The 54,909-nt window shown below is 70.7% G+C and carries 53 protein-coding genes and 10 pseudogenes (2 of these 63 cut by a window edge); 39 read left to right on the top strand and 24 right to left on the bottom strand.

Annotation, left to right across the window (positions count from 1 at the left end):
* Positions 1–936: the 3' portion of a PLP-dependent aminotransferase family protein gene (locus AB0N14_RS09540; RefSeq protein ID WP_366025152.1), read on the top strand. 660 nt of this gene lie to the left of the window's left edge; the window shows 936 of its 1,596 coding nt (coding positions 661–1,596); the start codon falls outside the window, past its left edge; the stop codon is at positions 934–936.
* A 305-nt stretch (positions 937–1,241) separates the two neighbouring features.
* Positions 1,242–1,373, top strand: a pseudogene (locus AB0N14_RS09535) (xanthine dehydrogenase); the annotation flags it as partial.
* A 91-nt stretch (positions 1,374–1,464) separates the two neighbouring features.
* On the opposite strand, the pseudogene AB0N14_RS09530 reads toward AB0N14_RS09535, so the two are convergent.
* Positions 1,465–2,015 (bottom strand): annotated as a pseudogene (locus AB0N14_RS09530) (helix-turn-helix domain-containing protein).
* A 166-nt stretch (positions 2,016–2,181) separates the two neighbouring features.
* Between AB0N14_RS09530 and AB0N14_RS09525 the strand changes: the two are divergent.
* The 3 genes from AB0N14_RS09525 to AB0N14_RS09515 all read left to right on the top strand — a co-directional run bounded on the left by AB0N14_RS09525 (position 2,182) and on the right by AB0N14_RS09515 (position 4,413).
* Positions 2,182–3,198, top strand: a complete 1,017-nt coding sequence (locus tag AB0N14_RS09525; RefSeq protein ID WP_366025093.1) for a zinc-dependent alcohol dehydrogenase family protein — start codon at positions 2,182–2,184, stop codon at positions 3,196–3,198.
* Positions 3,199–3,280: 82 nt separating this feature from the next.
* Positions 3,281–3,946: an SDR family NAD(P)-dependent oxidoreductase gene (locus tag AB0N14_RS09520; RefSeq protein ID WP_366025092.1), complete on the top strand. Its 666-nt coding sequence runs from the start codon at positions 3,281–3,283 to the stop codon at positions 3,944–3,946.
* Between the two features lie 332 nt (positions 3,947–4,278).
* Complete coding sequence (locus AB0N14_RS09515; protein ID WP_366025091.1) at positions 4,279–4,413, top strand: hypothetical protein; 135 nt, start codon at positions 4,279–4,281, stop codon at positions 4,411–4,413.
* A 167-nt stretch (positions 4,414–4,580) separates the two neighbouring features.
* On the opposite strand, the pseudogene AB0N14_RS09510 reads toward AB0N14_RS09515, so the two are convergent.
* The 4 genes and pseudogenes from AB0N14_RS09510 to AB0N14_RS09495 all read right to left on the bottom strand — a co-directional run.
* Positions 4,581–4,952 (bottom strand): annotated as a pseudogene (locus AB0N14_RS09510) (NAD(P)H-dependent oxidoreductase); the annotation flags it as partial.
* A 103-nt stretch (positions 4,953–5,055) separates the two neighbouring features.
* Entirely contained in the window at positions 5,056–5,433 is a 378-nt protein-coding gene (locus AB0N14_RS09505; protein WP_366025090.1) for a DoxX family protein, read from the bottom strand.
* Between the two features lie 156 nt (positions 5,434–5,589).
* A complete protein-coding gene (locus AB0N14_RS09500; RefSeq protein WP_366025089.1) occupies positions 5,590–6,306 on the bottom strand; it encodes an NADPH-dependent F420 reductase in 717 nt (238 codons plus the stop codon).
* A 20-nt stretch (positions 6,307–6,326) separates the two neighbouring features.
* Positions 6,327–7,358 (bottom strand): LLM class flavin-dependent oxidoreductase, encoded by a 1,032-nt coding sequence (locus AB0N14_RS09495; protein WP_366025088.1) that lies wholly within the window; start codon positions 7,356–7,358, stop codon positions 6,327–6,329.
* Between the two features lie 135 nt (positions 7,359–7,493).
* Between AB0N14_RS09495 and AB0N14_RS09490 the strand changes: the two genes are divergently transcribed.
* The 6 genes and pseudogenes from AB0N14_RS09490 (at position 7,494) to AB0N14_RS09465 (ending at position 11,659) form a co-directional block, all read left to right on the top strand.
* Positions 7,494–7,958 (top strand): helix-turn-helix domain-containing protein, encoded by a 465-nt coding sequence (locus AB0N14_RS09490; RefSeq protein WP_366025087.1) that lies wholly within the window; start codon positions 7,494–7,496, stop codon positions 7,956–7,958.
* A gap of 208 nt (positions 7,959–8,166) precedes the next feature.
* A pseudogene (locus AB0N14_RS09485) lies at positions 8,167–8,645 on the top strand (pirin-like C-terminal cupin domain-containing protein).
* 202 nt (positions 8,646–8,847) lie between these two features.
* Complete coding sequence (locus AB0N14_RS09480; protein WP_366025086.1) at positions 8,848–9,279, top strand: tetratricopeptide repeat protein; 432 nt, start codon at positions 8,848–8,850, stop codon at positions 9,277–9,279.
* Positions 9,280–9,578: 299 nt separating this feature from the next.
* The gene (locus AB0N14_RS09475) at positions 9,579–10,031 is read left to right on the top strand and encodes a MarR family transcriptional regulator (protein WP_366025085.1); all 453 of its coding nucleotides are present in this window, start codon (positions 9,579–9,581) and stop codon (positions 10,029–10,031) included.
* A gap of 143 nt (positions 10,032–10,174) precedes the next feature.
* Positions 10,175–10,605: pseudogene (locus tag AB0N14_RS09470) on the top strand (substrate-binding domain-containing protein); the annotation flags it as partial.
* A 337-nt stretch (positions 10,606–10,942) separates the two neighbouring features.
* A complete protein-coding gene (locus AB0N14_RS09465; protein WP_366025084.1) occupies positions 10,943–11,659 on the top strand; it encodes an SDR family oxidoreductase in 717 nt (238 codons plus the stop codon).
* Between the two features lie 126 nt (positions 11,660–11,785).
* Here the strand turns inward: AB0N14_RS09465 and AB0N14_RS09460 are convergent, their stop codons facing one another.
* Positions 11,786–12,709, bottom strand: coding sequence for an SDR family oxidoreductase (locus AB0N14_RS09460; protein ID WP_366025083.1), 924 nt, complete (start codon positions 12,707–12,709; stop codon positions 11,786–11,788).
* Positions 12,710–12,796: 87 nt separating this feature from the next.
* On the opposite strand from AB0N14_RS09460, the gene AB0N14_RS09455 reads away from it, so the two are divergent.
* Together AB0N14_RS09455 and AB0N14_RS09450 are read left to right on the top strand one after the other, a co-directional pair.
* A complete protein-coding gene (locus tag AB0N14_RS09455) occupies positions 12,797–13,363 on the top strand; it encodes a TetR family transcriptional regulator (protein ID WP_366025082.1) in 567 nt (188 codons plus the stop codon).
* A 323-nt stretch (positions 13,364–13,686) separates the two neighbouring features.
* Positions 13,687–15,882, top strand: a complete 2,196-nt coding sequence (locus tag AB0N14_RS09450) for an MMPL family transporter (protein ID WP_366025081.1) — start codon at positions 13,687–13,689, stop codon at positions 15,880–15,882.
* A gap of 127 nt (positions 15,883–16,009) precedes the next feature.
* On the opposite strand, the gene AB0N14_RS09445 is transcribed toward AB0N14_RS09450, so the two are convergent.
* From AB0N14_RS09445 to AB0N14_RS09435, 3 genes and pseudogenes are all read right to left on the bottom strand, one after another.
* A complete protein-coding gene (locus AB0N14_RS09445) occupies positions 16,010–17,404 on the bottom strand; it encodes a protein kinase (protein ID WP_366025080.1) in 1,395 nt (464 codons plus the stop codon).
* 197 nt (positions 17,405–17,601) lie between these two features.
* Positions 17,602–19,005, bottom strand: coding sequence for an amino acid permease (locus AB0N14_RS09440; protein ID WP_366025079.1), 1,404 nt, complete (start codon positions 19,003–19,005; stop codon positions 17,602–17,604).
* A 160-nt stretch (positions 19,006–19,165) separates the two neighbouring features.
* Positions 19,166–19,408 (bottom strand): annotated as a pseudogene (locus tag AB0N14_RS09435) (hypothetical protein); the annotation flags it as partial.
* Between AB0N14_RS09435 and AB0N14_RS09430 the strand changes: the two are divergent.
* The 3 genes from AB0N14_RS09430 to AB0N14_RS09420 all read left to right on the top strand — a co-directional run bounded on the left by AB0N14_RS09430 (position 19,404) and on the right by AB0N14_RS09420 (position 20,686).
* A complete protein-coding gene (locus AB0N14_RS09430; RefSeq protein WP_366025155.1) occupies positions 19,404–19,610 on the top strand; it encodes a hypothetical protein in 207 nt (68 codons plus the stop codon). The pseudogene AB0N14_RS09435 and the gene AB0N14_RS09430 sit on opposite strands and share 5 nt — an antisense overlap.
* A 4-nt stretch (positions 19,611–19,614) precedes the next feature.
* Positions 19,615–20,052, top strand: coding sequence for a hypothetical protein (locus tag AB0N14_RS09425; RefSeq protein ID WP_366025078.1), 438 nt, complete (start codon positions 19,615–19,617; stop codon positions 20,050–20,052).
* An 88-nt stretch (positions 20,053–20,140) separates the two neighbouring features.
* Positions 20,141–20,686 (top strand): DUF488 domain-containing protein, encoded by a 546-nt coding sequence (locus tag AB0N14_RS09420; protein WP_366025077.1) that lies wholly within the window; start codon positions 20,141–20,143, stop codon positions 20,684–20,686.
* 112 nt (positions 20,687–20,798) lie between these two features.
* On the opposite strand, the gene AB0N14_RS09415 is transcribed toward AB0N14_RS09420, so the two are convergent.
* The 3 genes and pseudogenes from AB0N14_RS09415 to AB0N14_RS09405 form a co-directional block, all read right to left on the bottom strand.
* Positions 20,799–21,908 (bottom strand): FAD-binding oxidoreductase, encoded by a 1,110-nt coding sequence (locus tag AB0N14_RS09415; protein ID WP_366025076.1) that lies wholly within the window; start codon positions 21,906–21,908, stop codon positions 20,799–20,801.
* A 179-nt stretch (positions 21,909–22,087) separates the two neighbouring features.
* Entirely contained in the window at positions 22,088–23,212 is a 1,125-nt protein-coding gene (locus tag AB0N14_RS09410; RefSeq protein WP_366025075.1) for a LacI family DNA-binding transcriptional regulator, read from the bottom strand.
* Positions 23,212–23,427, bottom strand: a pseudogene (locus AB0N14_RS09405) (peptide ABC transporter ATP-binding protein); the annotation flags it as partial. The pseudogene AB0N14_RS09405 and the gene AB0N14_RS09410, both read right to left, overlap by 1 nt.
* 115 nt (positions 23,428–23,542) lie before the next feature.
* Here AB0N14_RS09405 and AB0N14_RS09400 point away from each other — a divergent pair.
* Positions 23,543–23,833, top strand: coding sequence for a hypothetical protein (locus AB0N14_RS09400; RefSeq protein ID WP_366025074.1), 291 nt, complete (start codon positions 23,543–23,545; stop codon positions 23,831–23,833).
* Positions 23,834–23,989: 156 nt separating this feature from the next.
* On the opposite strand, the gene AB0N14_RS09395 is transcribed toward AB0N14_RS09400, so the two are convergent.
* Together AB0N14_RS09395 and AB0N14_RS09390 are read right to left on the bottom strand one after the other, a co-directional pair.
* The gene (locus AB0N14_RS09395; RefSeq protein ID WP_366025073.1) at positions 23,990–25,207 is read right to left on the bottom strand and encodes an acyltransferase; all 1,218 of its coding nucleotides are present in this window, start codon (positions 25,205–25,207) and stop codon (positions 23,990–23,992) included.
* Positions 25,208–25,336: 129 nt separating this feature from the next.
* Entirely contained in the window at positions 25,337–26,269 is a 933-nt protein-coding gene (locus tag AB0N14_RS09390; RefSeq protein ID WP_366025072.1) for an SGNH/GDSL hydrolase family protein, read from the bottom strand.
* A 240-nt stretch (positions 26,270–26,509) separates the two neighbouring features.
* On the opposite strand from AB0N14_RS09390, the gene AB0N14_RS09385 reads away from it, so the two are divergent.
* The 3 genes from AB0N14_RS09385 to AB0N14_RS09375 all read left to right on the top strand — a co-directional run bounded on the left by AB0N14_RS09385 (position 26,510) and on the right by AB0N14_RS09375 (position 31,547).
* On the top strand, positions 26,510–26,947 hold the full coding sequence (locus AB0N14_RS09385) for a Fur family transcriptional regulator (protein WP_366025071.1): 438 nt from the start codon (positions 26,510–26,512) through the stop codon (positions 26,945–26,947).
* A gap of 34 nt (positions 26,948–26,981) precedes the next feature.
* Positions 26,982–29,207, top strand: coding sequence for a catalase/peroxidase HPI (gene katG / locus AB0N14_RS09380; RefSeq protein WP_366025070.1), 2,226 nt, complete (start codon positions 26,982–26,984; stop codon positions 29,205–29,207).
* 216 nt (positions 29,208–29,423) lie between these two features.
* Entirely contained in the window at positions 29,424–31,547 is a 2,124-nt protein-coding gene (locus AB0N14_RS09375; RefSeq protein WP_366025069.1) for a SpoIIE family protein phosphatase, read from the top strand.
* A gap of 19 nt (positions 31,548–31,566) precedes the next feature.
* On the opposite strand, the gene AB0N14_RS09370 is transcribed toward AB0N14_RS09375, so the two are convergent.
* On the bottom strand, positions 31,567–33,021 hold the full coding sequence (locus AB0N14_RS09370; protein WP_366025068.1) for a cytosine permease: 1,455 nt from the start codon (positions 33,019–33,021) through the stop codon (positions 31,567–31,569).
* Positions 33,022–33,239: 218 nt separating this feature from the next.
* Here AB0N14_RS09370 and AB0N14_RS09365 point away from each other — a divergent pair, with 218 nt between their 5' ends.
* Positions 33,240–33,827, top strand: a complete 588-nt coding sequence (locus AB0N14_RS09365; RefSeq protein ID WP_366025067.1) for a hemerythrin domain-containing protein — start codon at positions 33,240–33,242, stop codon at positions 33,825–33,827.
* Positions 33,828–33,936: 109 nt separating this feature from the next.
* Here AB0N14_RS09365 and AB0N14_RS09360 read toward each other — a convergent pair whose 3' ends face one another.
* A complete protein-coding gene (locus tag AB0N14_RS09360) occupies positions 33,937–34,242 on the bottom strand; it encodes a hypothetical protein (RefSeq protein WP_366025066.1) in 306 nt (101 codons plus the stop codon).
* 43 nt (positions 34,243–34,285) lie between these two features.
* Complete coding sequence (locus AB0N14_RS09355; protein WP_366025065.1) at positions 34,286–35,530, bottom strand: MFS transporter; 1,245 nt, start codon at positions 35,528–35,530, stop codon at positions 34,286–34,288.
* Between the two features lie 133 nt (positions 35,531–35,663).
* Here AB0N14_RS09355 and AB0N14_RS09350 point away from each other — a divergent pair, with 133 nt between their 5' ends.
* Both AB0N14_RS09350 and AB0N14_RS09345 read left to right on the top strand, forming a co-directional pair.
* Positions 35,664–36,632 (top strand): LysR family transcriptional regulator, encoded by a 969-nt coding sequence (locus AB0N14_RS09350; RefSeq protein WP_366025064.1) that lies wholly within the window; start codon positions 35,664–35,666, stop codon positions 36,630–36,632.
* Between the two features lie 131 nt (positions 36,633–36,763).
* Positions 36,764–37,327, top strand: coding sequence for a hemerythrin domain-containing protein (locus tag AB0N14_RS09345; protein ID WP_366025063.1), 564 nt, complete (start codon positions 36,764–36,766; stop codon positions 37,325–37,327).
* Positions 37,328–37,363: 36 nt separating this feature from the next.
* Here the strand turns inward: AB0N14_RS09345 and AB0N14_RS09340 are convergent, their stop codons facing one another.
* Both AB0N14_RS09340 and AB0N14_RS09335 read right to left on the bottom strand, forming a co-directional pair.
* Positions 37,364–37,735 carry an ANTAR domain-containing protein gene (locus tag AB0N14_RS09340; protein WP_366025062.1) on the bottom strand — a complete coding sequence of 124 codons (372 nt, stop codon included), beginning with the start codon at positions 37,733–37,735 and terminating at the stop codon, positions 37,364–37,366.
* 105 nt (positions 37,736–37,840) lie between these two features.
* Positions 37,841–38,893, bottom strand: a complete 1,053-nt coding sequence (locus AB0N14_RS09335; RefSeq protein ID WP_366025061.1) for a Ku protein — start codon at positions 38,891–38,893, stop codon at positions 37,841–37,843.
* A gap of 250 nt (positions 38,894–39,143) precedes the next feature.
* Between AB0N14_RS09335 and AB0N14_RS09330 the strand changes: the two genes are divergently transcribed.
* The 7 genes from AB0N14_RS09330 (at position 39,144) to AB0N14_RS09300 (ending at position 47,836) form a co-directional block, all read left to right on the top strand.
* A complete protein-coding gene (locus AB0N14_RS09330; RefSeq protein ID WP_366025060.1) occupies positions 39,144–40,349 on the top strand; it encodes a peptidase M75 family protein in 1,206 nt (401 codons plus the stop codon).
* On the top strand, positions 40,346–41,584 hold the full coding sequence (gene efeB / locus AB0N14_RS09325) for an iron uptake transporter deferrochelatase/peroxidase subunit (RefSeq protein ID WP_366025059.1): 1,239 nt from the start codon (positions 40,346–40,348) through the stop codon (positions 41,582–41,584). Before AB0N14_RS09330 ends, efeB begins: the two co-directional genes overlap by 4 nt.
* Positions 41,585–41,778: 194 nt before the next feature.
* Positions 41,779–43,593, top strand: a complete 1,815-nt coding sequence (locus AB0N14_RS09320; RefSeq protein WP_366025058.1) for an alkaline phosphatase family protein — start codon at positions 41,779–41,781, stop codon at positions 43,591–43,593.
* Between the two features lie 430 nt (positions 43,594–44,023).
* Positions 44,024–45,520: a cytosine permease gene (locus AB0N14_RS09315; protein ID WP_366025057.1), complete on the top strand. Its 1,497-nt coding sequence runs from the start codon at positions 44,024–44,026 to the stop codon at positions 45,518–45,520.
* On the top strand, positions 45,517–46,071 hold the full coding sequence (locus tag AB0N14_RS09310) for a cysteine hydrolase (protein ID WP_366025056.1): 555 nt from the start codon (positions 45,517–45,519) through the stop codon (positions 46,069–46,071). Before AB0N14_RS09315 ends, AB0N14_RS09310 begins: the two co-directional genes overlap by 4 nt.
* 183 nt (positions 46,072–46,254) lie before the next feature.
* A complete protein-coding gene (locus AB0N14_RS09305; protein WP_366025055.1) occupies positions 46,255–46,656 on the top strand; it encodes an SseB family protein in 402 nt (133 codons plus the stop codon).
* Between the two features lie 94 nt (positions 46,657–46,750).
* Positions 46,751–47,836 carry a hypothetical protein gene (locus AB0N14_RS09300; protein ID WP_366025054.1) on the top strand — a complete coding sequence of 362 codons (1,086 nt, stop codon included), beginning with the start codon at positions 46,751–46,753 and terminating at the stop codon, positions 47,834–47,836.
* 50 nt (positions 47,837–47,886) lie between these two features.
* On the opposite strand, the gene AB0N14_RS09295 is transcribed toward AB0N14_RS09300, so the two are convergent.
* The 5 genes and pseudogenes from AB0N14_RS09295 to AB0N14_RS09275 all read right to left on the bottom strand — a co-directional run.
* Positions 47,887–48,078, bottom strand: coding sequence for a hypothetical protein (locus tag AB0N14_RS09295; RefSeq protein WP_366025053.1), 192 nt, complete (start codon positions 48,076–48,078; stop codon positions 47,887–47,889).
* 143 nt (positions 48,079–48,221) lie between these two features.
* Positions 48,222–48,629 (bottom strand): MarR family transcriptional regulator, encoded by a 408-nt coding sequence (locus AB0N14_RS09290; RefSeq protein WP_366025052.1) that lies wholly within the window; start codon positions 48,627–48,629, stop codon positions 48,222–48,224.
* An 80-nt stretch (positions 48,630–48,709) separates the two neighbouring features.
* Entirely contained in the window at positions 48,710–49,060 is a 351-nt protein-coding gene (locus AB0N14_RS09285; RefSeq protein WP_366025151.1) for a VOC family protein, read from the bottom strand.
* A gap of 151 nt (positions 49,061–49,211) precedes the next feature.
* Positions 49,212–49,337 (bottom strand): annotated as a pseudogene (locus AB0N14_RS09280) (LacI family transcriptional regulator); the annotation flags it as partial.
* 181 nt (positions 49,338–49,518) lie between these two features.
* A pseudogene (locus AB0N14_RS09275) lies at positions 49,519–50,064 on the bottom strand (helix-turn-helix domain-containing protein); the annotation flags it as partial.
* Between the two features lie 260 nt (positions 50,065–50,324).
* Here AB0N14_RS09275 and AB0N14_RS09270 point away from each other — a divergent pair.
* From AB0N14_RS09270 to AB0N14_RS09230, 9 genes and pseudogenes are all read left to right on the top strand, one after another.
* Positions 50,325–50,933 carry a YdeI/OmpD-associated family protein gene (locus AB0N14_RS09270; RefSeq protein WP_366025051.1) on the top strand — a complete coding sequence of 203 codons (609 nt, stop codon included), beginning with the start codon at positions 50,325–50,327 and terminating at the stop codon, positions 50,931–50,933.
* 179 nt (positions 50,934–51,112) lie between these two features.
* Entirely contained in the window at positions 51,113–51,379 is a 267-nt protein-coding gene (locus AB0N14_RS09265) for a hypothetical protein (RefSeq protein WP_366025050.1), read from the top strand.
* A 35-nt stretch (positions 51,380–51,414) separates the two neighbouring features.
* Entirely contained in the window at positions 51,415–51,726 is a 312-nt protein-coding gene (locus AB0N14_RS09260; protein ID WP_366025049.1) for a hypothetical protein, read from the top strand.
* Positions 51,727–51,834: 108 nt separating this feature from the next.
* Positions 51,835–52,077 (top strand): annotated as a pseudogene (locus tag AB0N14_RS09255) (hypothetical protein); the annotation flags it as partial.
* 117 nt (positions 52,078–52,194) lie between these two features.
* A complete protein-coding gene (locus AB0N14_RS09250) occupies positions 52,195–53,160 on the top strand; it encodes an SMP-30/gluconolactonase/LRE family protein (protein ID WP_366025048.1) in 966 nt (321 codons plus the stop codon).
* Between the two features lie 178 nt (positions 53,161–53,338).
* Complete coding sequence (gene crcB, locus AB0N14_RS09245; protein WP_366025047.1) at positions 53,339–53,815, top strand: fluoride efflux transporter CrcB; 477 nt, start codon at positions 53,339–53,341, stop codon at positions 53,813–53,815.
* Positions 53,816–53,849: 34 nt separating this feature from the next.
* Positions 53,850–54,221, top strand: coding sequence for a DUF190 domain-containing protein (locus tag AB0N14_RS09240; protein WP_366025046.1), 372 nt, complete (start codon positions 53,850–53,852; stop codon positions 54,219–54,221).
* Complete coding sequence (gene crcB, locus AB0N14_RS09235) at positions 54,218–54,592, top strand: fluoride efflux transporter CrcB (RefSeq protein ID WP_366025045.1); 375 nt, start codon at positions 54,218–54,220, stop codon at positions 54,590–54,592. The genes AB0N14_RS09240 and crcB (AB0N14_RS09235) overlap by 4 nt, the downstream gene beginning before the upstream one ends.
* 85 nt (positions 54,593–54,677) lie before the next feature.
* Positions 54,678–54,909: the beginning of an undecaprenyl-diphosphate phosphatase gene (locus AB0N14_RS09230; RefSeq protein ID WP_366025044.1), read on the top strand. Its footprint extends 602 nt past the window's final position; 232 of the gene's 834 nt are visible here — the first part of the coding sequence; its start codon is at positions 54,678–54,680; the stop codon falls past the right edge of the window.

The following is a 54,909-nucleotide window of genomic DNA, read 5'->3' as shown; positions in this document are numbered from 1 at the left end:
AACCGCGGCATCCGGGCCGACCCGGAGGACGTGGTGGTCGTCGCGGGTGTGGCGCAGGCTCTCGGCCTGCTCGGGCAGATCCTGCGGGCGGACGGGATCCACCGCATCGCCGTCGAAGATCCCGGTTCGCTCGGGGCGCGCCAGCAGCTGGAGTACGTCGGCCACGCGGTCGTGCCCGTTCCCGTGGACGCGGGCGGCCTCGACGTGGGAGCGCTGCGTGCCAGTGGTGCCCGGGCGGTGTTGCTGACCCCGGCACACCAGTTCCCCACCGGTGTCGTCCTCGACGGGGAACGCCGTCGCGAGCTGCTGAGCTGGGCGGCCGAGGGCGGCGTGGTCATCGAGGACGACTACGACGCCGAGCACCGCTACGACCGGCCGCCGGTGCCTGCGCTGCGCTCGCTGCTGCCGGACGGCGTCTGCTACGCGGGCAGCGTCTCCAAACTGCTCGCGCCCGCGCTCCGAGTGGGCTGGCTCCTCGTACCGCCGGACCGACGCGACGCCCTGGTGACGGCCAAGCGGTACGCCGACCTCGGAAACGGCGTCCTCACCCAACTCGTCCTCGCTCGCCTGATGGACTCGGGCGAGCTGGAACGGCACCTGCGCCATGTCCGGCAGCGCCACCGCAGGCGCCGGGACGTGATGCTGCGAGCGATCGACAGGCATCTGCCCGGCGCCCGCGTCCACGGGGCGGCAGCCGGCCTGCACCTGATGGTCACCTTCAGCGACCCGCGGGGCGGCGCCCGCGACAGCGGCTTCCGCGACACCGACCTCGCCGCGGCCGCTCTCTCACGAGGCGTCAAGGTGCACCCACTGTCCTGGCACCGCATCACGCCCGGCCCTCCGGGCCTGGTCCTCGGCTACGCGGCGGGGCCGGCCCACGAGATCGACGAGGGCATCGCCGTCATCGGAGCCGCCCTGCGCCACCTTCTTCCCTGAGCCCGGCGCCGTAGAGGACGACCTCGGTGAGCCGGACCGTCTCCGGCACTGCTCGCCACGCGGCTCGCGCTCTCCATGCGCTGGGCTTGCGTCCGTCGCCTGCGCATGGGCCTGCTTCCCGGCCGTCCGAGATCCGCGGGCTGGACCGACGCCGACCGCGGCGGGCGCTGGATGGGGCGGCGACCAGAGCCCGGCTGCCTGCGGCAGCGCTCAGCCGCCGATGAGGGCGAAACCGCTGGGGACCTGCTGGACGTGGAGGAAGGGAATCGTCGCTCGAGCCGCCGTGCGGCGGGTTCGACGGGTCCGAGGAAACCGCGGTGTCCATCACCGCGGAGATCATCGCCCACACCCACGGCGGCACGGGACTGCCCCTGCACCGGGGCACGGGCCCGATCCACCGGCCGCTCCCGGGGGAGCGGCCGGCCGGGGCCGGCTGAGCTGCGAAGAGCCGGCTGAGCCGCGAAGCCCTGCGTGCGCGACCCGGTCGAGGCCCCGCTCGGCGGCAAGGCCGTCGGGGCGGTCGTGCGGTCACGCGAGGGCGGAGGAAGGTGACAGGTTCTGTTCCGCGGCGCAGGAGGCGAGGATGCGCAGCCGTTCTGGATGGGGGAGCCGGGGGCCGGCGGCCCAGACGGTGAGGTGCTGGTCGGGGTCGCTGTTGGCGGTGTAGGTGTCCCAGTCCAGGACCAGCTCGCCCACGACCGGGTGGTTGAGCGTCTTGGTGCCGACGGTGCGGGCGGCGACGTTGTGGTCGCCCCGCGTGCCGCGCCGCCGGTCCGCGGAATGGTCTTGCCCAAGAGCTGGAAGAGGTAGCCGCGCTCGTCGTCATCCAGGTGGAGTAGGCGGGCGAGGGTGTTCAGCACGGGTGCGGACGGCTGCATGCGTCCCTGTTCGAGCCGGGTGCAGTAGTCGGTGCTGATGTTGGCGAGCTGGGCGACTTCTTCGCGGCGCGGCCCGGCGACCCGGCGGGGACCGCCGGTCTCCGGTAGCCCGGCTGTGCGCGGGCTCAGCTTCGACCGACGTTTCTTGAGGAATTCTCCCAGCTCATCGAGGGGGACGTTGCTGGTCACGTTTCCCGGCATGGCACCGATCGCACCTGGTCGAGGGGGAGAATTTCCTCCCAGGATGTTCAGCTCCGTGATGCATCCTCCGCTTTTCGCGCATGCCGTCGCGTGTGAGGCTCGAACACAAGCGGCCGTACCCGATGCGGCTGCGGCTCCAGCCCCTCGCACGTAAGGAAGCACCACCATGCGCGGCGCAGTGATCCATGCCCCCGGCGACGTCCGTTTCGAGCAGCTGGACGATCCGAAGATCAGCCATCCGACCGACGCGATCATCCGTACCGTCGTCACCTGTGTGTGCGGCTCGGACCTGTGGGCCTACCGCGGCCTGGATCCCGTCGCCCAGCCGCAACCGATGGGCCACGAATACGTCGGCATCGTCGAGGAGGTCGGCAGCGACGTCACCTCCCTGAAGCCGGGACAGTTCGTCATCGGTTCCTTCGCCACCTCCGACAACACGTGTCCGAACTGCCGCAACGGCTATCAGTCCAACTGCGTGCACCGGGAGTTCATGAGCACCTGCCAGGCCGAGTACGTCCGCATCCCGCAGGCCCAGGGCACCCTCGTCGCCACCGCCGAGCACCCCGCCGAGGAGCTCCTGCCCAGCCTGCTGACGCTGTCCGACGTCATGGGCACCGGCTGGTACGCCGCCAAGGCCGCCGAGGTGCGGCCCGGCTCCACCGCCGTGGTCGTCGGTGACGGTGCGGTCGGCCTGTGCGGTGTGATCGCCGCCGAGGAACTCGGCGCCGAGCGGATCATCGTCATGAGCCGGCACGAGAGCCGTCAGCAGCTCGCCCTGGAGTTCGGGGCCACCGACATCGTCACCGAGCGCGGCGAGGAAGGCATCGCCCGCGTCAAGGAGCTCACGGACGGCGTCGGCGCCGACAGCGTGCTGGAGTGCGTGGGCACCGAGCAGTCGATGCAGCAGGCGCTGCGCTCCACCCGGCCCGGCGGCAACGTCGGCTTCGTCGGCGTGCCGCACGGCGTGGCGATCGACGGTCAGGAGCTGTTCTTCTCCCACGTCGGCCTGCGCGGCGGCCCGGCTCCCGTGCGCGGTTACCTGCCCGACCTGATCGACCGCGTCCTCACGGGCCGCATCGACCCCGGCAAGGTCTTCGACCTCACCCTGCCCCTGGAGCAGGTAGCCGAGGGCTACAAGGCGATGGACGAACGCCGCGCCATCAAGACCCTGCTCAAGCCCTGACCGCGAACGCCTCCTGCCGGGGCCGGGCACCAGCACCACAGTGCCCAGCCCCGCAGCTGCGGCCCCAGTACAATGACTCACCGTGACCACTTTCGCCCTCATCGGAGCCGGCCCCGGCCTGGGACTGACCACTGCCCGCCGCTTCGGAGCCGCAGGCCACACCGTCGCCCTCATCTCGCGCAGCAGCGAACACCTGGACGACCTCACGGACGAGTTGGCCCGTGACGGAATCCAGGCCTGCGGCTTCGCCGCCGACGTCCTCGACCCCGCCTCGCTCACCACGGCCCTCCACCAGGCCGCCGAGGCCCTGGGGCCCATCGAGATCCTCCAGTACAGCCCCGCGCCCCGCGCGGACTTCATGAAGCCGGTCCTCGACACGAGCGCGGACGACCTCGATGCCCCGTTCGCCTTCTCCGTCAAGGGCCCCGTCACCGCGCTGCACGCCGTCCTGCCCGGCATGCGGGACCTCGGCCGCGGCACGGTGCTGTTCGTCAACGGCGCCAGCGCCGTACGCCCCAACCCCGAGCGGGCCGGCACCTCCATTGTCTTCGCCGGTGAGAGCGCCTACGCCCGGATGCTCCACGACGCGCTCGCCCCCGAGAACATCCATGTCGCGCAGCTCATCGTCCCGGGAGCCATCGGCCCCGACGCCGAACACAGCAGTCCCGAGGCTCTGGCGCGGCGCCTGTACGCCATCCACGACAAGCGCGACGGCTTCCGCCACTACGCCGAACCCCTGCCCGACTGATTCCCCCTGGAGCCGGCACGGCCGACCGACCCCACCTGGAGTGCATCACCATGACAACCGCTGAATTCGTGTCCGCATACCTGGACGGGCTGGAACGCGCAGACCCCGAGGCGGTGTTGGTGTTGTTCGCGCCCGGCGCGATGGTCCACTCACCCCTTACGGGCCCAGGCCGGCCACGGAGTTCTACCCCCAACTCTTCGCCGACACGAGTCTCTCACGCCTCACCCTGCTCGGAGTGACGGAAGGCAGCACCCAGCAGGGCGCCGCGCTGATCTCGTTCTGGTTCCACTTCGACTGGCGCCTGCCGTCGAGCAGCCGCACCCTTCGACGTGGTGGACCTGGCAGAGCTCGATGAGGACGGCCGCATCACCACGCTTGGGATCGTGTACGACACGGTCGAGGTGCGCCCTGTCTTCGAGCGCGAGACGGGCAGCTCGTGGCGGCCGACGGCGGGGCATCACGGCTGAGCAGCCCCAAGAACGCGGCAGCGTCATGCGCCGCCTTCCTTCTCCCAGTACCAGGATCCCACCCGTACTCGTGCCCGTACGGTCGGGCCCGACTACGGGTGGGGCGTGCCTGGAGGATCAGGCGGCGTTGCGCAGCGGTGCGAGAGCGGTGCTCCAGGCGATGACCACTCCACGGCCCGGGCACCGCCGACCCCGCCGTACGACACGAAGCCGACCGCCTTGTTGGCCCACTCGGCGGAGAGGTAGTCGATGGCGTTCTTCAGCACGCCCGAGGTGGAGTGGTTGTACTCGGGCGTCACCATGATGAACCCGTCGAAGGAGGCGATCTTCTCCGCCCACTCCTTCGTGTGCTCGTTCTGGTACTGGCCCATGGCCGGGGGCAGCGGCTCGTCCAGGTGCGGCAGCGGGTAGTCCCGCAGGTCGACAAGCTCGAACTCGGCGTCGCCGCGCTGGGTGGCGGCGTCGTAGACCCACTTGGCGACCTGCTCGCCGTTGCGGTTGGGACGGGTGCTGCCGAGAATGATGCCTATCCTGATCATGGTTTTTCCTTAACCGTGTTGGTTGTGGTATCGCCCTGAAGGGTGTTCAGGGCGCGGGTGTTCGTCACGAACGGCCCGTTGCGGGCCTCACCCTCGGTTGCCGTCAGAAGGCGTGCGGCCCGAATCGGCCCCAGGCCACGAAGACGGCCAGGGCGAACAGGACCGCGTTCACGACGATCGACTGCGTCTCCCCGCGCCGGCCGTGCGTGATCGCCGCGCCCGACATGGTCAGCGCCAGACCGGACGCGGCCAGCGGAACCAGGGACGGAGCCATGTCCACGGCCGCGGGCAGAACCAGTCCCATCGCAGCCAGCACCTCTACGAGGCCGATCGCCTTGATCGCCCCGGGCGAGAAGGCCTCGGCCCAGCCCATGGACGGTGACGCGGTGAGTTTCTCCTTCGGCTGGGCCAGCTTGGCGGCACCGGCACCCAGGAACACCAGGGCGAGCAGGGCCGCGACGACCCAGAGGGCGACGTTCACAGATACCTCTTGAGACGGGGTGGTGCGGACCCGTGGGGAAGGGCGGTTCCGCAGAGATGATTGATGCGTCATCTAACCTAGGGGAAGGCAGGTGACATATCAACTTGTGTGCGAGTGGGTGGCTTCACATCATCGGCCCTCGCAGGACGAGGGCGCTCAGACCGCCGGTTCGGCCGAGGTCGGAGCCGCAGCCCTTGCTCGGCTCACGGTTCGTCCGCGCTGTGATTCCGGGAACCGGTTGAGCATCGCCCGCAGCTCCGCGGCGCCGACGTTGGCGCCGAAAGGCTCGGTGCCCGGTTCGAGTCGCATCCCTTCGGCAAGTGGTCCTGCCGTGACGGGGTCGAACCCGAAAGCATCGACGAGGCGCGCGACGGTGGCGAGGTCGTCGGGATCGTCACCGGCGATCGCGATCGCCTTGCGTCCCGGCGTCTCCGCCGGCCGGGCGCCGTCCTCGAGATCGTGGTAGCCCATGTGGTTGAAGGCCTTCACCACGCGCGCTCCGGGCAGGTACGCCTGCACGACCTCACTGGAGGAGGTGAGCGGGTCGGTGAGGTCCTCGCGGATCCCGTCGACCTCCCACCAGTAGTTCATCGCGTCGATGACGAGCTTGCCCCGCAGTGCTTCGGCGGGAATGCTGCGGTACTTGCCGAGTGGGAGTGCCAGGATGACGACGTCTGCCTGAGCGGCGGCCTCCGCGGAGGTGACGGCGACCGCGCCCGGTGTGAGGACCTCTGTGGTGAGGGCGATCTCGGCGGGGTCGCCCGATCCGGCGATGAGCACGCGACAATCGGCTGTGAGGGCCAGCCGTGCGAGCACGGTGCCGACCTTCCCCGCACCCAGGATGCCGACCGTGCCGATGCCTGTGGTGGTCATGTCGTGTCCGTTCAACGGTGTCAGCGCGCGAGGATGTCGCGGACCATCGGGATCACCTTCGTGCCGTACAGCTCGACGGCGCGCAGACGAGCGCTGACCGGCTGCGCCCCCGCGGTGTAGATCAGGTCGAACCGGCCGACGCCGAGTGCCTCGATGGCACGAGCCATCTTGCGGGCGACCGTCTCGGGCGAGCCGATGTAGAGGGAGCCGTGCTCGACCTCGGTGTCGTACTCCTCCTTGCGGACCGGCGGCCAGCCCCGCAGCGCGCCGATGCGGTCCCGGATGACCCTGTAGTGCGGCCAGTGCAACTCCCGGGCCTCCTCGTCCGTGTCGGCGATGAAGCCCGGCGAGTGCATTCCGACCGGATGGGCCGTCGTGCCGAACTTGTCGGTGGCGCGCCGGTAGAGATCGATGTACGGCGCGAAGCGTTGCGGGTTCCCGCCGATGATGGCGATCATCAGCGGGAAGCCGTAGTGCGCGGTGCGGATGACCGACTGGGGCGATCCGCCGACCCCGACCCACGTGGTCAGGTGCCCGGACTCGGTCTTGGGGAAGACGTCGGCGTTCTCGAGCGGGGCCCGCTTGGCGCCGCTCCAGGTGACGGGCTTCTCCTCGAGCAGCTTGGCGAACAGCTCGATCTTCTCCTCGAAGAGCACGTCGTAATCGCTCAGGTCGTATCCGAAGAGGGGGAAGGACTCGGTGAAGGAGCCGCGCCCGAGGATGACCTCGGCCCGGCCGCCGGAGAGCGCGTCCACGGTCGAGAAGCGCTGGAAGACGCGGACCGGATCGTCGGAGCTCAGCACGGTCACGCCGGAGCCGAGATGGATGCGACGGGTACGTGTGGCGATGCCGGCGAGCACCGTCTCCGGAGTCGAGATCGCGTACTCCGGGCGGTGATGCTCGCCGAGGGCGATGACGTCGAGGCCGATCTCGTCCGCGAGAACGGCCTCGTCGACGACCTGCCGGATGGCCCGTGCGTAGGACACCGGGTTCCCGGAGTCGTCCTCCGGCACATCGCCGAACGTGTCCAGACCGAAGACGAGATCAGACATTGGTGGACTCCTGAGTGAAACGGGATGGTTGATGCGTCAATCATCCGGCCGTGTCATTGACGTGTCAACCAAGCCGCTCCGGCGCCGGGGGACTCGGCACAGTGATATATCAACCATTTGGTTACACTCACCCTCGTGGAGGATCCAGTGAACTGGTTGACTGCGGAGGAGCAGCACGCATGGCGGAACTTCGTCCGGCTGCATGAGCGGCTGGGCGGCCGCTTGGCGCGCTTGTTGCAGACGGAATCCAAGCTGTCCGCCGCGGATTTCGCGGTCCTGGTCAATCTGACGGATGTGCCGGAGGGGCGGCAGCGCTACCAGGACCTCGCGCGGGCACTGGAGTGGGAGAAGAGCCGGATGTCCCACCACATCGCGCGCATGGCCGGGCGGGGACTGGTGGTGCGGGAGGAGTGCCTCGAGGACGGGCGGGGTGCCTTCGTGGCGATCACGGAGGCCGGTCGTGCGGCCATCGAGGCGGCGGCCCCGCTGCACGTGAAGGCGGTGCGTTCCCTGTTCCTGGACCATGTCACGCCGGCGGAATTGCGGACGCTGGCGGAGGTTTCCGAGCGCGTGGTCGAGAAGCTGGAAGAGGAAGCCTAGCCTGAGCGGACCGGCTCACTGTGCGTGGTCGTGGTGACCGTCGACGGCTTCAATCGTCAGTGATCGCGCAGTGATCGATCGTCAGCGGTCACGCAAACCCAGGGCTCGCTGGTCATCGCCTCCCCCTTCGTGCGTGAGTTGATGTAACAACGATCGGAGGGAGGTGGTCGGGGTGCAACGTGACGACCGAGCGGGAGGCGCAGGTCGTATGCTCCCGGCGCGGAGCGTGCCGCTGGGCGGGCCGCGCGCGATGACGGTGCGGCGGACGCTGCCGCAGCGGTCCCGGACCCTGATCGGGGCCTGGTGCTTCGCCGATCACTACGGCCCCGACCCGGTCGACCGGACGGGCGGCATGGAGATCCCGCCGCATCCGCACACCGGGCTTCAGACGGTGACCTGGCTGTTCAGCGGCGAGGTCCCCAACACCGCGACAGTCTCGGCACCTGAACGAGTCGGACGATCCCGCGCGGACCATCCTGCTCGGTGGACCGCCGTTCGAGGAGGAGATCGTCATGTGGTGGAACTTCGTCGGACGCAGCCACGAGGGCATCGTCCGGGCCCCGGGAGGACTGGGAGTCCTCCGTCGACCGCTTCGGCACAGTCGAGGGATTTGGGGGACACCGTCTCCCCGCGCCCGCCCTGCCGAACACCACCGTCACACCGCGCCGCACCCCGCCGCGTCGGTGACTTCCCGGTTCGAGGTCGACGACGCGAAGCTGACGCGCCCTGCCTGGAATAGAGGCGGTCCGGCACATGTTTGGGCAGTCAGTTGATGTATCAACCGAGTGAGGCAGGCAAGGGCGATGCAATTCGTCTTCACCAGCACTGGCTGAGCTCTGGCCCCTGTGCGGGACGGTGCCCGCGCCGGACAACTCCTGGAGGAGGACTGATGGGCGACACCTTCAACGACTACCCGGCGACGGGCGGCGTCGCGCCGGACCGCTGGGCGAGCGCCCTGCACCTGTTCGACAGCGGCGCCGGCGTCCCGCACGAGGAGACCACGGCGGAGCGCTGGGACCGGGCCCGGCTGCTGTTCGAGGCGAAGGACTACATCGGGGCCGCGAAACTGCTCGCCGTGGTCGTAGAGGAGGCCCCCGAGCAGACCGCGCCCCGGCTGCTGCTGGCCCGCGCCTACTACCACTCGGCTCAGCTGCGGCGTGCCGAGGAGCAACTGCGGCACATCATCGAACGTGACCCCGTGGAGCACTACGCCCACCTGATGCTGGGCCGCACCCTGCAACGCCAGGGCCGTCACGAGGACGCCGCGCCCTGGCTGCGCATGGCCGCCGCTTTCACCGGAGGGCTCCCGGCCGACGACTGACATGCCGCCGGTGGTGCGACAGCGAGTGGCGGGTACCCGTCACACCGGGGCCCGCCACTCACGTTCCCCCGGGGTGCACCGAGCCCCGGGGTGCACCGAGCCCCGGGCGCACCGAGCCCCGGGGTGCACCGAGCCCCGGGCGCACCGAGCCCCGGGCGAGCTGACGGGTCCGCGAGTCCGCGGCTCCTCTGTGCGTACCAGCCACTAGCCACGGCAGGAAGCGGGGCGATCAGCCCCGTGCGGCTTCACTTGATATGCCACTTCTTGATGTATCAACTATCTGCGGTAGTATGAATTGCATGGACAAGGACCCGAAGGCCACTCACGCGGAGGAGGGCACCCGGGAACCACGCTGGCTCACGAGCGACGAGCGGGACGCCTGGCTGTCCCTCATCGCCATGACGATCAAACTTCCGGCTGCCCTCGAGGCGCAACTGCAGCGTGATGCCGCCATCACGCTCTACGAGTACCTCGTCCTCGCCGGGCTGTCCGAGGCGCCGGACCGTACGCGGCGCATGAGCGATCTGGCCGTCCTCGCCAACGGCTCCCTGTCCCGGCTGTCTCATGTCGTCAAGCGGCTCGAGCGGCGAGGCTGGGTGCGTCGTGAGCCGTGCCCCGAAGATGGGCGCGCCACCAACGCCGTGCTCACCGAGGCCGGTTGGACCAAGACGGTGGCCACCGCCCCCGGGCACGTCGAAGCGGGTGGAGCCTCGTCATCGAAGCGGTCGCTGCGCCACAGCTCCAGCAGTTGATGGGCGCCTGCCTCAGTATTCTGGGCCGGATCGACGGGGGCGCCTCCTGCCCCGAGGCAGCGACGCCCGGAGTGAGGGAGTGAGGGCGAGCTCTTCGCCGGCGTGGGCGTGAACCAGAAGCTATGGGCGTGTCAGGCGACGCTGTCGCCACGGACCGGCGCCGCTGGTACCGCACCGCCATGCGCCGCCATGGCCTGGACGCCCACATCCGGAACCTGCACGGGGACAACACCGAAGCGGCCGGCGAACGTGCCGCCCGCCACCTCCTCGACTCCGGCGACCTGCCCACCGCCGTCGTCGCCTACAACGACCAGTGCGCCATCGGCGTCCTGGCCGCGCTCGCACGCGCCGGCGTCGCCGTCCCCGGCGGGGTGCCCGTGGCCGGCTACGACGACGACCGGCTCTCCCGGTTGAGCTGCTTCGATCCGACCACGGTCAGTCAGGGGGCGGAGGAGCAGGCCCGGCATGCGGTGGCGGCCGCCGTCGAACGCCTCGACCAGGGCCGCACCACGCCCCACGAGGTCGTCCTCACCCCCACCTCGTCGTACGCGGCACCACGGCCGCGCCTCGCTGATCCGGTACGCGGCACCACGGCCCCCCTCGCTGATCCGGTCGAGTAGGGAGGAGTTGCCCTTTACTCGAGTCGGGATGAGTGCCCGCTGCTCGAGCCGGGACTGAGCGCCCGCTGCTCCAGTCGGGCTCAGTCGCCCTCCGCCTGGAGAACGGCACGTGGGCGGTTCGGACTGCGACCGGGTTCCTCCCTGCTGGTAGGCGCAGCCTCCCATTCCAGGTCGGCCGGGCTCACCCGCACACGCGGCGCAGGGCGCCGCAGTGGAAAATTGTCGACCGGTTGTCTATTTTGATGGTGGCCGATGCCGACAGGTGGCCGGCCCCCATCGAGAGGACACATCATGAGCACCACAGGTCGGCAGAAGGTCGTTGTCATCACCGGTGCGTCGCAGGGCATCGGTGCCGCCTTGGTCGACGCCTACCGCAAGCTCGGCTACGCCGTCGTCGCGACCTCCCGCGGCATTGCCTCCTCGGAGGATCCGAACGTCCTCACCGTTCAGGGCGACATCGCCGACCCTGCCACCGGCGAGCGCGTCATCGCGGCCGGGCTCGAGCGCTTCGGCCGGATCGACGCCCTGGTCAACAACGCCGGCATCTTCGTGGCCAAGCCGTTCACCGAGTACACGCAGGAGGACTACGACGCAGTCACCGGCGTCAATCTGAGCGGTTTCTTCCGTATCACCCAGCTCGCGGTCGAGCAGATGGTCCGCCAGGGAGGCGGGCACGTCGTGCAGATCACCACCAGCCTGGTCGACCACGCGAACTCCGCGGTGCCCTCAGTGCTGGCGTCGCTGACCAAGGGCGGCCTGCAGTCCGCGACCAAGGCCCTGGCCATCGAGTACGCCACCCGAGGCGTCCGCAGCAACGCCGTCGCGCTCGGCGTCATCAAGACGCCGATGCACTCCGAGGAGTATCACGACACGCTCGCCGGCCTTCATCCGCTCGGCCGGATGGGCGAGGTGAGCGACGTCGTCGACGCGGTCGTCTACCTGGAGAACGCCCCGTTCGTCACCGGAGAGATCCTCCACGTCGACGGCGGCCAGAGCGCTGGTCACTGACCAGGGCGCCCCGGCCGGATCCCCGCTCGTGCGAACAGTGAAGGCGACGTGCACCTCCGTCCAGGGCGCCTGCGTTGTGGATCCCTGACCGGAGGCGCGTCGCGCAGACGGCGTCTCGGCGGCTGGTCAGCCGGTGGTGGCAGAGGTGTGGAAGTAATGGCCCTTGTCGAGATCGGTGAGGAGGCCGGGCCGGGTCGGTTCCCAGTCCAGCAGTTCGCGGGTCAGGGTGTTCGACGCCGGGGCGTCGGCGCTGAGGAAGGCGCCCAGCCAGGAGAAGTGCTCGGATGCGGCGTCGGGGGCCACGGAGGTCGTCGGCACATCGAGGTGACGGCCGATCACCTCGGCGATGTCACGGATCGCGACGCCCTCTTCGGCGACGCCGTGCAACACCGATCCGGCGGGGGCCTTCTCGACCGCCAGACGGAACAACCGTGCGGCGTCGAGACGGTGGACGGCCGGCCAGCGGTTGGCGCCGTCGCCGATGTAGCCGGAGACTCCCTTGGCGCGGGCAATGGCGACCATGGTCGCCATGAAGCCGTGGTCTCCTTCGCCGTGGCAGGTCGGAGAGAGCCGCACCACGGATGAGCGCACGCCGCGCGAGGCGAGTGCGAGCACCGCTTGCGCGGTGGCCGCTCGGATCGAGATCGGCGAGCCGTCGATCGTGGGCATGTCCCGCTCGGTCGCCACACGCCCAGGCGCGAGTCCGACCACGCCGGAGGCGAGGGCGAAGGGGCGGTTCGTGCCGGCGAGCGCGTCGCCCAAGGCGTCGACGGCGCGGCGATCGGCCTCTGCGGCGCCCTGGAAGTCGCCGGTGAAGGCGATGTCGTGCTTGAAGGCGAGGTGGATCACCCCGTCCGAGGCGGCGGCCGTGTCCCGCAGGACGCCGAGGTCGTCGAGGGTGCCGCGGACGACCTCCGCCCCGGCCGCGGTGAGCGCGTCGGCGGAGACGTCGGAGCGGGCGAGCCCGACGACCTGGTGCCCCGCGTCGATGAGCTCGGGCACGACGGCGGAACCGATCCAGCCGGACGCGCCGGTGACAAAGATACGCATGACAAAGACCCCGAACTGTTGATGTCAGTTACTGTCATCGACCCTAGCATCTGATGTCAGTTGCTGTCATCGCGCTAGGATCGGTGCATGGGTAGATGGGAGCCGAACGCGCGCGGGCGCCTGGCGAAGGCGGCGTTGGAGCTTTACAGCGAGCGCGGGTTCGAGCAGACCACCGTGGCCGAGATCGCCAAAAGGGCCGGGCTCACGGAACGGACCTTCTTCCGGCACTACGCCGACAAGCGCGAGGTGCTGTTCGCCGGCTCCGGTGAACTGGAGGAACTGTTCGTGCAGGCGGTCGCCGGCGCTCCGGAGTCCGCGGCGCCGATCGATGCGCTGGCGGTGGGTCTTGACGCGGTCTCCAGGGTGTTCGCCGACCGGCGCGAGCACGCGCGGAAACGGCAGGCTGTGATCATGGCGAATGCGGAACTCCGGGAGCGTGAACTGATCAAGCTCGCCTCGATGTCGGCCGCGCTCGCCGACACCCTGCGCCGACGGGGCGTCGGAGAGCCGGCAGCGAGCCTGACCGCCGAGGCGGGGGTCGCCGTCTTCAAGGTCGGCTTCGAGCGCTGGATCGCGGCGGCCGAGGAACGCGAGATGTCGCAGCTGATGCGGGAATCGCTGGACGAGCTCAAGGCCGTGGCTGCGGGAGGCTAGGAGGAGGCGTACCCGGCGGCCCCGCCGTGGCACCGCCGCCGACGGCCCCGCCCCGGGCGGGCCCGCGCCGTGTGGCGCTCCAACGCCCCTTCGCCCGACCGCAGTTCACTCCTCACTGTCGGACACTCGGCAGCCGGATCACAAGACAACGGCTTCTCACATCAGTGGACACCCGACGGAATGATCTCGGCGTGCGGCCACTACGATCGGACCTCAAGACAACCATTCGACCGGCCCGTTCGATGTGTGCCGGTCGGGGTCGCCGATGCCAGGGTCCGCTCCCCGGGCTGCGGTGATCTTCCTGCTCAGGAGGACCCTCCCGCATGTTCCGACGCATTGGGAACGCCGTCGTCCGACATCCCGTCTGGACGATCGTGGCATGGTTAATCGCGGCGGTGGCGATCGTCGCCACCGCTCCAAGCCTGCCCTCGAACAGTGACGAGAGCAGTTTCCTGCCCAAGAGTTACGAGTCCATCAAAGCCGCGGATCTCCAGACGAAGGCGTTCCCCAGCGCCTTCACCCCGTCCGCGATCGTGCTGTACCAGCGCACCGACGGCGGCAAGTTGACCGCCGCCGACCAGCAGGACGTCGCCCGGATCACCTCCGAACTGGGCAAGAAGCCCATCGACCAGGTGCAGAAGGTCGTCCCCGGCCAGCCGTCCAAGGACGGCAGGTACGCCCTGACCCTGGTCCAGATGGACAGCAAGAACGCCGGCCAGCCCAAACAGGCGGACGCGGCCAAGGTGTTGCGCGAGGATGCCAAGGACCTCGCCAAGGGCACGCATCTCGACGCCAAGCTGGGCGGCTCCGCCGCGCAGGCCCTCGACCAGCAGGACTCGTCCCAGCGCGGTCAGGCGCTGATCGGCATCGGCACCTTCGTGATCATCCTGGTGGCACTGCTGATCATCTTCCGGGCGCCGATCCTGGCCGTACTGCCCCTGATCCTGATCGGTCTGGTGTCCGCGGCCGCCAACGGGCTGATCGCTTACGCCACCAAGCTGTTCGACCTGCAGGCCAACAGCTCGATCTCGTCCATCCTGATCGTCGTGCTCTTCGGCGTGGGCACGGACTACTTCCTCTTCCTGATGTTCCGCTACCGCGAACGCCTGCGCGCCGGCGACGAGCCCAAGCAGGCCATGGTCAACGCGGTGGACCGGGTCGGCGAGGCCATCGCCTCGGCCGCCGGAGCGGTCATCATCGCCTTCCTCGCACTGGTGCTGTCCACGCTCGGGTTCCTCAAGCAGATGGGCCCGGCGCTCGCCATCGCGGTCGCCGCCACCCTGATCGCGGGCCTGACCCTGATCCCGGCCGTGGTCTCGCTCATCGGGCCGAAGGTCTTCTGGCCCTCCAAGTCCTGGCAACGCGAGCCGGACAACGCCCGTTTCGCCGCCCTCGGCCGCGGCGTGCAGCGCCGCCCGGCCCTGACCGCCGCGGTGTCCGGCCTCGTCCTGGTCGCGCTGTCGCTCGGCACGTTCGGCTACAAGGCCACGTTCGACCTGGCCTCGGGCTCCATGCCCAAGACCAAGGAGTCCATGGTCGTCCAGGACGAGATGCAGAAGGCGTACTCGGCGGGCGCCGCCGCCCCCACCGACGTCTACCTCTCCAGCACCGACGGCAAGCCGCTGGACAAGGCCGCCTTCGACGCGTACGCGAAGAAACTCGGCGCCGTGGACGGCGTCGCCAGCGTCCGTACGACCCAGGTCAACAAGGACGGCACCACCGCGGACTTCACCGTCACGCTCAAGTACGAGGCGTCGACGGACAAGGCGATCGACGCCGTGGGCAGGGTGCGCGACATCGCCCACTCCTCCGCCCCGCAGGGCACCGAGGCCCTCGTCGGTGGCATGTCCTCGATCTACAAGGACATCAATGCCGCGGTCAACCACGACTACCGGACGGTCTTCCCTGTCGCCGCTGTCCTGATCATGGTCATCCTGGGGCTGCTGCTGCGCAGTATGGTCGCCCCCTGGTACCTGATCGCCTCGGTGGGCCTCGGCTTCGGCGCCACCCTCGGCGCCACCGTCTGGATCTTCCAGGAGGGACAGGGACACTCGGGGCTGATGTTCATGCTCCCGGTGATCATGTACCTCTTCGTGGTCGCCATCGGCACCGACTACAACATCCTCATGATCGCCCGGCTCCGCGAGGAGGCCCGGGAAGGCCGCGAGCCACGTGAGGCGGCCGGCATGGCGCTGAGGCACGCCGGGCCGACCGTGGCCGCCGCGGGCTTCATCCTGGCGGCGACCTTCGCCACGATGTTGCTGGCGGGCAACTCGCTGCTCACGGAGATGGGTTTCGCGGTCTCCTTCGGCATCGCGGTCGCCGCCTTCGTCATGGCGATGTTCTTCACACCGAGCCTCACCGCGCTGATCGGCCACGCGGCGTGGTGGCCGGGGCACGGCGACCGCGCGGAGGAAGCGGCGGTCGGCACAGTCGACGGAGCCCTCGGTTCCGAGCCCGTCCCCGGCGAAGACCGGGACACGGTCGCGCACGATCCCTCCGGGCGCCGCGGCCAGTGACAGTGTGACGGCGCAGGTCTGCCGGGCCGCGAGGCCCGGCAGACGCCGACTCGGTTTAGATCGGACGCAACCGACAGAGCGACCGACAGACCGAACTCATGCTCCGCACGTCCGTCTTGCGCGCGGGTCAACCGCGGTCTTTGTGCCCCTTGGACGCTTGAGACTTCTTGGCCTTTTCGGCCTCCTTGACCTGCTTGGTCGGCTTACGGGCGTCGCGGAGCGCGGCCCCTGGTTGAGCAGCGCGGCTGCCCGCGCCGTTGCCGTCACCCGAGGCGCCGGAGACGTGGGAGGGAGAAGTCTTCGAGCCGGACGGGAGCGCGGACGCGGTCGGTCGAGGGGCCGCCGTGGTCGGAGCTTCCCTCGTCGCGGTTTTGGTGGGCGGCTCGGCCGACGGGGACGTGGGCGGGGCGGAGTCGGCCCGTCCGGCGCTGGTCTCGCTGCTGCCCGGAGCCACGGCCAGCGTGACCGTGAGCGTTGCCGAGAGCGCTGTGAGGACGGCGCCCGCCGTACGGCGGCGTATGTGTTTCGGCCTGCTCGCATGCCGCGTTCCGGTGCGCGGATCGGCGGCTGTGCGGTCGACCGGGAGCTCCTTGGCCTCCTCGACCGCGATCCCCGCGGTACGCGCGTGGACACGCGTGTCGGTGGATGCGGTGCACCGGGGGCTGCCGGAGGCCGAGGACGACAGGACGTGCCGATCGGCACGTAGAGCGGACAGGGCCTGGGCGCAGTGCTCGGCGGCGGGACGGGCCTCCGCGTCCTGAGCGGTCATGGCGCGCAGCAGGCAGGCCAGCTCATGGGGCACCGAGGGCGGAACCACGGGTGGGCGGTGAAGGCGGGCCAGGGCGGACTCCAACGGGGTGCCCTCGTATTCCAGTTCGCCTTTCAGGCACTCCAGCAGGAGCAGACCGAGCGCGTAGACGTCGGCGGACGGTCCCACTTCCTTGCCCATGACCTGCTCCGGGGCCAGATAGGCCGCGGTCCCGATCAGTACGTCGGAGGCCGTGTGCCGCGTGGCGTTCACCAGTCGGGCGATACCGAAGTCCGCCAGGTGAGGGGCTCCGGAAGCGCTCAGCAGGACGTTGGACGGCTTCACATCACGGTGCACGATGCCGGCACCGTGCACATGGGCGAGTGCCTGCGCAAGGGCGGCACCGAGCTCGGCGACACGTCCGGGAGGCAGGGGACCGGCGGTCAGATGCGTGCGCAGAGTCTCGCCCTTGATCAGTTGCATCACCAGATAGGCGCGCTCCTTGTGCCGGCCGGCGTCGTAGACGGTGACCAGCCCCGGGTGTTGCATACGCGCGAGGAGGACGGCCTCCTCGGAGAACCGCTCCTCCATCCGCGGATCGGTGTCCGGCCGGAAGAGTTTGACGGCCACCTCCCGGCCGAGGCGGACGTCGAACGCCTCATGGACGTCGGCGGCGCCTCCCCGGCCGATCCCGGCTCCCAACCGGTACCGGCCACCCACCATTTCCGAGGAGACATGCAGTGCCGACCCGAACCCGGAACGTGGGCCCTTCATCTGTCCTCCGTCACCGTCACCGAGCAGTGCAACCAGCGAAACGCTGCGGGCGCGAGTACCCCCCGCCGCGCCACGCAACCGGACGGAATCGGCGGCAACCGCCTCTCACGTCTGCACGGCCACACCCCGGCGCTGAATCCGGCACTTCCCCAGGCATCCGGGCCGACCGGGCTTTGACGGCAACGGCCGCCCCGGGATCAGGCCCTCCCCTGCCGCCGGGCCGCCAGCACGGCGTATACGAGGACCCCCGCGAACAGGAACAGCACGCCCTGGTACACCGCCGCGTACCCGGCGCCCGCCACGAGCCACAGCGAGAAGGCGGCAGCGACCGACGCGACCACGGCGTCCCGCACGAGCCGCCCCCGGTCGACCAGCTCGCCCCGCCCCGAGACCAGGTGGAAGAGCTGCGCGGCGGTGGCCAGCAGATAGGGCACGGTCGCGGTGAACGTGGTGACGAGGACCAGGATCTCGAAGACCTTCGCCGAGCCCGACGTGTAGTTGTAGACGGTGAGCAGCGAGGCGAGGACGACGGTGACGCCGACGCCGACGGTGGGAACGCCCCGCCGCCGGCGCGCGAAGGGGGCGGGGAACAGGCCGTCCTTCGCCGCCGCGTAGGGGGTCTGGGCGCTCAGCAGCGTCCAGCCGTTGAGGCAGCCGGTCATCGACACGAGCGCGGCGAGCGCGACGGCCCAGCCTCCCCAACTGCCGCCGAACATGGCGTTCACGGCGTCCGAGAAGGGCGCGGTGGACTTCACCAGACGGTCGTGCGCGACCGTGCCGAAGACGGAAAGGGTCCCGAGGAGATAGACCAGCGCCGCGCCCATGGTGCCGATGACGGTCGCGCGTCCCACGTTGCGCCGGGCGTTCCTGACCTCGCCCGCGCTGACGGCGGCGGACTCCACACCCAGGTAGGAGAAGAGCAGGATCGCGGCGCAGGCGGACACCGCGCCGATCGCGCTGCCGCCGCCCGCGTGGAACGGGCCGAGGTTGTGCGGGTCGAAGAAGAACAGCCCACCGACGGCGACGAGCAGCAGCGGTGCGAACTTCAGCACAGTGGACACCAGCTGGACGGCGCCCACGTAGCGGGTGCCCGCGAAGTTGGCGAGGGCGGGCAGCCATTGCAGGGCGAGCGCGGCCAGGCAGGCGCTCCAGCGGTGACCGTTCACCGGGATGAGCACGTCGAGGTAGCCGACGGCGGCGACGGCGAGTGCCGCGTTCGACACCCAGGTGGTGATCCAGTACGCCCAGGCGGCGAGGAAGCCGGCGAAGTCACCGAAGGCCTCGCGGGCGTAGACGTAGGGCCCGCCGGTGCGCGGGTCACGCTCGGCGAGCCGGCCGAAGACCAGGGCGAGGGCGATGGCACCGACGGTCAGGACGCCGAAGGCGACCAGGCTGACCGTGCCGTACGGGGCGACGGAGGCCGGGAGCAGGAAGATGCCGCCGCCGATGATGTTGCCCATGACCAGCGCGGTGGCGACGGGCAGCCCGAAGCGGCGGGCGTGCCTGCCGCCGGCGTCGCTGGAGTCCTCGGCGTGGGCGGGGGTATTGAGGGCCTCCCGAGGGGCCGGAGCCGACGGAGGGACGGTTCCGGTGACGTGCATGGGGTGGTGCGCCTTTCATCGAACTGGTGCCCGGGATCGCCGGGGCGGACCCATGGTCCGGCATGGCCCGATGCGGCTCCAAATCGGACGCCTTTGTCCTGTATGGCTCCGTCGAGCGCCGCAAAAGATGCGCCGTGACGGGCGCTGAGCCGGGAATCGTTCAGCGGTGGCGGATCTGCATGCCCGGGCGGCGCTTGTGGACGGTGAGGTAGGACAGGCCGTCCTTCCCCGCGGTGACGCTGCGGGTGGAGCCGCGCGGCAGCCAGAGCAGCGTGCCCTCGGTGAGAGGGTGTGGCCCGTCGGGGCCGCCGAGGACGCCGTCGCCGGTGACGACCAGGAGAAGGACGTCCAGGTCCGGCTCGATGTGAGTGTCCACGGGCTGCCGGGCGGGCAGGCGGATGAGTGCGCTGCATCTGGACCTGATGCAGGGCGCGCTCGCGGAACGGGGCGGCCCGGTCACCGCCACCGCACTGGAGCCGTTCGCCGAACCCGGTGCCTGCCTGGCCCGCCTGGGACGCGCGGCCCGGCTCGCCGCAGGAGAACGGGCACACGATCCGACGGAGCCGGCGCCGGCCGGGGCGACCGCCGCACAGAAGGGCGAATGAGGGAATGAATACGACGGGGGCCGCGGTCGCGTCCGCGGTGGTCTTCGTATGGCTCGGCATGGTCCTGGCGATCTCCTTCCTGGAGGCGCCGCTGAAGTTCCGTGCCCCCGGAGTGACGGTTCCCATCGGGCTCGGCATCGGCCGCCCGGTCTTCCGCGCGCTGAACCTCGCCGAGGCCGTATGGGCCGTCGTCGTGATCGCGGCGGTGGCGGCCGGAGGCCCGCCGACCGGTGTCGTCGTGCTCACCGTGTGCGTGGTGGCGCTGCTCGCGGTGCAGCTCGGTCTGGTCCGGCCGCTTATGAACCGGCGGTCCGATCGCGTGCCGGCCGGAGAGACCGGGGAGGACGCGTCCCGCTCCCGGGCGCACCTTTACTACGTGGCCCTGGAGAGCCTCAAGGTCGTCGGCCTGATCGCGCTGGGCGTCGGTGTGCTGACACGGTGAACCGAACCGCACGGGGAAAACGCGCGACCGGGGTCGGCCGCCGAGCCGGAGCGGCTGCGGGGCCAGGCGTTCGGACGATCCTGGACGTATGAGGCAACAGGCGCTCGTCACCTTCGGACACGGTACGGCGGACCGCGACCGGCTCTCGGACCTGTTGCGCGCGGCGGGGATCGCCGCCGTGGTGGATGTCAGGACCGCGCCGGGAAGCCGCCGCAACCCGGACGTCGGCAGGGAGCGGCTGCGGCAGTGGCTGCCCGGGTGCGGGATCGCCTACCGCTGGGAGCCGCGACTGGGCGGATTCCGCAAGGTGCCGCAGGACTCACCCGACACCGTGTGGCGCAACGAGTCCTTCCGCGGATACGCCGGACACACCCGGACGGCCGAGTTCGTCGACGCGATCACGCTGCTCCTCGAGGAAGCCGCACAGCGCCGGACGGCCGTGATGTGCGGGGAGGCCGTCTGGTGGCGCTGCCACCGTCGCCTCATCGCCGACTTCGTGGTGCTCGCACGCGGGCGGCCCGTCCTGCATCTGATGCACGACGGCCGGCTCGTCCCGCACTCCCTCAGCCAGGGAGTGCGGCTGCGCGACGACGGACTGCTCGTCTACGACGTGCAGCCTCCGGCCGGGGAGTGAGCGGGTAGGCCCAGCAGTGGGGCACCGACCGGTGCGGCGCGAGGTCAGGGTGCCGGACCGGCACGGCGGAACGGCAGGGTGCCCCCGGCGCACCCTGCCGTTCCGGGCGGGGTCAGCCGAAGCGGCCCGGACGGAAGGCCGCGAGGAGCGGGCTGGGCTCCCCGGTGACGATCTCGTCGGCCAGCAGTTCACCCGCGATCAAAGCGAGCGTCGCCCCGCTGTGCGTGAACGCCACGAACAGGCCGGGTACCTCGTCGAGTTCGCCGAGGACCGGCTCGCCGCCGCCGGGGATCGGCTTGGGCCCGACCCCGTAGGAGGCGGCGGTCAGTACGGGATTGCCTTCCAGCACGGCCGACGCCTCGCGCAGCAGCTGTTCGACCGTGGCGTCCTCGACCTCGTAGCTGCCATCCGGGTGGACGACCACCTCGTCCGCCGCCGCGTCGGAGTCCATCACCAGTGAGCCGTCCGGCGCCGGACGCACCGCCACCCGCGGGGTGTTGAGCACCGCTCGCAGGGCGGTGTCCACGGGCGGGGTGCGCACCAGAAGGGCCACCGGGGTGGCGTCCGGGATGGTGACACCGTGTTCCTGAGCCATCCGCGGCACGGCGGCACCGGTCGCCAGAAGCACGGCCTCGACGTCGATCCGCTCACCCGACCCGGTCAGCACGGCCCTGGCACGGCCTCCCTCCACCACGACGGATGCCGCTCCGGCACCGGTGACGATCCGGCCGCCGGCCCCCGTGAGGTCGGCGGCGAGCTGCCGGACGAGCGCAGCGAGGTCCACCCAGCCCTCACCGGGGTTGAAGATCGCCCCCTCGTCGGGGATGGCGGCCGGATCGACGCCCGGCGTCCGGTCGGCCACCTCGTCGCGGTTCAGCCACACCGCGTCGTAGCCGCACCGCCGCATATGGGCGAACGCCGAGCGATGCGGCTCTGTGTCACCGGACGGCGCCCAGGTCAGCCCGCCGTCGAAGCGCAGGTAGGGGGAGGAGGACGGAACCCGGTGTGCGAACGTGCGGTAGCGGTCCAGTCCCAGCATCCGCAGGTCGTGGTAGGCCGCCGACCGGACGCCGGGACCGCCGAAGGAGTTCAGCCACGACAGGGAACGCCCTGACGCGCCCGAGGCCAGGTCGGAGTCGGTGACCAGGACGACCTCCGCGCCGCGCCGTGCGAGCTGTGCCGCGGTCGACACGCCGAGCACGCCACCGCCGACCACGGCCACGCGGCGACGGCTGGAGGAAGAGGAGGACGAAGGTGAGGAAACGGGCATGGTAAACGTGCCTTTCCGCGGGCGCCATGAGGGATGCGCTCGCAAGAGCGTGTCGTGTGTGCGTGCGCCGCGCCGTGATCGCGCTGCGCCGAGTGAGGATGAGGGTGGGGGTCTCGGGGAGAGGCCCTGTGTCAGTCGGCGCGGGCGTTGCCGCGCCGCGGCTCCGCGGCGCTGGAGCGGACGAGCAGCCGGGTGGGCAGCACGATCCGTTCGCCGGGGCTGTCGTCGCCCTTGATGCGGGCGAAGAGCCGCTCGGCCGCGGTGCGGCCCATGTCCATCGGCGACTGGCCCACCACGGTCAGCAGGGGGTCGACCAGAGTCGTCCAGTCCAGGTCGTCGAAGCCGACCAGCGAGATGTCGCCCGGGAGGGCGAGGCCCCGCTGCCGGACGGCTGTGAACAACCCCTGGGTGGCGACGTTGTCGGCGGCGAAGACGGCGGTCGGCGGCTCGGGGAGCGACAGCAGAGCGTGGGCCTCCTTCTCGAACTCGGCGGCGTCCCCGATCACCGAGCAGCGGATCAGCTCCCGGGACGACTCCGCGCCGTACGCGTCCAGAGCGGCCAGGTAGCCGCGGATACGGTCGATCGAGGGGCGCGCCGCACCCCGTACGGTCAGTCGGCCTTTGTCCGACGTGACCAGTTCGGGGCTTTCGTCGGGATCCACGTACAGGAGCATCCCGATGCGCCGGTGGCCTAGCTCCAACAGGTGCTCGACCGCCTCCTGGGCGGCGCCCTCGTTGTCGATGACGACGCTGTCCGCGTCCAGGGCGTTGCTGTGGCGGTCGAGCAGGACCACCGGCACCCCGAGGTCCTGGGCGCGCCGCAGGTGGGCGACGTCGATCACGGCGTTCGGCGCGACGACGAGGCCCTCGATCTGCTTCTCCAGGAAGACCTTCACCGCGGCCCGTTCGGCGTCCATACGGTCGTCGCTGTTGGCCAGGATCGCCTCGTAGCCCTCTTCGCGGGCCACGTCGCAGATGCCGCGCATCGCGGTGGCGAAGTAGGGGTTGGAGATGTCGACCCCGATGAAGCCGATGGTGCGGGTGCCGCCGGAACGCATGCTGCGGGCGACGCCGTTGGGGGAGTAGCCGAGCCTGGCGGCGGCGGCCCGCACCTGGTCGCGCAGGGCGTCGCCGACCCGGCCGTAGTCGCCGAGGGCGCGGCCCGCGGTGGCCACCGACACGCCGGCCTCGCGGGCCACGTCGGCCACCGTCGGACGCCTGCGTCCGCCCTGCGCTGCCGTACCGTTCGCCGCCATCACAGGCCCTGCGAGAGGAACTTCTTCAGCCGCGCGGACCGCGGCGCGTCGAAGATCTGCTCCGGCGGCCCGGACTCCACGACGACTCCCGCATCCATGAACACCACTGTATCGGCGACCTGCCGGGCGAAGCCCATCTCGTGGGTCACGACCACCATGGTCATGCCCGCGCCGGCCAGCTCGGCCATCAACTCCAGGATCCCCTTGACCAGTTCGCCGACCCGCCGCGGTCGGTGCGCCCCAGGTTCCGGTGGTGGTGGCCGGACGGCCTGGTGGAGCCGGACGAGGTGGCCAGAGAGATCGACGGGCACCCCCAAGGTGGACGTCGCCGTGTTCCGGCAGACCGGCTACACCGTCACCGGCATCGGCGCGTCCTGGTTCACCGCCACCGGCGTCCGGCTCGGCTGGACCCATCAGTTCCTCGGCGGCCCAGTGCTCGACCTGCCCGGTGCGACCGTGTCCGGCGGACGGCTCGCCCCCGACGCCCCCGCCTGCAAAGCGCTGTTCATCGAGGGGGACTTCTTCTACGCCTCCACACCCACGCTCGCCCTGAGCGACGCCCGTAAGGTGCTGCGGCTGGCCGAGGCGGGACTACCGGTCGTCTGCCGTACGTGCAGGTGACCGTGGGCTGAGGCGGACCGGCGCACCTGGCTGCCGCCACGTGATCCGTGGCACCCCGGCTCCGCCGGGTGCGCCACGGTCGAGCCGGTCGCGGTGGGGAACGGCTCGACCAGGGCGCCCGGCGCGGTCGTCGCCGGTCTTCTGGCGACGCCCCCGTCAGTCGGGTGCCGCGGCCGGAGCCTCGCGGGTGGGCGCGATGGTCTCCGGCGTGGCGGCCTTCGGAGCCCGGTGTGTGAGGGAGGAGCGGCGGCCGCGGAGCAGCAGCCGTCGTGCGGGGCGTTCCACCGCCTCGTACAGCAGCCAGGACAGGGCGAGGGACAGGCCGAACGCGATGGCGGTGGTGACCACGGCCGTCGGCAGGCCGAAGTGGGGTGACTTGCCGAGCAGGCTGGTGCCGGCCCGCAGCACCAGGAGGTGGATCATGTAGAACGCGAACGAGAGTTCCCCCAGGCGCACCAGTCGCCGGTGCCGCCACAGCGAGGGCAGGCCGCGCAGGTCGGCGACGGCCGCCGCCGGGATGAGCAGCGCGAAGCCCATGAGGGTGCACGCGGTGGCCGGGTACCCACCGTCGGTGATCTGCGGCACGAGGAAGTAGCCGATGATCGCCAGGGCGAGTGAGGCTTCCAGGCCTGGACCGCGCCACCGTTCGAGCCGCACCAGCCGGGCGGTGGCGGCGCCGAGGACGAACTCGGGCAGGCGGGCGGCCGGGAGGGAGTAGAGCGACTGGCTCACCCAGTCGTGGGCGTCCGCCCGGGCGAGGACCAGGACCGCCAGCACGGATGCCCCGGCCAGCGCCGCCGACGCCCGGGGTCCGAGACGGCGCAGGACGACCACCATCAGCGGGAAGGCGGCGTAGAAGAAGGCCTCGCAGGCCAGCGACCAGCTGACCGGGTTCAGCGTCTGCCACCAGGACTGCCGCCAGGAGTGCACCAGCAGCACGTTGGCCACTCCCTGGGCCGCCGTCGGCTTCGCCAGATGGGGCGGCGTGTAGACCATGAGCAGCGCGATCCCGGCGGTGACCAGATGAACAGGAAAGACACGCGCGATGCGCCGCCGCCAGAAGGAGACCGCGCGGTCGTTCGGCCGCGCGGTCCACATCAGAACGAACCCGGACAGGACGAAGAAGAACGACACCCCGGTGCTACCGGCTTGGAACGCCCAGGTCATGATGTGGCCGCCGGTGCCACCGAAATAGCCGAAGTTGCCCACGTGGAGTCCGAAGACCAGGAGCGCGGCCATCCAGCGCAGTCCGGTGAGGGACGGCAGCGAGGGCGCCGGAGCGGATGGAGGGACCCTTGTGGCGGGCTCGGTGGTGGCGGGCGCTGTCAGGGGCGGCGTCGTCGTGTCAACTACCGGGGGTGTGCGAACGGGCATGAAGGGGAACGTTGCCCGTTCGCCACGTTTCATTCGGGGGCAGTAGGGAACGTCACACCGGCACTGACGATCTCCTTCGGCCGCGTGTCCGGATCCGCCGCAAAGGCGGGGCTATGGGTGTCGCCCGGCTCAGTGGCGTCCGCGTCCCTCGCCCAGGCGCTCCAGCACGGCCCGCGCCATGGCTTCCTCGCCTTGGGCGTTGGGGTGCGCGGGGGCCGCGGGCGAGGCCGGCTGCAACGGCTCGATCCACCGGTCCGCCGGGGCCTTGCACATGTCGTGGCCGCGCGTGGGGCCATAGGTGTCGACGTACTCCGCCCGGTTCCACTCCGCCACCAGACGGAGCATCAGATTCAGTCGCTTCTCGGTGTCCCGCAGATAGGGGAAGTCCTTCGACGCGAACGGGACCGACGGGTAGCAGCCGCTGCCGTCGTCGGGCAGGAGGTCCGGGTAGCCGACGACGAGCACCCGGGCGTGCGGTGCCCTGGCGTGCACGGCCCGCAGGACACGGTCCACCTTCGGCGCCGTCTGCGCGATGGCGAGCGTCAACCGGTCGACCCCGGAGGAGGCGTACGAGCGCCGGCACGGATCGCCTGTCGGGTCCTGCGAGCTCAGGCGTGCGCAGGTGGCGATGATGGAGCCGAAACCGAGGTCGTTGCCGCCGATCTGAACCGTCACCAGAGCGGTGTCGCGCCGCACCGCGTCGAGCTGGGGCGCGTTGGTGCCCTGAGCCTTCCACATGTTGTCGGTCGTCGCTCCGCCGCAGCTCACGTCCTTGAACGCGGTCATGTGCCGCTCCGCCGCCACGAGCGAGGGGTAGTTGTGGTCGGAGCGGGCGCAGGCGGCGTCCACCTGTCGGGGGATGACGGGGCCGGAGGCGTAGGAGTCCCCGAGTGACACGTAGTGCGTGTCGTGGCCGGTTCCCGCGCCGTGCGCCGCGGCAGGTGCCGTGGAGGTGGCGAAGAGGGCGCAACCGCCGAGAGCCGCGCCCACGGCGAGCGGCCACCGGCGGCGTCTCGCCGCTCCACGTCCCGCCGCTTCGCCCGTACAGGTGTCGTGCGCCATGGAAGTCCTCCCCCTGAGGCCGGAACGGCGCGCGGAGCCCGCGTCGGGCGGCGGCCGGCGCACGTTCGCCGGGGCCTGTATACCGGTCGCCGCGTCGCCGGAGCCAGAGGTGGGGAGCGAGCATTTCGTGGCATGGCTGCTTCAATCGGGCCCGGGCGCTCGGCCCTCCGCCGCGACGCCCCAAACTTGGTTCGCTCGTTTTCTTGAACTATTCGTGTTTGCGGGGGTAGGTTCGACGGCATGACCGCATCCCGGACTCCGACCACCGCCGAGGAGCTGCGCGGTGCCGGCCTGCGGGTGACGGCGGCCCGCGTCGCGCTGCTGGAGACCGTCCGGGGAGGCGACCACCTCGGCGTCGAGGCGATCGCCTCCGGAGTGCGCGACCGCGTAGGACACATCTCGCTTCAAGCCGTGTACGAGGCTCTCCACGCGCTCACCGCGGCGGGGCTCATACGCCGTATCGAACCGGCCGGCAGCGCCGCCCGGTTCGAGGGACGCGTCGGCGACAACCACCACCACGTCGTGTGCCGGTCGTGCGGCGCCGTCGCCGACGTCGATTGCGCGGTCGGCGAGGCACCCTGCCTGACCGCGTCCGACAACCACGGCTTCTCGATCGACGAGGCCGAGGTCGTCTACTGGGGCCTGTGCTCCGCATGTTCCACCGCCCGCAGTTCCTGAGCACCGTGATCCGCTCTCATCCGGAAGGATTGCCATGACCGAGAACCACGACGCAGTCGTCACAGACCCGAAGACGGAGGGTGGAGACGGCGGTTGCCCTGTCGCGCACGGGCGCGCCCTGCACCCGACGCAGGGCGGCGGCAACCGCCAGTGGTGGCCGGAGCGGCTCAACGTGAAGATCCTCGCCAAGAACCCCGCCGTGGCCAATCCCCTCGATGAGGAGTTCGACTACGCCGAGGCGTTCAAGTCCCTCGACCTGCAGGCGGTGAAGCGGGACATCGCCGAGGTGCTGACCACTTCGCAGGACTGGTGGCCCGCCGACTTCGGCAACTACGGCCCGCTGATGATCCGTATGGCCTGGCACAGCGCGGGCACCTACCGCATCAGTGACGGCCGCGGCGGCGCCGGCGCCGGCCAGCAGCGCTTCGCCCCCCTCAACAGCTGGCCGGACAACGGCAACCTCGACAAGGCCCGCCGTCTGCTGTGGCCGGTCAAGAAGAAGTACGGCCAGAGCATCTCCTGGGCCGACCTCATGATCCTCACCGGCAACGTCGCCCTGGAGCAGATGGGATTCAAGCCCTTCGGCTTCGGTGGCGGCCGCGAGGACGTCTGGGAGCCGGAGGAGGACGTCTACTGGGGTCCCGAGACCACCTGGCTCGACGACCAGCGCTACACCGGCGACCGCGAGCTGGAGAACCCGCTCGGCGCGGTCCAGATGGGCCTGATCTACGTCAACCCGGAGGGCCCGAACGGCAACCCGGACCCGATCGCCGCGGCCCGCGACATCCGTGAGACGTTCCGCCGCATGGCGATGAACGACGAGGAGACCGTCGCCCTGATCGCCGGTGGCCACACCTTCGGCAAGACCCACGGTGCGGGCCCGGCGGACCACGTCGGCGCCGACCCCGAGGCCGCCCCGCTGGAGGAGCAGGGCCTGGGCTGGAAGAGCACCTATGGCACCGGCAAGGGCGGGGACGCCATCACGTCCGGCCTGGAGGTCACCTGGACCGCCACGCCGACCCAGTGGAGCAACGGGTTCTTCAAGAACCTCTTCGAGTACGAGTACGAGCTCGAGCGGAGCCCGGCCGGCGCCCACCAGTGGGTGGCCAAGGACGCCCCGGAGATCGTCCCCGACGCGCACGCCCCGTCGAAGAGGCACCGCCCGCGGATGCTCACCACCGACCTGTCGCTGCGCTTCGACCCGATCTACGAGCCGATCTCCCGCCGGTTCTACGAGAACCCGGACGAATTCGCGGACGCCTTCGCCCGCGCCTGGTACAAGCTCACCCACCGCGACATGGGCCCGAAGTCGCTGTACCTCGGCCCGGAGGTCCCGGAGGAGACCCTGCTGTGGCAGGACCCGCTGCCTCAGCGCGAGGGCGAGCTGATCGACGACGCGGACATCGCGACCCTGAAGACCAAGCTGCTCGACTCGGGCCTCACCGTGTCCCAGCTGGTCACCACCGCCTGGGCGTCCGCCTCCACCTTCCGCGGCAGCGACAAGCGCGGCGGCGCCAACGGTGCCCGCATCCGTCTCGCCCCGCAGCGCGGCTGGGAGGTCAACGACCCCGACCAGCTCGCCCAGGTGCTGCGCGTCCTCGAGGGCGTCCAGCAGGAGTTCAACGCCTCCTCCGGCGCCAAGAAGGTCTCCCTGGCCGACCTCATCGTCCTCGGCGGTGCCGCCGCCGTGGAGAGGGCCGCCAAGGAAGCCGGCTTCGAGGTCGAGGTGCCCTTCACCCCGGGCCGCGTGGACGCCGGCGAGGAGCACACCGACGTCGAGTCCTTCGAGGCGCTGGAGCCGACGGCGGACGGCTTCCGCAACTACCTGGGCAAGGGCAACCGCCTGCCGGGCGAGTACCTGCTGCTCGACAAGGCGAACCTGCTCACCCTGAGCGCCCCCGAGACGACCGTGCTCGTCGGCGGTCTGCGCGTCCTCGGCGCCAACCACCAGGGTTCGCAGCTCGGTGTCTTCACCAAGACGCCCGGCGTCCTCACCAACGACTTCTTCGTCAACCTGCTCGACCTGGGCACGACGTGGAAGGCGACCTCCGAGGACCAGACCGCGTTCGAGGGCCGCGACGCCGCCACCGGCGAGCCGAAGTGGGCCGGCAGCCGGGTGGACCTCGTCTTCGGCTCCAACTCCGAGCTGCGTGCGCTCGCGGAGGTCTACGCCGGCGACGACGCGAAGGAGAAGTTCGTCAAGGACTTCGTCGCGGCGTGGGACAAGGTCATGAACCTCGACCGGTTCGACCTCGTCTGATCCTTCCGATCACGACGCCCGGGCAGGCCCGCACGGCCGGCCCGGGCGTCGTCCGTTCGTGGACACCGCACGACCGCCCATCCCCGAATACCAGCAAAATCCGCCCACCCCTGAAATTCCGCTAAAAAGACGTATAAATTGTCTGGAAGTGGACGGCGGAAAGGGGACCTGGTCATGTCCATAAGGCCCGATGTCCCAGGACCACCCGGTGCGACCATGCTCTCCCCCCAGTGGCCGCCGGACGCGGACCTGTTCGGACCGGCCCCAGTGATCTTCGCTTCCCTGAGCGGTCCCGGGCACATCGTGGAGACCGCGAACCCGGCGTTCTTCGACATCGTCTGCGGCGGCCGGAGGCGGACCGGCGTGCCGATCGTCGAGCTGATGCCCGATGCGGCTCTGCAGGGCGTGATCAACCGCATCCGAGAGGTGTACCGCACCGGCGTTCCCTACCGCACCCGGGACAAACGGCTGGTCCTCGGGGAGCCGGGGGCGGAGCAAGAAAGGATCTTCGACCTCACCTACGAGCCCCGGCGGGACGCCCTGGACAGGGTCGACGGGGTCGTAGTGATCGCCATGGACACGACCGCCTACCGTGACACACAGCTGCTGGCGGCGGAGCAGCGCGCCCTCCTGGAGCAGATCGCGCGCGAGGCCCCGCTGCAGGAGATTCTCACCGGCATGGCCAGGACGATCGAGGGCTTCTCCCCGGGCATGCTCGTCTCGGTGCTGCTCGTCGACGCCGACGGCCGGCGGCTGCGGCACGGCACCGGCCCGAGCCTGCCCGACTTCTACAACGAGGCGATCGACGGGGCCCCGATCGGCGAGGGCCAGGGATCCTGCGGCACCACCGCGTACCGGCGCGCCCCGGTGGTCTGTACCGACATCGCCACCGATCCGCTGTGGGCGGAGTACCGCGAGCTGGCCAAGCGGGCGGGGGTCGGGGCCTGCTGGTCCACCCCGATCCTGAGCACGGACGGCCGGTTGCTGGGCACGTTCGCCATGTACCACCGGACGCCGAAGATCCCGGAACTGAAGGACCTGGTCCTCGGCGCCGCCTTCACACGCATCGCGGCCCTGGCCATCGAGCGGCACCAGGCCGTGACGGCGGGCCGAGCCGCGCGGCAGCGTGAGAGCTCGGCCCGTGACGACCTGGCCTTCGTCCTGGAGGCGAGCACCGCCATCGCGCGCGAGCAGCACTACTCGAACAGCCTGCGGCGTCTGGCCCAGCTGACGGTCCCGGGCCTGGCGCAGCTGTGCGCCGTCTACGTGGCCGACGGCGGCCACCGCAGCCGGATCGCCTCCGCGGCCGCGACCCGGGCGCACGAGAGGCTGCTCGTGGCACCGGAGTGGTGCGAGGCGGTGGACCGCGCGGTCGCCCGCGTGCTGGCCTCCGGCACGACGGAGACCGGGTTCATCGAGGTCCGCCCCGGCACCGAGCCCGGCGGGCGCGGCGCCGGTTACCTCTGCGTACCGCTCACGGCCCGCGGATCCACCTTCGGCGCCCTGGCGCTGCTGGCCGTCGACCGGGACTGGGACGGCCACGTCGTGGCACTGGCCGAAGAGCTGGCCGGCCGGGCCGCGCTGAGCGCGGACAACGCCCGCCAGTTCACGCACCGGGTGCGGCTCGCACATGAACTCCAGGCCGGGCTGCTGCCCCCGAAGCTGCCGCAGGTGCCGGGCGCGGCCCTGGCGGCCTCCTACCATCCGGCCGGCGAGGGTCTCGACGTCGGCGGCGACTTCTACGACGTCTTCCCGCTGCCCGGCGACCGCTGGGCCGTCATGATCGGCGACGTGTGCGGTCACGGAGCGGTGGCCGCCACCACGACCGGTATGGTCCGGCACACGGCACGTGCGGTCGCCCGTCTGCTGCGTGACCCCGTGGCCGTGGTCGCCGCGATCAACGACGCTCTGGCCGAGCACACCGAGGGCCAGGAACTGTTCGTGTCGCTCGTCTACGGCGAACTGCGGCACACCACCACCGGACAGGCGGTGACCCTGATGCGCGCCGGCCATGTGCCGCCGCTCGTGCGCCGCGCAGGCGGCACCGTCGAGCGGCTCGTGCCGCCCGGCCTCCTGCTGGGCCTCGGCCTGGGCGGTGTGGGATCACCCGTGCGCGTCGACCTGCGCCTGGGCGACGGCCTGGTCCTCGTCACGGACGGCATCACCGAAGCGCGGTCCCCGGCCGGCGAGCTGTTCGGTGAGGAGCGGCTGGCCGACACGCTGACCACGGCTCCGCCCACCGCAGCCGCCCTGCTGGAGTCCGTCACCACCGCCGTCGCCGCCTTCACCCACGACACCTCGCTGGACGACCAGACCGCGCTGGTCGTGACCGCCGTATGAGCTGATCCGTGGACAGGCCCTACGGTTCGCGGTGCGCGTGTGCCGCTCGCTCCAGTTCCGCGGCCTCCGCCTCCGCCAGTCGCCTCTCGGCCTCCACATCGATGGACCGTGTCAGCAGCCAGTACAGCAGCGCGGCGACCGGCAGTCCGACGAACAGGGAGATGTCGGCTCCGCCGAGCGCCTCGGCGGCGGGCCCGACGTAGAGGTTCGGGACGGAGAAGAACGGCACCATGGCGGCGAACCCGACCAGGTACGCGATGATGCCGTGCCACCCCCAGCGCCCGTAGACCCCGCGCGGATTGAAGATCTCGGCGATGGCGTAGTGGCCGCGGCGCACCACGTAGTAGTCCATGAGGTTGACCGCGGTCCACGGGATGAACAGGTAGAGCACCAGCAGCAGGAAGTTGTTGAAGTTCTGAAGGAAGTTGGACGTCGCGGACAGTGCGCCGATCAGGGAGAGCGCCGCGGTCAGTCCGATGGTCACCAGCCGTACGGCGAGCGTCGGGCGCACCCTCCTGAAGGAGTCGATGGCGCTGATGAGCGTCAGCGACCCGCCGTACATGTTCAGCGCGGTGACCGACACCAGCCCCAGCGCGGCGAACAGCAGCACGATCGCGCCGAATCCGCCGAACACCTTGTCGCCCGCGGCGTCGATCGAGCGGATGGTGTCGAAGTTCTTTCCCGCCCAGGCGGCGAGCAGCGTCCCGAGCACCATCAGCCAGATGCCGCCGAGCGCCGACCCGAAGTAGGTCCAGTAGAAGGTCCTGCGGACCGTCACATCCGGCGGAAGGTACCGCGAGTAGTCCGAGACGTAGATGGCCCAGCTGATCTGGTAGCCGGCCACCACACCGAACTGGGCGAGGAACGGCGTCCACCGGAAGGCGCCGAGGTCGAAGGAGCCGGGCGGGTAGTGCAGGGTGACCAGGATCCCCACCGTGAAGATCCCGAAGACGACCAGGAAGGTGTACGTCAGCACCTGCTCGGCCCGGTGGATGACGTCGTAGCCCACCAGCGCGACGAGGAAGGCGACGACGGTGACCACGACCACCCACAGGTCGACGCCTCCGTGCAGCGTGGTGTGCAGGGCGTCCCCGGTGAGGATGGTGTTGAAGACGTTGAACCCGGCGTACTGCAGGTAGGCGAAGAGCCACACCAGAAGGGCCCCGACATAGCCGAACTGGGGCCGCGACTGGATCATCTGCGGCAGCCCCAGTTGCGGGCCCTGGGCCGAGTGGAAGGCCATGAAGAAGGTGCCGACGACGGTCCCCGCCACGATCGCGATGAGCGACCAGACGAGGTTGCCGCCCTCGGTGATGCTGATCAGGCCCACCGCCAGCGTGGCGATCTGCGCGTTCGACATGAACCACAGCGGCCCGAGGTGCCACAGCTTGCCGTGGCGTTCGTCGAGGGGGACGTAGTCGATGGAGCGGATCTCCAGGCCCGGCATCCGCGGCTCTGCTGATGTGCTTGTCACGGCGCCTCCTGCGTGCCGGTTCGCCCCCGGTCACACGATCTTCCCCTGATCGCGGCTGGTCAAGAGGTGCGTCGCAACGCACGCCGTTCCGCCTCACGGTGCGGCGCGACGGGGCGTCTGCGGCAGTCCCCTGTGCGACCTGTGCCCTGTTTGTTCCGTTTGCCCTAGTGGGATGGGGTTACCCGCCCAGTGAACGACGCTCAGAGGAGGGCAGTGCCGTGAGCAATGCGACGATGGAACGCAAGGAGGCGGCGAGGCTTCCGGAAGGCGACGTGGTCCGCGTCCTGCTGGAGCAGCACGCACGTATCCGAGACCTGTTCGACGACGTGAAGAGCGCGCAGGGCGAGCAGAAGAAGCAGACGTTCGACGAGCTGAGGGCGCTGCTGGCGGTGCACGAGACGGCGGAGGAGCTGATCCTGCGCCCCACCGCGAAGAGGACGGCCGGTGACGCCGAGGCCGAGGCCCGCAACCACGAGGAGGAGGAAGCCAACAAGGTCCTCGCCGAGCTGGAGAAGATGGACGTCACCAGTGCCGAGTTCGACGCGAAACTCGCCGCCTTCGAGAAGGCCGTCATCGACCATGCCGAGCACGAGGAGCAGGAGGAGTTCCCCGCGGTGCGGCGCGGTTGCGACGAGGAGCAGCTCAAGGGCCTCGGGGCAAGGCTGCAGATGGTCGAGAAGGTGGCACCGACCCATCCGCACCCCACCGCTGCGGGATCGCCCGCGGCCCAGTTGCTGACCGGTCCCTTCGCGTCCATGGTCGACCGGGTGAAGGACGCGATCACCGGATCGTCGGGCCGCACATGAGACACGCGGGCGCACACTCAACGCGTGTGCGCACCGGCAGACGGACGACGCCACCGCCGGCGGAACACCGGCGGTGGCGTCGCCGTGTCAGTGGGCACCTTCAGGGCTCCTACGTGTCGCCGTCGCCCTCTCCGCGCTGCTGCCGGGAAGGCCGGGGCGGATGGGCCGCGCCCGTGCCGCCCGGCTGGCCGCCACCGGTGGTGCCGTAGCCGCCGGGAACGCCGGGGGCCATGTCGGCGTCCGCGTCCTGCTCCGTCACGCGGCGCCGGGCCCTGACCCCTGCCCGGCGCTCCGGGTAGGGGTACTCGAACGGACGCGAAGCGGCGCGCTGGTCCTCTGCCTCGCGCTGCTCCCGGGCGGCCTGCTCGGCCGTCCGCCGCTCGTCACTGTCGTGGTTGCGATGCTTGTCGTTCATGCGCGCCGAGTACCCAGAGCCGTCGTCCGACAACGCGCCCGTGTCATGTGAGGCTGGCGGCCCGTTTCCTTGTGTTCCCGGGCGCGTTCTCGCGGCGCGGGAGCAGCAGCGGGGTGGCGAGGAGGAGGACTCCGGCGACCGCGATCGCGGTGCGGGGGCCGGTGACGGCGGCCAGCAGACCCCACAGAGCGGTCAGGGCCGCGATGGCGGCGCTGCTGCTGACCGACCACGCGGCCAGGGTGCGGGCGACCCGGTCGGGGCCGGTGTGGTCGAGCCGGTAGGTGGCCAGCACCGGGTTGAACACGCCGATGCAGGTGACCAGGCCGAGTTGCACGGCGATGACGAGGACGATCCCGGGGACACCGGGCCGGACGAACGCCAATCCGACAGGCCAGCACGCACGCAGCACCCCCGCGGTGAGCATCACCCTGTGCTGCCCGAACCGAGCCACGAGCCGGCGCGCCAGGCGTGAGCCGACGAGACCACCGACGCAAGGGGCCGCGAACGCGAGACCGTACTGCCAGGGTGCGAACCCCAGGCGGCCCAGCAGGAGTACGGCGAGCAGCGGCTCGGAAGCCATGATCAGGCCGTTGACCACGATCGTGTTGAGGAACAGCGGGCGCAGCGCCGGGTGGGCGAGGATGTGGCGCCATCCTTCGAGGAGATCGCGTGCGCGCAGCCGCGGTGCGCCGGTCCGCGCGGGGCGCGGTTCCGTCCCGCCGATGGCGCGGATGCCCAGCGCCGAGAGCAGGTAGCTGACCGCATCGGCCACCACGGTCGTCACCGGGCCGAACATCCCGATCGCCGCCCCGCCGAGCGGCGGCCCGACCACCGTCGCGCTCCACATCGTGGACTCGAACCGGCCGTTCGCGACGAGCAGGTCCTCCTGCGGCACGAGCGCCTTCATATACGCACCGCTGGCCGCGTTGAAGGCGATGTTGGCCGCGGCGACCACGACGGAGACGACGAGGAGTTGGGCGAAGGTGAGCCAGCCGAGCGCGAACGCGGCGGGGACGCTCATCAACGCCGCGAACCGGGTCAGGTCCATCGCCACCATGACCGGCCGTTTACGGCGGAACTCCACCCACGGACCGAGTGGCACCGCCACCACGGCTCCCACTGCCCGCCCCGCCGCGGACAGCGCCGCCACCTGGGTCGGCCCGGAGTGCAGCACGAGAACCGTCAGCACGGAAAACGCGCCGAACCCGAGCCCTGTGCCGTACGAGCTGACCGCATACGCTGCCCACAACCACTCGAACCGCCGCCCCAGCGCCCGTCTCCCCGCCATACCCGACGCCCCTCTCGCCGCCCGAACAACCTGCCGCTGACCCTCGGCATCAAAGCGAGTGGCAGATGACGAGATCAAACAACGGATCCGACAGGAAGGCACAACATTTTGTTGTGCGGGTACGGTGGGCCGCGTGGATCTCGATGCCGTGCGCACCTTCGTGGCCGCCGCTGACGCGGGGCGGTTCCAGGACGCCGCCGCCGAACTGTCGATCACCCAGCAGGCCGTCTCCAAACGCATCGCCACGCTGGAGAGGGTCCTCGGCGTTCGGCTGTTCACCCGCACCGCGCGAGGGGCGAAGCTCACGATCGACGGACAGGCGTTCCTGCCCCACGCCCGCGATCTCCTACGGGCCGAAGAGAGGGCGGTCGCCTCCGTCCGTCCCGGCCGCCGCGCGCTGCGCGTCGACGTGATCGGCCGACGGCTCGCCCCGGCTGCCGTGCTGCGCGGCTTCCATCGCGCGCACCCGGAGGTCGAGCTCGATGTCGTGACCCTCTTCGACGCCGACGCGGCCGTCGACGCCATCCGTTCCGGCACGATCGACGCGTCCTTCCGCGCCGTCACCATGCCCGGCCGGAAGCTCGCCGACGACATCGGGGTCGCCTGGGCCCTGGACGAGCCCGTCCAGCTTCTCACCGGACCGGACCACGAGCTCGCCGCCGCCCGCGCCGTCACGCCCGCCCAGCTCGTCGGGCACCGGATCTGGATGCCCGGCATCGTTCCCGGAACCGAGTGGGCCGCCTACTACGATGCCCTCGCCGCCGCGTTCGGGCTCACCATCGAGATCACCGGCCCCGACTTCGGCACCGAGCCCCTGCTGGACACCATCGCCGACTCCCGGTCACTGGCGACCTTCGTCGGCGAGCAGACACGGCTCGTCTGGCCCGCTGACCACGGTCTGCGGCGGATCGCCGTGCGCGACCCGGCACCGGTCTACCCGCACTCACTGCTCTGGCATCGCGACAACCCGCACCCCGCACTCGCCGCGCTCCGCGACCACCTCCGCTCCAGGCGGTTCGACCACTCCGACACCGAGACCTGGACCCCGGCATGGGCGAAGCGGTCGGGACCACCGCGTCACCCGTCGCCGATCCCATCGTGAGCCGAGAGGACCGGGGCCCACCACCTACCACGACACCCCGGTTATCCGCGCGTCGACGGGGGCACCCGGTGTGCCGGGCGAGCCCTCGTGGGGTCGCCGTATCCAGCCGAATCCACAAGGAGGCGTTGGACATGGGACATGGAGGGAACGTCATCAACGAGCTGATGACGGACCATCGGGAAGTGGAGGAGCTCTTCGGGCGGATCGAGGCGCTGCCGCCCGGTGACAAGAACCGCAAGGTGTACGCCGATCAGGCCGTCATGGAGCTCGTGCGTCACTCGGTGGCCGAGGAGGCCTACCTCTACCCGGCCGTACGGCAGTTCCTGCCCGACGGGGACGCGATGGCCGACAAGGAGCTCGAGGACCACGCCAAGGCCGAACAGATCATGAAGGATCTGGAGCGCCACGAGGCCGACGACCCGGAGTTCGACCGGCTCATCGGGATGCTGATGACCGAGATCCGGTCCCATGTGGCCGACGAGGAGGGGAACCTCTTCCCGAGGCTGGGCGAAACGGCTTCCGCCGAAGCCCTCGACGAGCTGGGCGACAAGGTCCGGCGGGCGAAGCAGACGGCGCCGACCCGCCCGCACCCCTCCGCACCGGACAAGCCGCCGGCCAACAAGCTGCTCGCGCCCGGCGCCGGCCTGGTGGACCGTATCCGTGACGCGCTCACGGGTCGCGGAGAGAAGGACTGACCGGCCGGCGGTTCACCGGTCGGGCCGGCCGGCGGCTCACTGGTCGGGCCGGCCGGCGCGGGAGCGGATCTCGTACCGGCTGAGCGCCTGGCGCAGCTGGTTCAGCTCGGGGTCGGGCAGGGCGTCACCCTGCGCGAACCTCAGGATGTGCTCGGCGACGACCCGCAGCTTGGTGTTGGTGTGCTGGGAGACGTCGCGCAGGACGCACCATGCCTCCTCCGGCGCGATCCGTCCCAGCACGACCACGGCGCCCATGGCCTGGTCGATGGTGGCATGGGAGGTCACCGCCTGCCGCAGCTGCGCGTTCTCCTCGTGCAGTCGCTCGTTCTCCGTCGCCAGGTCGGCGGGGGAGAGCAGGTGCGTGGGCAGGCGCGGAGGGTGCCGCTTGGATATCGCGTGGAACGCCATGGTGTGCCCCTGGATGAACGAGTGGCCGCAGTTCCAGCTTCCCCCAGGTCGGCGTCGTGGACGACCCGGATGTGCGGTGTCCCCGTCGGCCGCGCCGGTGCCTAGCTAGGCGCTGCGTGGCCGACGGGCCGTCCTCTTCTCCGCGGTCTTCTTCGCCGCGGCCCCCTTCGCCGCGGTCTTCTTCTGTGCGGTGTCCTTCCGCGCGGCGGTCTGTGCCCCGGCCTTCGGGGCGGTCTTCGCCGCGGTCTTCTTCGTGGTCTTCTTCCCGGCCGTCTTCTTCGCCGCGGTCTTCTCGGCGGGCTCCTTCTTCGCCGTCCTGCCGGCGGCGGCCTTCTTCTCCGGCAGCTCGTGGACCTCGGCCTCCGTCTCCTCGCCGCGGGAGGCCTTCGCCTGGGCCACGGACGCCTGGAGCGCGGTCATCAGATCCAGCACCTTGCCGGGCCCCGCCTCCGGCTCCGGCATCTGGGGCGGCGCCTGCCCCTCACGCCGGGCCTCGATCACCTGCTCGAGCGCTTCGGTGTAGTGGTCGACGAAGTCGGGGCCCTCGAGGTCCTCACGGGTCATACGGTCGATCAGATGTTCCGCCTCGGTGATCTCGTCGTCGGAGAGCCGGACCTGCTGCGGAGCCAGCTCCCCCGGGTCGCGGATCTCGTCGGGCCACCGCATCGCGTGCAGCACGATCGCCTCGTCCCGCACCCTCAGCAGCCCGAGCCTCTCCCGGCCGTGCCAGGCGAACTTCGCCACCGCGACCTTCGACGTCCGCTCCAGCGCCCTGCGCAGCAGCGCGTACGGCTTCGCGGCGACCGTGCCGGACGCCTGCAGGTAGTAGCCCTCGCCGATGCGCAGCGGGTCGATCGACCCGGCCGGCACGAACGCGGCGATCTCGATGGCCTTCGCCGTGGGCAACGGCAGCTCACGCAGCTCCTCGTCGAGCACGGGCACGACCCGCTCCCTGGACAGCTCGTAGCCCTTGCCGATCTCGTCGGGCGGGACCTCACGGTCCTCCAGCTCGCAGTACTTGCGCACCCGGACCCGGCCCATGTCCTCCAAGTGGTACTGGTGGAAGCGCACGCTGTGGTCCTCGGTCGCGGGCACCACGTTGACCGGAATCGTGACCAGGCCGAAGCTGATCGCTCCCGACCAGATGCTCCGGGGCATCGCAGACCTCCGTGACATGCCCCGAGGGCACCAGCGTACGAAGGGCGCGGGTGCGCGGCACGGTGAAGCGGTCCGCAGGACTGACGACGACCTCGGCCGGCGAGCACCCGGTGAACCCTGACGGAACTCTTGGTGTCCGCCCCTGTCGCAGGGCCGTTCGGGCGTACGGTGCTGCCTAGCATGAGTGATCGCGCCCGCCACCCGGGCGCGTCAGTACGTTCGCACGTCGTCCGGGGAGGCGCGGAGCAAAATGCCGGTGCCCGGCCTCGCATCACGGCGTGCCCGTCTCTGGGCCGCGGGCGGAGCCCTCCTCACCCTCGCCCTGGTGGCGGCTCTGCTGGCCACCACCCTCGGCGGAGCCCGGCGCGCGCGGGCCGCCACCGACGACGGGCTGCCCCACACCACCGTCGAGGTGTCACCGAGCGGCTGCGGACGGGGCTGGAACAACCCGGTCTCCGGCCTGCAGGTCTTCGACCTGCACAACACGTCCGACGGCCCCGCCGAGGTCTACCTGGAGGACGCTCGCACCCGGGCCGTCTACGGCGAGATGGAGGGCCTCGCCCCGGGCACGACACGGGCGTTGACCGTGCGCCTCGGCAAGGGCTCCTACGCTTTCACCTGCCTGCCCGACGACGCCGACGCGGTCACCGGCCCCACCGTCCGCATCACCTCGGGACGGTCCGGACCCGAGGCGGCCCCGGTCACCGAGCACGACCTGATCCCCCTGGCCATCGACTACCAGAAGTGGGTCGCGGGCGGTCTGGACGAGGTCGTACGGCTGACCGGACGGCTGAAGGACGCCATCGACCGCGGCGACCTCGAGGGGGCCAGGGCCACCTGGCTTTCCGCGCATCTGGAGTACGAGCGGCTGGGCGCGGCGTACGACGCCTTCGGTGACGCGGACAAGCAGATCAACGGAACGGACGCGGGGCTCGCCGGGGGCGTCCACGACCCGTCCTTCACCGGCTTCCACCGCATCGAGTACGGACTGTGGCACGGCCAGACCACCACTGCCCTGCGCGCCCCGGCGGGCGCTCTCGTCAGGGCGGTCACCGCGCTGCGCGACAGCTGGGCGCAGGCCCGGATGGATCCGGCGCAGCTGGGCCTGAGGGCACACGAGATCCTGGAGAACACCGTGCAGTTCGAGCTGACCGGGCGGACCGACTACGGCAGCGGCAGCAACCTCGCCACCGCCCGCGCCAACCTCGACGGCACCCGCGCCGTGCTGTCCCGGCTGCGCCCCCTGCTCACCACCCGGTACCCGGACCTGCCCGGCCTCGACCGGGAACTGGAGCGCGCCCAGCACACGCTGGACGGCCTCCACCACGAGGAGAGCTGGACGCCGCTCGACCGCCTGGACCGCTCGCAGCGCGAACAGGTCGACGCGGTCCTCGACGACCTGGTGGAGCGGCTCGCCTCGGTGGCGACACTCTGCGACCCGCGGAGGACCGTGTGAGCGCGTCCGTGGAGACCGGCGGGGTCGGGCGGCGCGGCTTCCTGCGCGGCGCGGCCCTCGCGGGCGCCGGGCTCGCGGCGGGCGGCGCGGCGGCCCCGGCCGCCACCGGCGGCGCGAGTGCGTCGCCCGTCGCGCCGTTCCACGGCCCCCACCAGCAGTCGGTGCTCGCCGCCCCGCGCCGCGTCACCGCGTTGGCGGCCCTCGACGTGACCGCCCAGAACCGCGCCGACCTCGTCGACCTCCTGCGCACCCTCACCGCCCGCGCCCGCTTCCTCACCTCGGGCGGCACGCCCTCGCCGGTCGGCATCACCGGCCCGCCCGCCGACTCCGGCATCCTCGGCGAGCGGTTGCCCTCCGGTGCGCTGGCGGTGACCGTCGGCGTCGGCGCGTCCCTCTTCGACGACCGCTTCGGCCTCGCCGGTCACCGCCCGCGCAGGCTGACGACGATACCGTCGTTCCCAGATGACGACCTCAGACCCGAGTGGTGCCACGGCGACCTCAGCCTCCAACTGCACGCCGACGACGCGGACACCGTGTTGCACGCGCTGCGCGACATCGCCCGGCACACTCGCGGCGGCCTGCAGGTCCGCTGGCGCCTCGACGGATTCTCCAGCCCGCCCCGCCCCTCGGGCACACCGCGCAACCTGATGGGCTTCAAGGACGGCACCGCCAACCCGGACCCCACCGACGCCCGGGAGATGAACAGCCTGGTGTGGGTGGGCCGCGGCATGGGCGAACCCGACTGGGCCGTCGGTGGCAGTTACCAGGTCGTCCGGCTGATCCGCATGCTCGTGGAGTTCTGGGACCGGGTCTCCCTCACCGAGCAGGAGCGGATGTTCGGCCGCTCCCGGGAGACCGGCGCGCCCCTGGACGGGAACGCGGAGCACGACGCACCCGACTACCCGAACGACCCCAAGGGCGACGTCATCCCGTTGGACAGTCACATACGCCTGGCCAACCCACGCACGTCGGCCACCGCCAACCAGCGGATACTGCGCCGGGCCTACAACTACGACGCGGGCATGGACAGCAACGGCAACCTCGACATGGGGCTGTTGTTCTGCTGCTACCAGCAGGACCTCGCCCGGCAGTTCGAGACCGTGCAACGCCGCCTCGCGGGCGAGCCTCTCACCGACTACATCAAGCCATTCGGCGGCGGCTACTTCTTCGCCCTGCCCGGTGTGCGGGACAGCGCGGACTGGTACGGACGGGAACTGCTGGCCGGGGCGTCCTGAACGTGCCGGGGCCGCCGCTGAGTCAAGAGGCGGTCAAGATTTCCCTTGGCATCCCTGACCCGGTGTTCACTTGATCGCCACCGTGCCTCCAGCATCGTGCCGTTCGTTCGGCAGAGCATCCCTGACCGTATGGCGCAATCACGTTCGTGCCCGGAAGGTGAACCAGCATGGCCAGCAGAGGTAGAAGAGCAACAATGAGGAGCCTCGGCGCGCTCGCGGGCGCCGCCGCGCTCACGGCCCTGGGGGCCGGCGCGCCCGCCTGGGCGGCGGCGGACGGCCAGGGGAGCCACTCCTCGACGGCCACGCCCATCAAGCACGTGGTCGTCCTCTTCGACGAGAACATCTCCTTCGACCACTACTTCGCGACCTACCCGAAGGCCGCCAACACGGACGGCACGAAGTTCACGGCGTCGAAGAAGACCCCGAAGGACATCGACACCCTGGCGCACGCCGGGCTGCTGACGCAGAACCCGAACCAGTACGCGCCCAAGCGGCTCACCCCGTCCCAGGCCATGACCTGCGACCAGAACCACGCCTACGGGCCCGAGCAGTACGCGTACAACGGCGGCAAGAACGACCAGTTCGTCCAGAACACCGACTCCGGCAAGTGCTCCGGCACCCTGTTCGGCGAGCCGGGCCTGGTCATGGACTACTACGACGGCAACACCGTCACCGGGCTGTGGAACTACGCTCAGCACTACGCCCTCAACGACCGTTCCTACAGCTCGGTCTACGGCCCGTCCACCCCCGGCGCGCTCAACCTGGTCTCCGGCCAGACGCACGGCGTCATCTCCGTGGACCCCACCACGGGCACCGAGAACCCCAAGCAGACCTCGACGCCGGACTCGTACACCGTCCAGTCGCCGGACGCCAAGGGTGTCGGCACGGTCATCAACGACCCGGACCCGGCCTACGACGACTGCTCCGGCAAGGACCACACCAGCAAGAACGCGCTGGCCGCGATGCAGGGCCAGAACATCGGTGACCTGCTCAACTCCAAGAATGTCAGCTGGGGTTGGTTCCAGGGCGGCTTCCGGCCCTCCACCGCGTGGGACGGCCAGCAGGGCCACTACGCCAAGTGCGACACCACGCACACCAACGTCGGCGGAGCCGCGGTCGTCGACTACAGCCCGCACCACTCGCCGTTCGAGTACTACAAGTCGACGTCCAACCCGCACCACCTGCCGCCCAAGAGCGTCGAGGAGATCGGCCACAACGGCCAGGCGAACCACAACTACGACCTGACCGACTTCGACGCGGCCCTGAAGGCGGGCAAGCTGCCGGCGGTCAGCTTCCTCAAGGCCGGCGAGTACCAGGACGGCCACGCCGGCTACTCGGACCCGATCGACGAGCAGCACTTCCTGGTCAACGAGATCAACGCGATCCAGAAGTCGCCGCAGTGGAAGTCCACCGCGGTCGTCATCGCCTACGACGACTCCGACGGCTGGTACGACCACGCCTACGCCAAGCCCCGCAACGGCTCCACGGACACCTCGACCGGCTCCAACGGCAAGGCCACCGACAGCCCGGCCTGTCAGGCGGGGCCGGCCGCGTCCGGCGGCTACCAGGACCGCTGCGGCCCCGGTACCCGTCAGCCGCTGCTCGTGGTCTCCCCGTACAGCAAGGTCAACCAGGTCGACCACACGCTGACCGACCAGGCCTCGATCACCCGCTTCATCGAGGACAACTGGCACATAGGTGGCATCGGTGACCACTCCTTCGACGCCACCGCCGGCTCCCTCGAGGGCATGTTCGACTTCCGGCACCCCAACAACAAGCAGGTGCTGCTGAACACGGACGGCTCGGTGCAGTCGGTCGGCCCGATCCACCCGGTGAAGGCCGTCGCCACCAGCATCACCCCCGGCCCGGCGATGCAGAACACGGCCGCCAGCACGGACGCCTCGTCGTTCCCCGCCCTCCCGGTGGGCATCGCGGCGGGCGCCCTCGTCGCGGCCGGTGCCACCGGCACCTTCCTCACCCTGCGCCGCAGGGAGCGCGTCGGCGCCTGATCCGGCACACGCGCACACATGAGCGGTGGCCCCGGCGATCCCGGGGCCACCGCCCATTTCTACCGGCCACGGTGGCCGAGTATCTCCACCAGTCGCTCGAGGGGCCCCGCCGGTGCCACGAGGAAGCCGGCAGGGCCGGGTGAACCGTGCGTGGCGCGCGCTTAGGGGTCCTTGCACTATGCCCGCCCGGGTCGCGCGTCCTGGCACCGCACCTCGCCGCGTTGCCGGAAAGCCCTGGTAGCTCCTCCCCCGAGCTCTCGGCTTCGCTCGAGCAGGGGGACCCCCACCGAGGGCTCTCCGGCGCCTTGCGATGCACGGCACCGGACCACGCGACCTCATCGGGCGCTCATAGTGCAAGGACCCCTTACCCTGGACGCCGGCCCGGACCGACCGGGCCTGCGGCGAACGCGTCCAGACAGGCAGGTCGACGATGACGGACTCCTCCGACAGCAGACCCGGGGGACGGCAGTTCCAGGTGGAGCCGCACGGCCTCGACGTGATCGGCGACGCCGAGCGAAAGGGCACTCCGCGGACGCTGTTCTGGCCGTGGTTCGGGGCCAACGTCTCCGTCCTGGGACTCAGTTACGGCGCCTTCGCGCTCGGCTTCGGGATCTCCTTCTGGCAGGCGCTGGCAGCCGGGGCGATCGGGATCGTGTTCTCCTTCCTGCTCTGCGGTTTCATAGCGGTCGCGGGCAAGCGAGGCTCGGCCCCGACGATGGTGCTCAGCCGCGCCGCGTACGGAGTGCGCGGCAACCGGCTGCCGTCGGTGATCTCCTGGGTGCTCACCGTCGGCTGGGAGACGGTCCTGACCGCACTCGCCACCCTGGCCACCGCCACCGTCTTCGGACGGCTCGGCTGGGGCGGCGGCACCGGGACCAAGGTGGCGGCGCTCGTCCTGGTCGGCGCGCTGACCGTCGTCGGCGGCGTCATGGGCTTCGACCTGATCATGCGCCTGCAGACCGTGATCACCGTGGTCACGGGCGTGCTCACCGTCGTCTACATCGCCCTCGTCGCCGAGCACATCCACTGGCACACGGTCAGTGCCCATCCGGCCGGCTCCACCCAGGAGTTCATCGGCGCCCTGGTCTTCATGATGACCGGCTTCGGGCTCGGCTGGGTCAACGCGGCCGCGGACTACTCCCGTTATCTGCCGCGCAGCTCCTCGAGCCGTGGCGTGATCGGCTGGACCACCTTCGGCGCCTCGGTCGCCCCCGTGCTCCTGCTGGTCTTCGGGCTGCTGCTGGCGGGCTCGTCCGACACCCTCAGCAAGGCCGTCGCCGCCGACCCGATCGGAGCGCTGACCACGATCCTGCCGACCTGGTTCCTGGTCCCGTTCGCGGTGGTCGCGGTGCTCGGCCTGGTGGGCGGCGCGGTGCTGGACATCTACTCGTCGGGCCTGGCGCTGCTCTCCGCCGGGCTGCGGATTCCCCGCCCCCTGGCCGCGTTGGTCGACGGCGTCCTGATGATCGCGGGCTCGGTCTACATCGTCTTCTTCGCCGGCGACTTCCTCGGCCCGTTCATGGGTTTCCTGACGACGCTCGGCGTCCCCATCGCGGCCTGGTGCGGCATCATGCTCGCCGACCTGGTCCTGCGTCGCCGCGACTACGACGAGGACGACCTCTACCGCCCGCGCGGCCGCTACGGCGACATCCCGCTCACACCCCTGCTGCTGACCCTCGCCGCCACGGCGATCGGCTGGGGCCTGGTGACGAACACCGCCGCGAGCTGGCTGGACTGGCAGGGCTATCTCCTCGGCCCGCTAGGCCTCGGCGGCACGTCGGGCGCCTGGGCGTACGCCAACCTCGGCGTTCTGGCGGCCCTCGCGGTGGGCTTCGTCGGCATGCTCGTCCTCGGCCGCGGGCGTGTGCACCGGCAGGAGCAGGAGGCCACGGGCCGGACGACGAACGAAGGCGCACCGATCGCATGACCGCCGCCGACCTGCTCGCCGTGATCGACATGCAGCGCGTCTTCGCCGATCCCGCGAGCCCCTGGGCCGCCCCCCTTTTCCGGGAGGCGGCGGACGGCGTACGGCGCCTGCTGCCCGCCTTCGGGGAACGCGTCACCTTCACCCGCTTCCTGGCACCCCGGACACCCGAGGGCGCCTGGCGGGCGTACTACGAGCAGTGGCCCTTCGCCCTGCAACCGCCTCACGCCTCGCTGTGGCGGCTGGCCGACGACTTCGCCGCCGTGGCGCGGCACGTGGTGGACGCGGCCACGTTCGGCAAGTGGACGCCCGAACTGGCCGGGCGTGTCGGGGCCGAAGGCCGTCTGGTGCTGGCCGGTGTCAGCACCGACTGCTGCGTGCTGTCCACGGCTCTTGCCGCCGCGGACGCCGGAGTCGAGGTGCTGGTGGTCGCCGACGCCTGCGCGGGAGCCGACGACACCGCCCACGACCGGGCGCTGGGCGTGATGGACCTGTACCGTCCGCTGATCCGGGTGGTCACCACCGGGGAACTGCTTGCGGAGCGGCGGGCCTGACAGGCGTCCCGCACGACGGCCGCCCCCGGCCCCCGCGTCAGTCGTGCCCCTGCCTGCCCCTGACCTTGCCGACCCCTGACCCGTGCGGCATGCATGGCCCGGCGCGGGATGGGTACGTGGGCGGGAGTGCGCCCGGAGCCACTGGTTCCGGGGCGTCCCGCCCGCACCTACCTGGGGATTGCCATGGACACTCCGGACAAGAACCACCACCCGACCGCGGCCCAGGCGGCACTGGACACCCTTGCGGTGGATGCCGGGGACGAGGAGGCGCTGGACACGCTGGCCGGGAGCGATGTGCTCGTCCCCGTGCCGGACGACGCCGGCGAGGAGGAAGCCAACAACCCGAACACCGTCGCGCTGCCCGTCCTGGAGCAGCCGGACGGCGAACAGACCGTGCCGGTGTTCACCTCGGAGACGGAGATGGCGGACCTGCTGCCGTTCGTCTCCCGCTACCGCCTGGTGCCGCTCGGCGCGCTCGCGTCCCAGTGGCCCACCGGCGATCTCACCCTGACCATCGACGCGGCCTCCCCGCACGGTCTGACCCTCAATTCGGACGGGGTGCGTCACCTGCTGGCCCGGCCGTAGGGCTGACGCGCACGGCGGCGTCGGGGGTGGCGGCCCCGACGCCCTGAGCCGCCTGTGCCGAGGCGGGCCGGGCCGCGCGGTCCACAATGACCGCATGAGGTGGATCTCCGGCGTCGCCGGCGCCCTGGTCCTGGTGGCCGTGCTCTCCAGCATCGTGCGTACTCTCGTGGTGCCCCGCGGGCTGTACTCGATCCTCGTGTACCGGCTGTGGTGGGCACTGCGGCGGGTGCTGCGGCTGGCCGCGCCGAGCGGCCGCTACGAGGACATCGACCGGGCGCAGACCTGGCTCGCCCCGCTGATCCTGATGGGCATGCTCGCCATCTGGCTCGGTGGGGCGCTCGTGGGTTACGGCCTGATTCTGTACTCCGTGTCGACGCTGAGCTGGAGCAATGCGTTCCGTGAGGCGGGCTCCAGCCTGTTCACGCTCGGCTTCGCCAGCGGTATGCGGCTGCGGCTGTCCGTGCTGGACTTCGTCGCGGCGGCCACCGGGCCCGTGCTCATCGCCCTGCAGATCGCCTACCTGCCCACCCTGTACGCCGCCTACAACCGCCGTGAACTCGAGGTCACCCTGCTGCAGTCCCGGGCCGGCGAGCCCGCCTGGGGCCCGGAGATCCTGGCCCGTCAGTGGCTCGTCGAAACGGAGACCGCGCTGCCCGAGCTGTACCGTGCGTGGGAGCGGCTGGCCGCCGACATCGGCGAGAGCCACTCCACCTACCCGGTGCTGATCTCGTTCCGCTCGCCGGGCCCGTACCGGAACTGGCTGGTCGGGATGCTCGCCGTGATGGACGCGGCTGCGATGCAGCTCTCCCTCGCGCCGCGCGCCGCGCCACCGGAGGCCCGGCTGGTACTCCGGGCCGGGTTCACCGCCCTGCGCGACATCGCCCGCTCGCTGCGCTTCCCGTTCGAGGCCGACCCGGCACCCGACGCCCCGATCCACCTCACCTTCACGGAGTTCGATGCGGCCGTTGCGATGCTGGAGGCGACGGGCTTCACGGCCGAGCGGACGGCGCGGGAGGCCTGGCCGCACTTCCAGGGCTGGCGGGTCAACTACGAGGCGATCGCATACGAACTGTGCCGCCGCTGCGACGCCGTACCCGCGCTGTGGAGCGGTCCCCGCGACTTCGACTGCCCCCAGATCCCGCCGCGCCGCCCGGTGGACCGGCGGCCCGCGACGGGGTGAGCACAGCTGGTCCAGGGCCTGGCGGGCCGGCCCGATCCGAAAGACAGGCGCTAGGCACCCCTGCCGGAGACGTCGGGGGCGTCGTCAGCGGCCGTCTGCTCGGCCTCCTCGTCGGTGACCGTCCGTCCAACCTCGTCCTCCGGCCGGACCCCGCTTCGTGACGGCTGCTGCTCCTCGAACTGCTGCTGCTCCTCCTCGAGATGCCTGCGTACCTCTTCCGGCTTGTCTCCGACCTGTTCCATGACGTCCCTCCGGTTGTCCTGGCCCATGTCGTGCGCGCCGCGGCGCCTGCACCACCAGGTTCACACGGAGCGGCCACGCATGCGATCGCGCGCATGATGCCGGGGCCGCCGGTGCGCCGGGCTGACAACCCCGTGCCGCCGGGTCAGGCGGGTCGGCCGGGCCAGGACGTCAGCGTGCGGGCGAGGACCTCGCGTTGCAGCGGCAGCACCACGGCGTGCAGCGCGCGGCCCTTCTCGGTCAGGGCGACCCAGACGCCGCGCCGGTCCTCCTCGCACACCGAGCGCCGCACCAGGCCGTCCTTCTCCAGCCGCCCGATCAGCCGGGACAGCGCGCTCTGGCTCAGATGGACACGCCCGGCGATGTTCTGCACCCGGCACTGGTCGCCGTGGTCGGGCGTCTCGGCGGCGAGGACGTCGAGGACCTCGAAGTCGCTGGCGCCGAGGCCGTGGGGGTGGAGCACACGGTCGATCTCGCACATGGTGCGCGCGTGCACCGACAGGATGTCCCGCCACTGTTCCTCGAGCCGGGAGTCGGCCGTCTTCACTGCCATACCCGCACGGTAACAGAAAAGCCCCCGTTTGTTTACATTGCAACTAGTGTGCGTGCAAGCACTTCACGGAGGGCGAAACCCTACGCGGCCGGGTCCTGGAGGAGGCCCACGAGGTTGCCGTCCGCGTCCTTCACCGAGGCGATCAGCCTGCCGCCGCCGACGTCCTGGAGGTCCTGCAGCACCTCGGCCCCGGCGTCCACCAGCGCCCCGAGCCGGGCCTTGATGTCGGACACGTGCCAGAACGGCACCGGCCCGGTCAGGCCCTTGGCGTGCCCGTTCGGGTCCAGCCCGACGTCCTGCCCGGCGACCCGGAACCCCACGTAGTAGGACTCGTCCACGTACGGCTCCGTCCCCAGCAGGGCGCTGAACATCGACTTGGCCGCGGCCAGGTCCTTGACGGGGTAGATGATGGTCTGCAGGCCCGTGGTCATGGTGTGCTCCTTGGCGTTGGGCGGGCCGACGTCGTTCGCCGGTGCTCTCACGCTACGGAGGGGGAGTGGCGTACGGCTTCTCCAAAACTGATCGGTCGCACGGGAACGCCGACGGCCCGGTGGCGAGCGACGCACCCGTGCGATCGTGAGGTCACGTCGACTCGCGTTGCACCAGTTCCGTCGGCAGGATCACCGCCGCCGGGTCCGCGCCGCCGATCTGCGCCAGCAGGACGCGGACCATCTCGTTGCTGATCCGGTCCCAAGGCAGGTCCTCGCGGTTGCGCAGAAGCCGCCGTCTGGCCTTCCACTCCGGGTCGCTCGCCCGTCCGCGCCGGCCGCGGGTCTCGGCGGTGGTGCGGCGCCTGACCATGGACAGCATCTTGTTGGCGAGCTGGACCAACGTGGAAGTCGTCGACCACGACAGTGGCGTGCGCCAGGCCGATACGCATCGCGGCGCGGTAGGTGGCCGACATGTCGATGGCGACGTAGCCGATGCCCCTTCTCCAGTCCAGGCTGGTGGTGGCGAGCCAGGCCAGGACGTCGGCGACGGTGCGGCCCTCGACTTGTCCGAGCAGTCCGCCGTGGCCGAGGGCGTCGACGAAGCCGGTGTGCCACCGGTCCCGGGTCAGGCGCCACTTGCCGGTCTCCGCATCCTGTTCCCAGCTCGGCCGTCCGCGGCGGGTCTCGTCGATGCCCAGGACTGTGACCTGCGGCAGAGGTGCCTCGGTGACGTCGAGGGCCTGCGTGCGGAAGGCTTCCATCACGGTCGGCCAGGACAGATGCAGATCCCGTGCGGCCTGGATGACCGTGGAGCCGGCATCCCGTATGCGGCGCCCGGCCGTATCCCGCAGCCGGGCGGTCAGTCTGGCACCGGCCGGGATCTGCGGGATCTGCTCGGTGAAGGACCGGCGAGGGCAGCCGGCCTCGCGGTACCACCGGCGGCGCTCGTGCCAGCGGAACTCCAATTCGCTCTCGCAGTGAGGGAGATCGCGTGGCCGGGTCACCGCCGAGCCCTTAACCCGGGTGGCGAACACCCCGCAGGCCGGGCAGGCTCTGGCTGTCTCGTCGGACGTGACCAGGTGAACTCGGCGCCTTCCGTCGGCCAGCCGCTCAACCCGCGCGACGGACACCCCGTCGAGGTCGAGCAGCAACGTCGTATCGTTGACCAAGCCCGTGGCTCCTGCATGATCGTTCTGCGTCGAGAACAGAGATGATCACGCAGGTCCACGGGCATCCTGCATCCGGGGTCGTGCCCGAATGCGTCATGACAATCGGCCGGGTGTGGTTCGCTGCTGGGGTGACTCAGGACTTGGAGATCGTCGCATTCGAATCCGCCGAGGCATTCCAGGCATGGCTCGGTGAGAATCACGCCGTCTCGCCGGGCATCTGGCTCAAGCTTCGCAAGAAGGGCCCTGAAATCGCCGCGCTGGACTACGCCCAGGCGCTCGACGTGGCACTCTGCTACGGCTGGATCGACGGCCAGAAGGCCAAGTTCGACGACCAGTGGTGGCTCCAGCGGTTCACCCCGCGCAAGCCGCGCAGCAAGTGGTCCAAGGCCAACCGGGACAAGGTGGCCGCCCTGATCGAGCAGGGCCGGATGCATCCGCCGGGACAGGCCGAGGTCGACCGCGCCAAGGCAGACGGCCGCTGGGAAGCGGCCTACGACGGCGCGAAGACCGCCATGGTGCCGGACGACCTCACGGCGGCCCTGACCGCCGACCCGGCCGCGGCGGAGTTCTTCGAGACACTGGACCGGCAGAACCGCTACGCGATCCTGTACCGGATCCAAGACGCCAAGAAGACCGAGACCCGGGCGCGCCGGATCGAGAAGTACGTAGCGATGCTGGCGAAGGGCGAGAAGCTGCACCCGTAGTCACGGAGAGGGACCGTGGCCGTGTGCTGCCCTGGACTCCCGGCGCGCCTGCGGCCCCGGCAGCAGCCACCAACCGCCGTCGCTGAGCGTAACGAAACGTCAGAGGCCCTGAGCAGGCGCACCGCTCAAGATCGAAGACCCACTATGACCCGGGTCTGAACCGCCTCACCACCCGGGACATGTACAACGGCGCCCTCTCCGACATCAGTCTCGGGGCCGACCCGTACACCGGTAACCGGTACGCGTTCACCGGCGGCAACCCGGTGAACTTCGGCGAGTTCGACGGCCACATGCCCGCGCCGGACCCCGCTGGCAGCAGTACTCCGCAGCCCACCGGTGGCTGCGGGACGCCGGGCTTCATCGGGCCATGCCCGATGGCGGCCGTCGCCCCCTCGGTTCAGAACCCCGACCTGCAGAAGGTGCTCACCGAAGAAATCTACACATAAAGCCCGGTAGCGTTCCTGCCGTCGGGACCGGAAAGGTGAGCGAGGCCGTTGTCAACGAGCTCAAGACCGGCCAGCCGACCAAGAAACTGTGGCACCTGGCAGACGCCGCCGGTTCGCTCCGGCAGCTCCAGAAGCTGCTCGAAGCGGACCGCAAGAGCGGCAACACTCTGCTGAGTGACAGTGACCGGCGGGTCGCCCTGAACGAGGCGAAGGAGATCTGGGACGCGTTCGACACGGATGATGCAACGGGCAAGATCGCGCAGCTGATGAACGACAACCCGGAAATCGGAAAGGCGGACAGCCCACGGTCCCACCCTGTACGCTCGGCCACCAGAAAGGTGTCCTGACTTCTGCACCGGATACGACCTCGACACTCGCATCCTTGCAGGCCAGCGGCACCTTTCTGCTGTCAGGGCGTCAGCTCACCCAATTCCGCTGAACAGCCGGGGTTAGCGTTGGGCGCGTACGTCGGTGAGGTGCTCGTGCGCCGCGCGGGGGCGGTGTGAGTGGACTTCGACGCCGAGCAGCGCGCCTACTTCGGGCAGTCGGTCGGCGTACGCATGCCGGACGGGCGGGTCTGGAACCCCCTCGGCAAGGTTCTCAACCGCCTCGAGGTGGGCGGCCCCGAGGAGTCCCTGCAGCTCTTCTATCTGACGTTGCACGGCAGGGCACGGAGAACGGCGGGCGTGACGTCCTGACCTACGGTTGTGCGCGTGGGAGCGGACGGCACGGTCGCGCACGAGTCCGAAAGGGAGCGGGCGCATCCGGGTACCCGCTGCGAGGATGAACGTCTTCGAAGTGAAGGGCAGGCACGCATGGACCGTCCCACGGCTCTTGTTCCGCTCGGCTACGTCGCCATCGGCGGCCGGGGGCCCGAGGACGTCGTCGTCGACCGGCGCGGGCGGGTGCTCACCGGTGTGGAGGACGGCCGCATTCTGCGGCTCGACGGGCTCGCCGACCCGGCCCGTACCCGCGTCGAGGTGCTCACCGCGACGGGAGGTCGTCCCCTCGGCCTCGAACTCCTTGCCGACGGCGACCTGTTGGTGTGCGACGCGCACCGCGGACTGCTGCGCGTCGCCCTCGACGACGGCACCGTACGCGTGCTGGCCGACTCGGTGGCGGGGGAGCCCCTGCGGTTCTGCAGCAACGTCGTCGCCCTGTCCGACGGCACGGTCTGCTTCACCGTGTCCAGCCGCCGCTACCCCTTCGAGCAGTGGATCGGCGACATCGCCGAGCACACCGGGACGGGACGGCTGCTGCGCCTCGCTCCCGGCGCCGGGGAACCCGAGGTGCTCGTGGAGGGGCTGCAGTTCGCCAACGGTCTCGCCCCGGCCGAGGACGAGTCCTTCCTCGTCGTCGCCGAGACCGGGGCCCGCCGCCTCACCCGCTACTGGCTGACCGGACCGCGCTCCGGCCACGCCGAACCCTTCGCCGAGGACCTCCCGGGCCTGCCGGACAACCTCTGGCGCGAAGGACGCGACGGTCCGATCTGGGTGGCCCTCGCCGGACCGCACGTCCCCGCCCTGGACATGCTGCACCGCGCCGCCCCGTCCGTGCGTCGCGCCGCCGCCCGGCTCGCGGTGCGGGCCCCGTACCGCCCGGCGGCCATGGCCGGCGTCCTCGCGGTCGACGACGACGGCCGGGTCGGGCGGCATCTCGTCCACCGTCCCTCCGGCTTCCGCATGTCCACCAGCGCCTGCGTCGCCGACGGCCGGCTGGTCCTCGGCAGCGTCCGGGAACGCGGCGTCGCCGTGTGCGAGCTGCCCGACGACACCGGCTGACTCGGGTGTGCGGGGCCGCCGCGCCCGGAGGTAACCTGTTCCCCGGCCGCGATCATGTCCCGCGGCGCGGCGGCGGGGCCCGCCGCACCCGAACCGCGGCAGTGCCGCCGCCAACGGTCCCTACTTGCGATGAGCGTGCCCGTCCGGCAGGGCCCCGGCGAGTAGGAGAAGTACGTCCATGTCAGTCCCGCACCCCAAGAGCGCCGACACGACCGGTGCCGCATCGCCCGAGCCGGTGCGGCGGCCGTCGCCCTGGCACGGACAGGGCCCGGTCGTCGCGGTCGTCGCCCTCGGCGGTGGCATCGGTGCCACGGCCCGCTACGGTGCCTCGCTGCTGTGGCCGGCACGGACCGGGGGTTTCCCCTGGACCACCTTCGGTGTCAACGTCGTCGGCTGTGCCGTGATCGGCGTCTTCATGGTCGTGATCATCGATGTGTGGGCGGCCCACCGGCTGGTGCGGCCCTTCTTCGGCACCGGCGTGCTCGGCGGCTTCACCACCTTCTCGACGTACGCCGTCGACATCCAGAGGCTGGTCGACGCGGGCCATCCGCGCACCGCACTCGCGTACCTGTTCGCGACGCTCCTCGGGGCCCTCGCCTCGGTCTGGCTCGCGATGACGGCCGTCCGTCGCGTCATGGCGTGGCGGCAGCGATGAACGACACCACCGACCGGCGCCCGCGGAGGCGGCCATGACACGACTGACCGGCAGGGCCCTCAGGCTGACCGTCTTCATCGGCGAGCACGACACATGGCACCACAAGCCCCTCTACAGCGAGATCGTGCACCGCGCGCATGCCGCGGGTCTCGCGGGCGCGAGCGTCTTCCGCGGCATCGAAGGCTTCGGCGCCTCGTCGCTGATCCACACCTCGAGGCTGCTGTCGCTGAGCGAGGACCTGCCCGTCGCCGTCGTGATCGTCGACACGGAGGAACACGTCCGTGCCTTCCTGCCCCAGCTCGACGAACTCGTCACAGAAGGACTCGTGACGCTCGACGACTGCGAAGTCGTCCGGTACGCCGGACGCGGGGGCACCGGACGAGGGAAAGGTGAGAACACGTTGTGAATTGGCTGCTGGTGATCCTCGGTGCCGTGGTCGGCGCACCCCTGCGCTACCTCACCGACCGCGCGGTGCAGCTCAAGCACGACACGGTCTTTCCCTGGGGCACCCTGGTGGTCAACGTCACGGGCTGCCTCGTCCTCGGCCTGCTGACCGGCGCCGCCGCGGCCGGCCATGCCTCGCCGCACCTGCAGCTCCTGCTCGGCACGGGCCTGTGCGGGGCGCTGACCACATACTCGACGTTCTCGTACGAGACACTGCGGCTTACCGAGACCGGCGCGGGGTTCTGCGCTGCCCTCAACGTCGTCGCGAGCGTGACAGCGGGCCTCGGTGCGGCTTTTGCCGGGGTTTCGCTCGCCCAGGCCGTGTGGCCCTAGTCGGTGGCCGCCACCGGCGCGTAGTACAAATTCCTCAGCACCACCGTCTACAGAACTGTCGACCAACTCCTCAGAACTGGATCCCATGAGCGTCATCAACGTCGGTCAGGCCGCCGTCCTCGGAGTCGTCGAGGGATTGACCGAATTCCTCCCTGTGTCCTCGACGGGCCATCTCAAGATCACCGAGGGGCTGATGGGGATCCCCGTCGACGACCAGGCCGTCGTCGGTTTCTCGGCCGTCATCCAGGTCGGCGCGATCGCGGCCGTGCTCCTGTACTTCCTCAAGGACATCGTGCGGATCGTCTCCGCCTGGTTCC

Source organism: Streptomyces sp. NPDC051104 (assembly GCF_040682835.1).
Lineage (GTDB): Bacteria > Actinomycetota > Actinomycetes > Streptomycetales > Streptomycetaceae > Streptomyces > Streptomyces cynarae.
Note: the sequence above shows the minus strand (reverse complement) of the source record. Positions and strands in the feature narration are given on the sequence as shown.

Excerpts from the sequence above, each read along its gene's own strand:
- AB0N14_RS09525 (WP_366025093.1), top strand. The coding sequence starts at position 2,182 with ATGCGCGGCGCAGTGATCCATGCCCCCGGCGACGTCCGTTTCGAGCAG.
- AB0N14_RS09500 (WP_366025089.1), bottom strand. The coding sequence starts at position 6,306 with ATGACCACCACAGGCATCGGCACGGTCGGCATCCTGGGTGCGGGGAAG.
- AB0N14_RS09495 (WP_366025088.1), bottom strand. The coding sequence starts at position 7,358 with ATGTCTGATCTCGTCTTCGGTCTGGACACGTTCGGCGATGTGCCGGAG.
- AB0N14_RS09480 (WP_366025086.1), top strand. The coding sequence starts at position 8,848 with ATGGGCGACACCTTCAACGACTACCCGGCGACGGGCGGCGTCGCGCCG.
- AB0N14_RS09475 (WP_366025085.1), top strand. The coding sequence starts at position 9,579 with ATGGACAAGGACCCGAAGGCCACTCACGCGGAGGAGGGCACCCGGGAA.
- AB0N14_RS09465 (WP_366025084.1), top strand. The coding sequence starts at position 10,943 with ATGAGCACCACAGGTCGGCAGAAGGTCGTTGTCATCACCGGTGCGTCG.
- AB0N14_RS09460 (WP_366025083.1), bottom strand. The coding sequence starts at position 12,709 with ATGCGTATCTTTGTCACCGGCGCGTCCGGCTGGATCGGTTCCGCCGTC.
- AB0N14_RS09455 (WP_366025082.1), top strand. The coding sequence starts at position 12,797 with ATGGGTAGATGGGAGCCGAACGCGCGCGGGCGCCTGGCGAAGGCGGCG.
- AB0N14_RS09450 (WP_366025081.1), top strand. The coding sequence starts at position 13,687 with ATGTTCCGACGCATTGGGAACGCCGTCGTCCGACATCCCGTCTGGACG.
- AB0N14_RS09445 (WP_366025080.1), bottom strand. The coding sequence starts at position 17,404 with ATGAAGGGCCCACGTTCCGGGTTCGGGTCGGCACTGCATGTCTCCTCG.
- AB0N14_RS09440 (WP_366025079.1), bottom strand. The coding sequence starts at position 19,005 with ATGCACGTCACCGGAACCGTCCCTCCGTCGGCTCCGGCCCCTCGGGAG.
- AB0N14_RS09430 (WP_366025155.1), top strand. The coding sequence starts at position 19,404 with ATGAGTGCGCTGCATCTGGACCTGATGCAGGGCGCGCTCGCGGAACGG.
- AB0N14_RS09425 (WP_366025078.1), top strand. The coding sequence starts at position 19,615 with ATGAATACGACGGGGGCCGCGGTCGCGTCCGCGGTGGTCTTCGTATGG.
- AB0N14_RS09420 (WP_366025077.1), top strand. The coding sequence starts at position 20,141 with ATGAGGCAACAGGCGCTCGTCACCTTCGGACACGGTACGGCGGACCGC.
- AB0N14_RS09410 (WP_366025075.1), bottom strand. The coding sequence starts at position 23,212 with ATGGCGGCGAACGGTACGGCAGCGCAGGGCGGACGCAGGCGTCCGACG.
- AB0N14_RS09395 (WP_366025073.1), bottom strand. The coding sequence starts at position 25,207 with ATGCCCGTTCGCACACCCCCGGTAGTTGACACGACGACGCCGCCCCTG.
- AB0N14_RS09390 (WP_366025072.1), bottom strand. The coding sequence starts at position 26,269 with ATGGCGCACGACACCTGTACGGGCGAAGCGGCGGGACGTGGAGCGGCG.
- AB0N14_RS09385 (WP_366025071.1), top strand. The coding sequence starts at position 26,510 with ATGACCGCATCCCGGACTCCGACCACCGCCGAGGAGCTGCGCGGTGCC.
- katG (WP_366025070.1), top strand. The coding sequence starts at position 26,982 with ATGACCGAGAACCACGACGCAGTCGTCACAGACCCGAAGACGGAGGGT.
- AB0N14_RS09375 (WP_366025069.1), top strand. The coding sequence starts at position 29,424 with ATGCTCTCCCCCCAGTGGCCGCCGGACGCGGACCTGTTCGGACCGGCC.
- AB0N14_RS09360 (WP_366025066.1), bottom strand. The coding sequence starts at position 34,242 with ATGAACGACAAGCATCGCAACCACGACAGTGACGAGCGGCGGACGGCC.
- AB0N14_RS09355 (WP_366025065.1), bottom strand. The coding sequence starts at position 35,530 with ATGGCGGGGAGACGGGCGCTGGGGCGGCGGTTCGAGTGGTTGTGGGCA.
- AB0N14_RS09345 (WP_366025063.1), top strand. The coding sequence starts at position 36,764 with ATGGGACATGGAGGGAACGTCATCAACGAGCTGATGACGGACCATCGG.
- AB0N14_RS09340 (WP_366025062.1), bottom strand. The coding sequence starts at position 37,735 with ATGGCGTTCCACGCGATATCCAAGCGGCACCCTCCGCGCCTGCCCACG.
- AB0N14_RS09335 (WP_366025061.1), bottom strand. The coding sequence starts at position 38,893 with ATGCCCCGGAGCATCTGGTCGGGAGCGATCAGCTTCGGCCTGGTCACG.
- AB0N14_RS09330 (WP_366025060.1), top strand. The coding sequence starts at position 39,144 with ATGCCGGTGCCCGGCCTCGCATCACGGCGTGCCCGTCTCTGGGCCGCG.
- AB0N14_RS09320 (WP_366025058.1), top strand. The coding sequence starts at position 41,779 with ATGAGGAGCCTCGGCGCGCTCGCGGGCGCCGCCGCGCTCACGGCCCTG.
- AB0N14_RS09315 (WP_366025057.1), top strand. The coding sequence starts at position 44,024 with ATGACGGACTCCTCCGACAGCAGACCCGGGGGACGGCAGTTCCAGGTG.
- AB0N14_RS09310 (WP_366025056.1), top strand. The coding sequence starts at position 45,517 with ATGACCGCCGCCGACCTGCTCGCCGTGATCGACATGCAGCGCGTCTTC.
- AB0N14_RS09305 (WP_366025055.1), top strand. The coding sequence starts at position 46,255 with ATGGACACTCCGGACAAGAACCACCACCCGACCGCGGCCCAGGCGGCA.
- AB0N14_RS09300 (WP_366025054.1), top strand. The coding sequence starts at position 46,751 with ATGAGGTGGATCTCCGGCGTCGCCGGCGCCCTGGTCCTGGTGGCCGTG.
- AB0N14_RS09295 (WP_366025053.1), bottom strand. The coding sequence starts at position 48,078 with ATGGAACAGGTCGGAGACAAGCCGGAAGAGGTACGCAGGCATCTCGAG.
- AB0N14_RS09290 (WP_366025052.1), bottom strand. The coding sequence starts at position 48,629 with ATGGCAGTGAAGACGGCCGACTCCCGGCTCGAGGAACAGTGGCGGGAC.
- AB0N14_RS09285 (WP_366025151.1), bottom strand. The coding sequence starts at position 49,060 with ATGACCACGGGCCTGCAGACCATCATCTACCCCGTCAAGGACCTGGCC.
- AB0N14_RS09270 (WP_366025051.1), top strand. The coding sequence starts at position 50,325 with ATGACAATCGGCCGGGTGTGGTTCGCTGCTGGGGTGACTCAGGACTTG.
- AB0N14_RS09265 (WP_366025050.1), top strand. The coding sequence starts at position 51,113 with ATGTACAACGGCGCCCTCTCCGACATCAGTCTCGGGGCCGACCCGTAC.
- AB0N14_RS09250 (WP_366025048.1), top strand. The coding sequence starts at position 52,195 with ATGGACCGTCCCACGGCTCTTGTTCCGCTCGGCTACGTCGCCATCGGC.
- crcB (WP_366025047.1), top strand. The coding sequence starts at position 53,339 with ATGTCAGTCCCGCACCCCAAGAGCGCCGACACGACCGGTGCCGCATCG.
- AB0N14_RS09240 (WP_366025046.1), top strand. The coding sequence starts at position 53,850 with ATGACACGACTGACCGGCAGGGCCCTCAGGCTGACCGTCTTCATCGGC.